The 57,671-nt window shown below is 53.8% G+C and carries 53 protein-coding genes, 3 tRNA genes, 1 other RNA gene and 1 other annotated feature (2 of these 58 only partly in view); of the genes, 22 read left to right on the forward strand and 35 right to left on the reverse strand.

The window, feature by feature from the left end; translation table 11 throughout:
* The 6 genes from AAIE03_RS08990 to AAIE03_RS09015 form a co-directional block, all read left to right on the forward strand.
* Positions 1-107 carry the end of an MATE family efflux transporter gene (locus AAIE03_RS08990; RefSeq protein ID WP_014605958.1) on the forward strand. It extends 1,267 nt beyond the left edge of the window, so 107 of the gene's 1,374 nt are visible here — the last part of the coding sequence; its start codon lies beyond the left edge, outside the window; its stop codon occupies positions 105-107.
* Between the two features lie 153 nt (positions 108-260).
* A tRNA-Val gene (locus AAIE03_RS08995) sits at positions 261-337 on the forward strand.
* 3 nt (positions 338-340) lie between these two features.
* A tRNA-Val gene (locus AAIE03_RS09000) sits at positions 341-417 on the forward strand.
* A 10-nt stretch (positions 418-427) separates the two neighbouring features.
* Positions 428-504: transfer RNA gene (locus AAIE03_RS09005), tRNA-Val, on the forward strand.
* A gap of 346 nt (positions 505-850) precedes the next feature.
* A complete protein-coding gene (gene pykF / locus AAIE03_RS09010) occupies positions 851-2,263 on the forward strand; it encodes a pyruvate kinase PykF (protein ID WP_013025600.1) in 1,413 nt (470 codons plus the stop codon).
* A gap of 306 nt (positions 2,264-2,569) precedes the next feature.
* Entirely contained in the window at positions 2,570-2,806 is a 237-nt protein-coding gene (locus AAIE03_RS09015; protein WP_006118977.1) for a major outer membrane lipoprotein, read from the forward strand.
* 74 nt (positions 2,807-2,880) lie between these two features.
* On the opposite strand, the gene AAIE03_RS09020 is transcribed toward AAIE03_RS09015, so the two are convergent.
* From AAIE03_RS09020 to sufA, 7 genes are read right to left on the reverse strand one after another with little or no spacing between them, the layout of a single operon-like run.
* The gene (locus tag AAIE03_RS09020; RefSeq protein WP_013025599.1) at positions 2,881-3,861 is read right to left on the reverse strand and encodes a L,D-transpeptidase family protein; all 981 of its coding nucleotides are present in this window, start codon (positions 3,859-3,861) and stop codon (positions 2,881-2,883) included.
* Positions 3,862-3,917: 56 nt separating this feature from the next.
* A complete protein-coding gene (gene sufE, locus AAIE03_RS09025; RefSeq protein ID WP_013025598.1) occupies positions 3,918-4,334 on the reverse strand; it encodes a cysteine desulfuration protein SufE in 417 nt (138 codons plus the stop codon).
* A gap of 21 nt (positions 4,335-4,355) precedes the next feature.
* On the reverse strand, positions 4,356-5,579 hold the full coding sequence (gene sufS / locus AAIE03_RS09030; protein ID WP_105083113.1) for a cysteine desulfurase SufS: 1,224 nt from the start codon (positions 5,577-5,579) through the stop codon (positions 4,356-4,358).
* A complete protein-coding gene (gene sufD / locus AAIE03_RS09035; protein WP_014593600.1) occupies positions 5,579-6,856 on the reverse strand; it encodes a Fe-S cluster assembly protein SufD in 1,278 nt (425 codons plus the stop codon). Before sufD ends, sufS begins: the two co-directional genes overlap by 1 nt.
* Positions 6,831-7,577, reverse strand: coding sequence for a Fe-S cluster assembly ATPase SufC (gene sufC, locus AAIE03_RS09040; protein ID WP_105083112.1), 747 nt, complete (start codon positions 7,575-7,577; stop codon positions 6,831-6,833). The genes sufD and sufC overlap by 26 nt, the downstream gene beginning before the upstream one ends.
* 46 nt (positions 7,578-7,623) lie before the next feature.
* A complete protein-coding gene (sufB, locus tag AAIE03_RS09045; protein ID WP_013025594.1) occupies positions 7,624-9,117 on the reverse strand; it encodes a Fe-S cluster assembly protein SufB in 1,494 nt (497 codons plus the stop codon).
* 7 nt (positions 9,118-9,124) lie between these two features.
* Positions 9,125-9,499, reverse strand: a complete 375-nt coding sequence (gene sufA, locus AAIE03_RS09050) for a Fe-S cluster assembly scaffold SufA (RefSeq protein ID WP_013025593.1) — start codon at positions 9,497-9,499, stop codon at positions 9,125-9,127.
* A gap of 388 nt (positions 9,500-9,887) precedes the next feature.
* On the opposite strand from sufA, the gene AAIE03_RS09055 reads away from it, so the two are divergent.
* Positions 9,888-10,292, forward strand: coding sequence for a hypothetical protein (locus tag AAIE03_RS09055; RefSeq protein ID WP_019105314.1), 405 nt, complete (start codon positions 9,888-9,890; stop codon positions 10,290-10,292).
* Between the two features lie 31 nt (positions 10,293-10,323).
* On the opposite strand, the gene ydiJ is transcribed toward AAIE03_RS09055, so the two are convergent.
* Positions 10,324-13,377 (reverse strand): D-2-hydroxyglutarate dehydrogenase YdiJ, encoded by a 3,054-nt coding sequence (gene ydiJ, locus AAIE03_RS09060; protein ID WP_019105315.1) that lies wholly within the window; start codon positions 13,375-13,377, stop codon positions 10,324-10,326.
* Positions 13,378-13,585: 208 nt separating this feature from the next.
* Between ydiJ and ydiK the strand changes: the two genes are divergently transcribed.
* Together ydiK and rprA are read left to right on the forward strand one after the other, a co-directional pair.
* A complete protein-coding gene (gene ydiK / locus AAIE03_RS09065; RefSeq protein ID WP_014605961.1) occupies positions 13,586-14,686 on the forward strand; it encodes an AI-2E family transporter YdiK in 1,101 nt (366 codons plus the stop codon).
* A 254-nt stretch (positions 14,687-14,940) separates the two neighbouring features.
* An RNA gene (gene rprA / locus AAIE03_RS09070) (antisense sRNA RprA) lies at positions 14,941-15,049 on the forward strand.
* A 65-nt stretch (positions 15,050-15,114) separates the two neighbouring features.
* On the opposite strand, the gene ppsA is transcribed toward rprA, so the two are convergent.
* Positions 15,115-17,499 (reverse strand): phosphoenolpyruvate synthase, encoded by a 2,385-nt coding sequence (gene ppsA / locus AAIE03_RS09075; protein ID WP_013025589.1) that lies wholly within the window; start codon positions 17,497-17,499, stop codon positions 15,115-15,117.
* 415 nt (positions 17,500-17,914) lie between these two features.
* Here ppsA and ppsR point away from each other — a divergent pair, with 415 nt between their 5' ends.
* Both ppsR and AAIE03_RS09085 read left to right on the forward strand, forming a co-directional pair.
* Positions 17,915-18,742 carry a posphoenolpyruvate synthetase regulatory kinase/phosphorylase PpsR gene (gene ppsR, locus AAIE03_RS09080; RefSeq protein WP_013025588.1) on the forward strand — a complete coding sequence of 276 codons (828 nt, stop codon included), beginning with the start codon at positions 17,915-17,917 and terminating at the stop codon, positions 18,740-18,742.
* Positions 18,743-18,894: 152 nt separating this feature from the next.
* Positions 18,895-19,941, forward strand: a complete 1,047-nt coding sequence (locus AAIE03_RS09085; RefSeq protein WP_498562955.1) for a 3-deoxy-7-phosphoheptulonate synthase — start codon at positions 18,895-18,897, stop codon at positions 19,939-19,941.
* A gap of 1 nt (position 19,942) precedes the next feature.
* Here AAIE03_RS09085 and AAIE03_RS09090 read toward each other — a convergent pair whose 3' ends face one another.
* From AAIE03_RS09090 to AAIE03_RS09160, 15 genes are all read right to left on the reverse strand, one after another.
* Positions 19,943-21,379, reverse strand: a complete 1,437-nt coding sequence (locus AAIE03_RS09090; RefSeq protein ID WP_498562956.1) for a protein adenylyltransferase SelO — start codon at positions 21,377-21,379, stop codon at positions 19,943-19,945.
* 90 nt (positions 21,380-21,469) lie between these two features.
* Positions 21,470-22,204 carry an EAL domain-containing protein gene (locus AAIE03_RS09095; RefSeq protein ID WP_014605963.1) on the reverse strand — a complete coding sequence of 245 codons (735 nt, stop codon included), beginning with the start codon at positions 22,202-22,204 and terminating at the stop codon, positions 21,470-21,472.
* Positions 22,205-22,496: 292 nt separating this feature from the next.
* Positions 22,497-22,955 carry an NlpC/P60 family protein gene (locus tag AAIE03_RS09100; protein WP_013025584.1) on the reverse strand — a complete coding sequence of 153 codons (459 nt, stop codon included), beginning with the start codon at positions 22,953-22,955 and terminating at the stop codon, positions 22,497-22,499.
* A 66-nt stretch (positions 22,956-23,021) separates the two neighbouring features.
* Complete coding sequence (btuD, locus tag AAIE03_RS09105) at positions 23,022-23,771, reverse strand: vitamin B12 ABC transporter ATP-binding protein BtuD (RefSeq protein WP_013025583.1); 750 nt, start codon at positions 23,769-23,771, stop codon at positions 23,022-23,024.
* Positions 23,772-24,317, reverse strand: coding sequence for a glutathione peroxidase (locus tag AAIE03_RS09110; RefSeq protein WP_064367157.1), 546 nt, complete (start codon positions 24,315-24,317; stop codon positions 23,772-23,774).
* Between the two features lie 33 nt (positions 24,318-24,350).
* Positions 24,351-25,340, reverse strand: coding sequence for a vitamin B12 ABC transporter permease BtuC (gene btuC / locus AAIE03_RS09115; protein WP_013025581.1), 990 nt, complete (start codon positions 25,338-25,340; stop codon positions 24,351-24,353).
* A gap of 99 nt (positions 25,341-25,439) precedes the next feature.
* Complete coding sequence (ihfA, locus tag AAIE03_RS09120) at positions 25,440-25,742, reverse strand: integration host factor subunit alpha (protein ID WP_006118960.1); 303 nt, start codon at positions 25,740-25,742, stop codon at positions 25,440-25,442.
* Between the two features lie 4 nt (positions 25,743-25,746).
* Positions 25,747-28,134 carry a phenylalanine--tRNA ligase subunit beta gene (gene pheT, locus AAIE03_RS09125; protein WP_498562957.1) on the reverse strand — a complete coding sequence of 796 codons (2,388 nt, stop codon included), beginning with the start codon at positions 28,132-28,134 and terminating at the stop codon, positions 25,747-25,749.
* A gap of 14 nt (positions 28,135-28,148) precedes the next feature.
* Positions 28,149-29,132: a phenylalanine--tRNA ligase subunit alpha gene (gene pheS / locus AAIE03_RS09130; protein WP_013025578.1), complete on the reverse strand. Its 984-nt coding sequence runs from the start codon at positions 29,130-29,132 to the stop codon at positions 28,149-28,151.
* Positions 29,133-29,204: 72 nt separating this feature from the next.
* Positions 29,205-29,330 (reverse strand) — a sequence feature (Phe leader region).
* Complete coding sequence (gene pheM, locus AAIE03_RS09135) at positions 29,281-29,325, reverse strand: pheST operon leader peptide PheM (protein WP_106120997.1); 45 nt, start codon at positions 29,323-29,325, stop codon at positions 29,281-29,283. Its footprint overlaps the feature before it by 45 nt.
* A gap of 116 nt (positions 29,331-29,446) precedes the next feature.
* Positions 29,447-29,803: a 50S ribosomal protein L20 gene (gene rplT, locus AAIE03_RS09140; protein WP_006118956.1), complete on the reverse strand. Its 357-nt coding sequence runs from the start codon at positions 29,801-29,803 to the stop codon at positions 29,447-29,449.
* A 44-nt stretch (positions 29,804-29,847) separates the two neighbouring features.
* On the reverse strand, positions 29,848-30,045 hold the full coding sequence (gene rpmI, locus AAIE03_RS09145) for a 50S ribosomal protein L35 (protein WP_004157374.1): 198 nt from the start codon (positions 30,043-30,045) through the stop codon (positions 29,848-29,850).
* Positions 30,046-30,145: 100 nt separating this feature from the next.
* Complete coding sequence (infC, locus tag AAIE03_RS09150; protein ID WP_026020952.1) at positions 30,146-30,697, reverse strand: translation initiation factor IF-3; 552 nt, start codon at positions 30,695-30,697, stop codon at positions 30,146-30,148.
* Between the two features lie 3 nt (positions 30,698-30,700).
* Positions 30,701-32,629 (reverse strand): threonine--tRNA ligase, encoded by a 1,929-nt coding sequence (gene thrS, locus AAIE03_RS09155; RefSeq protein ID WP_498562958.1) that lies wholly within the window; start codon positions 32,627-32,629, stop codon positions 30,701-30,703.
* A 246-nt stretch (positions 32,630-32,875) separates the two neighbouring features.
* Positions 32,876-33,637 (reverse strand): DUF481 domain-containing protein, encoded by a 762-nt coding sequence (locus AAIE03_RS09160; protein ID WP_014605966.1) that lies wholly within the window; start codon positions 33,635-33,637, stop codon positions 32,876-32,878.
* A 351-nt stretch (positions 33,638-33,988) separates the two neighbouring features.
* On the opposite strand from AAIE03_RS09160, the gene ghoS reads away from it, so the two are divergent.
* Both ghoS and AAIE03_RS09170 read left to right on the forward strand, forming a co-directional pair.
* The gene (gene ghoS / locus AAIE03_RS09165; RefSeq protein WP_019105321.1) at positions 33,989-34,291 is read left to right on the forward strand and encodes a type V toxin-antitoxin system endoribonuclease antitoxin GhoS; all 303 of its coding nucleotides are present in this window, start codon (positions 33,989-33,991) and stop codon (positions 34,289-34,291) included.
* Positions 34,292-34,369: 78 nt separating this feature from the next.
* Positions 34,370-35,311 carry a fructosamine kinase family protein gene (locus AAIE03_RS09170; RefSeq protein ID WP_498562959.1) on the forward strand — a complete coding sequence of 314 codons (942 nt, stop codon included), beginning with the start codon at positions 34,370-34,372 and terminating at the stop codon, positions 35,309-35,311.
* Here the strand turns inward: AAIE03_RS09170 and AAIE03_RS09175 are convergent.
* Positions 35,268-35,804 (reverse strand): YniB family protein, encoded by a 537-nt coding sequence (locus tag AAIE03_RS09175; RefSeq protein WP_014593590.1) that lies wholly within the window; start codon positions 35,802-35,804, stop codon positions 35,268-35,270. The two genes, AAIE03_RS09170 and AAIE03_RS09175, sit on opposite strands and share 44 nt — an antisense overlap.
* 157 nt (positions 35,805-35,961) lie before the next feature.
* Between AAIE03_RS09175 and hxpB the strand changes: the two genes are divergently transcribed.
* From hxpB to AAIE03_RS09195, 4 genes are all read left to right on the forward strand, one after another.
* Positions 35,962-36,630, forward strand: a complete 669-nt coding sequence (gene hxpB, locus AAIE03_RS09180) for a hexitol phosphatase HxpB (protein WP_019105322.1) — start codon at positions 35,962-35,964, stop codon at positions 36,628-36,630.
* A 129-nt stretch (positions 36,631-36,759) separates the two neighbouring features.
* Complete coding sequence (locus tag AAIE03_RS09185) at positions 36,760-37,350, forward strand: metal-dependent hydrolase (protein ID WP_015700429.1); 591 nt, start codon at positions 36,760-36,762, stop codon at positions 37,348-37,350.
* Positions 37,351-37,500: 150 nt separating this feature from the next.
* Positions 37,501-38,892: an L-cystine transporter gene (locus AAIE03_RS09190; protein WP_014605969.1), complete on the forward strand. Its 1,392-nt coding sequence runs from the start codon at positions 37,501-37,503 to the stop codon at positions 38,890-38,892.
* Between the two features lie 195 nt (positions 38,893-39,087).
* On the forward strand, positions 39,088-39,486 hold the full coding sequence (locus AAIE03_RS09195) for a DUF6515 family protein (RefSeq protein ID WP_014605970.1): 399 nt from the start codon (positions 39,088-39,090) through the stop codon (positions 39,484-39,486).
* 55 nt (positions 39,487-39,541) lie between these two features.
* Here AAIE03_RS09195 and osmE read toward each other — a convergent pair whose 3' ends face one another.
* Entirely contained in the window at positions 39,542-39,877 is a 336-nt protein-coding gene (gene osmE / locus AAIE03_RS09200) for an osmotically-inducible lipoprotein OsmE (protein WP_013025567.1), read from the reverse strand.
* A gap of 225 nt (positions 39,878-40,102) precedes the next feature.
* Here osmE and AAIE03_RS09205 point away from each other — a divergent pair, with 225 nt between their 5' ends.
* Together AAIE03_RS09205 and nadE are read left to right on the forward strand one after the other, a co-directional pair.
* Positions 40,103-41,305 (forward strand): multidrug effflux MFS transporter, encoded by a 1,203-nt coding sequence (locus AAIE03_RS09205; RefSeq protein WP_019105323.1) that lies wholly within the window; start codon positions 40,103-40,105, stop codon positions 41,303-41,305.
* A gap of 117 nt (positions 41,306-41,422) precedes the next feature.
* The gene (nadE, locus tag AAIE03_RS09210) at positions 41,423-42,247 is read left to right on the forward strand and encodes an NAD(+) synthase (RefSeq protein ID WP_015700431.1); all 825 of its coding nucleotides are present in this window, start codon (positions 41,423-41,425) and stop codon (positions 42,245-42,247) included.
* 76 nt (positions 42,248-42,323) lie between these two features.
* Here the strand turns inward: nadE and AAIE03_RS09215 are convergent, their stop codons facing one another.
* Complete coding sequence (locus AAIE03_RS09215) at positions 42,324-43,979, reverse strand: methyl-accepting chemotaxis protein (protein ID WP_210531863.1); 1,656 nt, start codon at positions 43,977-43,979, stop codon at positions 42,324-42,326.
* 544 nt (positions 43,980-44,523) lie between these two features.
* Here AAIE03_RS09215 and yddG point away from each other — a divergent pair.
* Both yddG and cho read left to right on the forward strand, forming a co-directional pair.
* Positions 44,524-45,414, forward strand: coding sequence for an aromatic amino acid DMT transporter YddG (yddG, locus tag AAIE03_RS09220; RefSeq protein ID WP_014605974.1), 891 nt, complete (start codon positions 44,524-44,526; stop codon positions 45,412-45,414).
* Positions 45,415-45,480: 66 nt separating this feature from the next.
* Complete coding sequence (gene cho / locus AAIE03_RS09225) at positions 45,481-46,344, forward strand: excinuclease Cho (RefSeq protein ID WP_019105325.1); 864 nt, start codon at positions 45,481-45,483, stop codon at positions 46,342-46,344.
* A gap of 81 nt (positions 46,345-46,425) precedes the next feature.
* On the opposite strand, the gene spy is transcribed toward cho, so the two are convergent.
* From spy to AAIE03_RS09255, 6 genes are all read right to left on the reverse strand, one after another.
* Positions 46,426-46,917 (reverse strand): ATP-independent periplasmic protein-refolding chaperone Spy, encoded by a 492-nt coding sequence (gene spy, locus AAIE03_RS09230; protein ID WP_019105326.1) that lies wholly within the window; start codon positions 46,915-46,917, stop codon positions 46,426-46,428.
* 282 nt (positions 46,918-47,199) lie between these two features.
* Entirely contained in the window at positions 47,200-48,195 is a 996-nt protein-coding gene (gene astE, locus AAIE03_RS09235) for a succinylglutamate desuccinylase (protein WP_013025560.1), read from the reverse strand.
* 49 nt (positions 48,196-48,244) lie between these two features.
* Positions 48,245-49,570 (reverse strand): N-succinylarginine dihydrolase, encoded by a 1,326-nt coding sequence (gene astB, locus AAIE03_RS09240; RefSeq protein WP_029568717.1) that lies wholly within the window; start codon positions 49,568-49,570, stop codon positions 48,245-48,247.
* The gene (gene astD, locus AAIE03_RS09245; RefSeq protein ID WP_022622486.1) at positions 49,570-51,036 is read right to left on the reverse strand and encodes a succinylglutamate-semialdehyde dehydrogenase; all 1,467 of its coding nucleotides are present in this window, start codon (positions 51,034-51,036) and stop codon (positions 49,570-49,572) included. The genes astB and astD overlap by 1 nt, the downstream gene beginning before the upstream one ends.
* Positions 51,033-52,064, reverse strand: a complete 1,032-nt coding sequence (gene astA / locus AAIE03_RS09250) for an arginine N-succinyltransferase (RefSeq protein ID WP_014593580.1) — start codon at positions 52,062-52,064, stop codon at positions 51,033-51,035. Before astA ends, astD begins: the two co-directional genes overlap by 4 nt.
* Complete coding sequence (locus tag AAIE03_RS09255; RefSeq protein WP_014605980.1) at positions 52,061-53,281, reverse strand: aspartate aminotransferase family protein; 1,221 nt, start codon at positions 53,279-53,281, stop codon at positions 52,061-52,063. The genes astA and AAIE03_RS09255 overlap by 4 nt, the downstream gene beginning before the upstream one ends.
* An 886-nt stretch (positions 53,282-54,167) precedes the next feature.
* On the opposite strand from AAIE03_RS09255, the gene AAIE03_RS09260 reads away from it, so the two are divergent.
* A complete protein-coding gene (locus tag AAIE03_RS09260) occupies positions 54,168-55,247 on the forward strand; it encodes a porin OmpC (protein WP_014593579.1) in 1,080 nt (359 codons plus the stop codon).
* Between the two features lie 424 nt (positions 55,248-55,671).
* Here the strand turns inward: AAIE03_RS09260 and AAIE03_RS09265 are convergent, their stop codons facing one another.
* Complete coding sequence (locus AAIE03_RS09265; RefSeq protein WP_250331010.1) at positions 55,672-57,144, reverse strand: YchO/YchP family invasin; 1,473 nt, start codon at positions 57,142-57,144, stop codon at positions 55,672-55,674.
* A 138-nt stretch (positions 57,145-57,282) separates the two neighbouring features.
* A protein-coding gene (locus AAIE03_RS09270; protein ID WP_013025553.1) for a glucose 1-dehydrogenase crosses the window boundary here: on the reverse strand, positions 57,283-57,671 show its 3' portion. 406 nt of this gene lie beyond the right edge of the window; 389 of the gene's 795 nt are visible here — the last part of the coding sequence; its start codon lies off the right edge, out of view; its stop codon occupies positions 57,283-57,285.

The following is a 57,671-nucleotide window of genomic DNA, read 5'->3' on the forward strand; positions in this document are numbered from 1 at the left end:
GTGGATTTATCGTTGGCCTGACGTCGGCCGCCGTTATGATGCTGTGGCGCGTGCGACGTTTGCAGCAGCTTCCTGCGGAATTAATTCTTACGCGCGCGTCTCGCTAACTCGCTGAACGGGCCCGAAAAGGCCCGTTACGTTCAAAAAAACGGCGCATCGCGCAGATGATGTTCATTCATTGGCAAATTTGCGTTTTTCCCCTTGCCAGCCTCTTACGCTGCCGTTAATATTCGTCCCCGCTGTCGCCCTGACAGCGTGTTGCGCTCTTAGCTCAGTTGGTTAGAGCACCACCTTGACATGGTGGGGGTCGATGGTTCGAGTCCATTAGAGCGCACCAAGTGCGTCCGTAGCTCAGTTGGTTAGAGCACCACCTTGACATGGTGGGGGTCGGTGGTTCGAGTCCACTCGGACGCACCAAATTTGATATGCGCTCTTAGCTCAGTTGGTTAGAGCACCACCTTGACATGGTGGGGGTCGATGGTTCGAGTCCATTAGAGCGCACCACTCTTTTTACGTCCTTTCTTCTTTTGCGCAACAACCCTTTTCTTGATTTACATTACCTTTACGTACTGTTTTTCGATTGGTTTTCGCATACTTAGTGATTATACTGGCCGCGTTGTCCTACTTGAAAGGTTTCAGCGACTACGTGCTTATGACGATAATAAAGATTGTTTGCGCAACAACGTCCCGGTGGTTAACCAAGCTAACCACGCAACTTCCCTGCACGCCTGGCCTTCGTCACCTATTCTTATCCTGTACTGCCCTTTTCGATTTCAACCAGAGTTCTCATTTCGGTGCACTGTCATCGAAATCCTGTTTTTCATCCATCACAACTTACAGATAACCCGTCATGAAAAAGACTAAGATCGTTTGTACAATCGGCCCAAAAACCGAATCCGAAGAGATGCTGACTCAGCTGCTTGAAGCAGGCATGAACGTCATGCGTCTTAACTTCTCTCACGGTGACTATGCAGAACACGGTCAGCGTATTACCAACATGCGTGCCGTGACGAAAAAAACCGGCATTCCTGCGGCTATCCTGCTGGATACCAAAGGGCCGGAAATCCGCACCATGAAGCTGGAAGGTGGCAACGATGTGTCACTGAAAGCCGGTCAAACCTTTACCTTTACCACCGACCAGAGCGTGATTGGTAACAACGAGCGTGTTGCCGTGACCTACTCAGGCTTCGCGAACGATCTCAAAATTGGTAACACTGTACTGGTCGACGATGGTCTGATCGGCATGCAGGTCACCGAAGTCACTGAGAACAGCGTTGTGTGTGAAGTACTGAACAACGGCGATCTGGGCGAAAACAAAGGCGTTAACCTGCCTGGCGTTTCCATCCAGCTGCCTGCCCTGGCAGAGAAAGACAAACGCGACCTGATTTTTGGTTGTGAGCAAGGCGTGGATTTTGTTGCAGCCTCGTTTATTCGTAAACGCTCAGACGTGCTGGAAATTCGTGAACACCTGAAGCAGCACGGTGGCGAAAACATTCAAATCATCTCCAAGATTGAAAACCAGGAAGGCCTGAATAACTTCGACGAAATCCTCGAAGCCTCGGACGGCATCATGGTTGCGCGTGGCGATCTGGGTGTTGAAATCCCGGTTGAAGAAGTGATCTTCGCGCAGAAGATGATGATTAAAAAATGTAATAAAGCCCGCAAAGTTGTCATCACCGCGACGCAGATGCTGGATTCCATGATCAAGAACCCGCGTCCAACCCGCGCTGAAGCTGGCGACGTGGCTAACGCCATTCTGGATGGAACAGATGCGGTGATGCTGTCTGGCGAGAGCGCGAAAGGCCGCTATCCGCTGGAGTCGGTCACCATCATGGCGACCATCTGTGAGCGTACCGACCGCGTGATGAAGCCACGCATCGACGGACAGAATGACAGCCGTAAGCTGCGCATTACCGAAGCCGTTTGCCGCGGTGCCGTTGAGACAGCCGAAAAACTGGAAGCGCCGCTGATTGTAGTCGCCACAGAAGGCGGTAAATCAGCTAAGGCCGTGCGTAAGTACTTCCCTAATGCAACCATCCTGGCACTGACCACCAACGCCACCACGGCGCGCCAGTTGATTCTGAGCAAAGGAATTGAGACACGTATGGTCAGCGAAATCGCCTCTACCGATGATTTCTATCACCTGGGTAAAGAAGCGGCGCTGGAAAGCGGTTTTGCTCAGAAAGGTGATGTTGTTGTGCTGGTTTCAGGTGCGCTGGTACCCAGCGGAACGACCAATACGGCATCGGTACACGTTCTGTAATATCGCGTTTAACGCCTCTTTTTTAAAAAGCGCCTTCAAAGGCGCTTTTTTATTGTCTTCATAATACAGATTCAGGAAAAAGCCAGCGCGTAATGACAATAAAAATGCGCTGCAAATTAAGGTTAATCCGATTAAATCTCTCTGTTTTAGCTAAATTTTTTTATGTTGTTCTTCAATTCGCTGCTTCTTTGAGCGAACGATCATGTTTAAGCATGTTCTTATCAAAAAATTATTCTCAAGTTAAAAAGCTTTGTGTAATACTTGTAACGCTACATGGAGATTAACTCAATCTAGAGGGTATAAATAATGAATCGTACTAAACTGGTACTGGGCGCGGTAATCCTGGGTTCAACTCTGCTGGCTGGTTGCTCAAGCAACGCTAAAATCGACCAGCTGTCTTCAGACGTTCAGACTCTGAACGCTAAAGTTGACCAGCTGAGCAACGACGTGAACGCAGTGCGTTCTGACGTTCAGGCTGCTAAAGATGACGCAGCTCGCGCTAACCAGCGTCTGGACAACCAGGCTCACTCTTACCGTAAGTAAGAGTTCTGGTTTTAAAAATGGTGCCCTTGTGGCACCATTTTTTTTGTCTGCAGTTCGGGATAACGACGTCCACCCTACTCGCCCACAGCGCGCTGGGATGACGCAGAGGCCGCAGCCTCATCCTGTATCGGCTCACCCGCACTGACCAGCACAGGCATGCCTGAGCGACGCGTCAGCGTGGCTTTAATCAACGCTCTGTCACTCTTCTCGCTCTTCATAAAGGATCTGAAGTCCGCACTGAGCGCTAACGGAGCCGTTTGCGGATCCTCCTTCTCATTACGTGACAGCGGCTGATGCACCTCAACGTAGCGCTTACCATCCGGTTCAACGCTGAACTTTACCGGTTGGTTAATAATCTGTACCCGCGTCCCTACCGGCACGCTATTGAACAGCGCTTCGATATCCTCGGTACGTAAACGAATACAGCCTGAACTGACGCGCATACCGATACCAAAATTGGCATTGGTGCCGTGGATAAGATACTGGCCTGTTCCACGCGCCATACGCAGCGCATGCAGCCCCATGGGGTTATCCGGGCCTGCTGGCACGACGGCGGGCAGCGTGATGCCCTCTTTGGCATAGCGCTTGCGGATATTCGCCGTGGGCGTCCACGTAGGATTGGGTATTTTCTGGCTGATGCTGGTCACCATAATGGGCGTGACGATCCCCATCTGACCAATGCCAATGGGGTACACGATAACCTTGTCTTCGCCCTTTGGATAATAGTACAACCGCAGTTCGGCCAGGTTCACCACAATGCCTTCACGCGGCGTGTCCGGAAGAATCATCTGCAGAGGAATGGTCAACTGGGTGCCCGGTTTCGGTAACCAGGGATCGGTACCGGGATTCGCTTCCAACATGCCCAGCAGCCCGACCTGATAACGCGCAGCAATCTCTTCAAGAGGACGTTTGTTATCCGGTACCTGGGTCACCACATTCTCACCAATCAGGCGGCTGTCGGCGGGCGGTAACGGGTATTCCGTGGCAAAAACGGGTGCAGAGAGCCCAAAACAGGTCAGCAGCAATGCACCAGCTAAACGCAAAGCAGGTTTCATGCGGTTTTTCTCGTCAGATAGTAAAAAGACGCCGGATGGCGTCTTTGAAGTGTATCTTAGCTGAGGTTCTGAGCGGTATGGCGAATTGACTTAATCATCGCTTCCAGCCCCTGCGAACGCGTTGGCGTGAGGTGCTGAACCAGGGCCAGTTCGCTGAACCAGTGGCGCACATCCAGCGCCACAATGTCAGCGGGCTGCAGGTTTTGATAGAGACTAAATACGATAGCTATCAATCCCTTAACAATGGCTGCATCACTGTCACCTTCAAAGCCGATGGTGCCATCTGCCTGCGGTGTCATCTTGATCCACACCTGGCTCTGGCAGCCCGTAATGGCATGTTCGGGCTGATGCAGTGTTTCAGATGATTCCGGAAGTTTGGCACCCAATTCAATGATGTAGAGGTACTTCTCTTCCCAGTTGGCGCAACGGTTGAAGTTGCGCACCAGTTTCTCTTTTTCTGGCAACGTCGCCATTAATCACTCCGTTTACTCTGCTCAACCGCCCAGCAGACGATGAATACGCGTCAGGCCGGCCGCCAAGCGATCGACCTCTTCTTCACTGTTGTAGAAGGTGAAGGAAGCACGGCACATCGCCGGCACCTGATAGTGGCGCATTAACGGCATTGCGCAATGATGTCCGGTGCGAATCGCAATACCGTACTGATCAAGGAAGCTGCCAACGTCAAACGCGTGGTGTTTGCCAAGGTTAAAAGCAATCACGCCTGCGCGCTGCTGCGGACCGTAAATCTGAATATCAGGTACGGATGAGAGTTTATCAAGGGCATAGTTCATCAATGCGGTTTCACGCTGATGAATCGTATCCAGACCCAGCGCCTGCACATAGTCCAGCGCCGCACCCAGCCCAATAATGCCGCCGGTGTTTGGCGTACCGGCCTCAAAACGCCATGGCGCCGTATTCCAGGTGGTGCCGGTTGGCAGCAGGACTTCACCAATCATCGAACCACCACCTTCCCACGGCGGCATGGCATCCAGAAGTGCCTTGCGGCCATAAAGTATGCCAATGCCGTTCGGGCCATAGAGCTTGTGGGCGGAGAAGACATAGAAGTCGCAGTCGATGTCCTGCACGTCAACGGTGTTATGCATCACAGCCTGAGCCCCGTCAATCAGCGTGACGACGCCAGCCGCTCTGGCCTGCGCGACGATCGCTTTCACCGGGTTAACCGTGCCCAGCACGTTTGAAACGTGCGTCACAGCCAGTAAGCGGGTCCGGCTGTCGATCAAACCAGCCAGTTGGTCCAGCGCCAGCTCACCGTTGTCGGTCAGCGGCAGCACCCGGATCTCGGCACCGCAGCGCTCTGCCACCATCTGCCAGGGCACGATATTCGCATGGTGCTCCATCTGCGTGATAATCAGATTATCACCGGGCTGAAGCTGACTGCCGCCCCAGCTGTTGGCGACCAGATTGATCCCTTCCGTCGTACCCTTTACAAAAACAATCTCTTCCGACGACGATGCATTGAGAAAACGTGCCACCTGTTCGCGAACGTTTTCCATATCGCTGGTCGCCTGCTGGCTGAGCGTGTGAATACCGCGGTGCACGGCCGCGTAGCCGTGCTGGTAGAAATGACTTTCGGCATTGATGACCGACAGAGGACGCTGTGCGCTGGCGGCGCTGTCAAGGTAGGCCAGCGGATGACCGTTGACCTCACGCTTCAGGATGGGAAAATCCGCCCTGATACGCTCGAGATCGAAGTTCATCATGAGTCGCCTCCCGGGAAGCGCTGCGCGATGCGCTGCAGCACAGCCTGGCGCAGAATTGGGTTATCCAGCGTTTCGGTTAACTCGGCAGCAAAGGCATGGATGATCATGGTCTGCGCCGCGTCCTGTTCAATGCCGCGAGAACGCAGGTAGAACATCTGCTCGTCATCAATACGGCCTACGGTCGCCCCGTGGCTGCACTTCACGTCATCCGCGTAAATTTCCAGCTGCGGCTTGGTATCCACTTCCGCCAGACGGCCTAACAACAGGTTGTTATTGGTCATCTGTCCGTCAGTTTTAAGTGCGTGCTGCGCGACTTTGATGTGACCGTTAAACACCGCACGGCCTTTGTCACGCACGATGGTTTTATGCATCTGGCGACTCAGGCAGTGGCCTTTGTTGTGTTCAAGATAGGTGCGGGTATCCGCCACTTCCTGATTCACCGGCAGCACCAGGCTGTTCAGCGACAGCTGGGTGTTCTCACCGTTCAGTTGCGTACTGGTATTGTGACGGCTCAGGCCAGCACCCAGTAAGAAGCTGGTGCTGGTCACCTGCGCATCGCGGTTGATCACTATGTCGTTATGGGCAAAGTGATAGCTTTTGCTGCTCTCAAAAGCCAGCTTGGTGTGACGAAGCCTGGCATTGTCCGCAACGGCAAAGGTGAAACGGGCGCCGGTAAAATGCGCGCTGTCGTTTAGCGTGACAAAGTGCTCAATCACTTCCGCTTCTGCGCTTTCTTCCAGTTGCAGATGATGACGATGATGAACCGTGTTCATGCCGTCGTCTTTGCCGCTGGTGATATGCAGCAGATAAAGCGGACGTGCCGCCGCCTTGCCACGCGCCAGCCGAATATGCGTGACTTCTTCAGCCAGGCTTTCGGTCAGGTGCAGAAAAATCTCCGGCTGCACGGCGGCAGGCAGGTCGCGGCGCTCGGCCGCAACGCTGTGCTGAATCTCGAACAGTTCGGTATCGCCGCTACTCAGCCCAGGCTGGAATCTTCCGTCGACAAAAACCAGACGTACGGCATCCAGCGGGAGCGACAGCGCATCAACCTGCGTAGCGCTGAGCTCGTGCGCCTCAGGCAACACGAAGTGATGCGCCAGCAGGCCATCCAGCGGCGTGTATTTCCAGTTTTCATGTTTGCGGGTGGGCAAGCCCAAACGCATTAACTGCTGCCAGTGCTGCTGAGCCTGCATTGAACGCATTTCACCGCGTGATTCAAACAGGTGGTGCCACTGTTGCAGCGCGGTATCACTCTTCGTCGGTAAGCCAGCCATAGCCCTGCTCCTCCAACTGTTTCACCAGCGAGAAATCGCCTGATTTTACGATTTTACCCTGATACAGCACGTGTACGAAGTCTGGCTTGATGTAGTCCAGAATACGCTGATAGTGGGTTACGATGATAAATGCACGCTTTTCGTCACGCAGGCTGTTTACGCCATTGGCGACGATTTTCAGGGCATCGATGTCCAGACCGGAGTCGGTTTCATCCAGAATGCAGAGATCCGGCTCCAGCGCTGCCATCTGCAGAATATCGTTACGCTTCTTCTCACCACCGGAGAAGCCTACGTTAACGGAACGCGTCAGCAGATCTTCTGGCATCTTCAGCAGATCGATTTTTTCTTCAATGAAGTCCTTGAAATCAAAGCGATCAAGCTCGTCCTGCTGACGGTATTTGCGCACCGCATTCACGGAGGTCTGCAGGAAAAACTGGTTGCTGACGCCGGGGATTTCAACCGGGTACTGGAAAGCCATAAAGATGCCTTCGCCTGCACGTTCCTCAGGTTCCAGCTCCAGCAGATCCTTGCCCTTAAAGGTTACGGAACCGCCGGTGACTTCATAGTCTTCACGTCCGGCCAGAGTCGCAGACAGCGTACTCTTACCCGAACCGTTCGGTCCCATGATGGCATGAACTTCGCCGGGCTTAATCTCAAGGTTCAGACCACGTAAAATCGCTTTGTCTTCAACGCTAACCTGTAAATCTTTAATACTTAACATGCTTATTCCTTCACATTGCTTCCGGCAACGCGTGTGACGGCGTCAATCAGCCCACACTGTGCTCAAGGCTGATGGCTAACAGTTTTTGCGCTTCCACTGCAAATTCCAGCGGCAGCTCAGAGAATACGTCTTTACAGAAACCGTTCACGATCATCGAAATCGCATCTTCTTCACTGATGCCGCGTTGCAGACAGTAGAACATCTGATCTTCGCCGATACGTGAGGTGGTGGCTTCGTGCTCCAGCTGAGCGGTATTGTTACGGGTTTCAACATACGGGAACGTATGCGCGCCACAATCCGGACCAATCAGCATGGAATCGCACTGCGTAAAGTTACGTGCGTTGGTGGCCGTGGGCATGATTTTTACCAGGCCACGGTAGGTATTCTGACTTTTCCCGGCGGAAATACCTTTAGAGATAATCGTCGACTTCGTATTTTTGCCGATGTGGATCATCTTGGTACCGGTGTCCGCCTGCTGGCGTCCGCTGGTCAGTGCCACCGAGTAGAACTCGCCCACGGAGTGATCGCCACGCAGGATACAGCTTGGATATTTCCAGGTAATGGCCGAGCCGGTTTCCGACTGCGTCCACGACATTTTGCTGTAATCCCCTTCGCACAGGGCGCGCTTGGTGACGAAGTTGAGGATACCGCCTTCGCCTTCACCGCCCGGGAACCAGTTCTGAACGGTGGAATATTTCACTTCCGCGTTCTTATGAATGATGACCTCTACCACCGCAGCGTGCAGCTGGTAGGTGTCACGCACGGGCGCGGAACAGCCTTCGATGTAGCTCACGTAGCTGTCTTCATCTGCAATCAGAATCGTACGTTCGAACTGACCGGTTTTCGCAGCGTTAATGCGGAAATAGGTAGACAGCTCCATCGGGCAACGCACCCCTTTCGGGATGTAGACGAAAGTACCGTCGGAGGCTACCGCAGAGTTCAACGCGGCAAAAAAGTTATCATTGGGTGGCACCACGGTACCCAGGTACTTTTTCACCAGCTCTGGATGATCGTGGATCGCTTCGCCAAATGAGCAAAAGATAATTCCCTGCTCGGCCAGCTTGCTGCGATAGGTCGTGGATACGGATACGGAGTCGAAGATGGCGTCAACGGCCACTTCTTTACCTTCACGTACCGGAACGCCCAACTGATTAAACGCGTTCTCAACTTCCTGCGTCAGATAATCACTGGCCGGGGCGCTGCCCGATGCCTGGGTCGCGCCCGGTTCAGACGCACAGGTGTCATCGCAGTTTCCGCACGATGGCGCGGAGTAGTAACTGTAGTCCTGATAATCCAGCTTTTCGTAATGCGCTTTCAGCCAGTGCGGCTCTTCCATTTCCAGCCAGGCACGAAAGGCTTTAAGACGAAACTCCAGCATCCACTCTGGCTCGTTACGCTTAGCCGAAATTGCCCGTACCACATCTTCATTGATGCCGTTGGCAAATTCTTCGGTTTGCAATTGGGTAAAGAAGCCCTCTTTGTAATTGAGCTTACCTTCCCACATTTGTACATCGTCAGATGTTTCGCTGTGTCGTGACATATTTCACTTACTCGACGCCAAAGCTTTCACCGCACCCGCAGGCGTGCTGAGCTTTAGGGTTATTGAATTTAAAAATCTGATTCAGGCCTTCGCGAACATAATCCACTTCGGTGCCATCGATAAACGGCATTGCCTGAAGCGGCACAAACAAGGTTGCGCCGTAGTAGCTAAACTGCAGATCATCCTCTTCTGGCTGCTTCACCAGATCCATTACATAACCAAAACCGGCACAGCCGGATTGTTTAATTGCTAAACGCAGGCCCTTGACTTCTGGGTTTTCTGCGGCCAGATTTAGAATTTGTTTCGCTGCGGTTTCAGTCAGCGTTAACCCTTTCCACACATACTCGTCGGGTGAGAAAGAGTCTGCATTCACGGATGACATGTTGATACCTCTTGAGTCCGGACCTTTTCAGGCTATCCCCCTATGGTAGTGATCTGACAAATCACTTCAACCTCTTGTTTTGCAGGGATAATCATAAGATGCTATTTTTACAGCTCATTTCTTAAGCATAGTCGCTGCAGCCAGGCTTGCATCGGCGAGCGCCCGCTGAATTCGGGTTCTGTAACCTGTTAATAAATCGTAAATTTTTAAATGGCACCTTTACGATAATGCCTGTATTGATAGGTTACGCCTTTCTGGCATGTAAACAGATTGTTATTTCCGATTATACCGACAGGTGAGATAAATCGAAAAAAATTTCTTGCCGGGGAATTGCATTCCCGCTCTAGTTGAATATGATAATTATTATCATTCAACATTGAGGCGCGTTATGTCGTTATCGGTTTCAGCCTGGCTTCAACATAAACTCGATGAATACCGTTTTTCGGTTCGCGATCTCACCGTTGATTTTTACCTGGCACAGGCCAAACTCAACCGGGCTGAATGTACGATTCAGCAACTGCGTCAGTTTAACGATACCTGTTTAGACATGGCAGAGATCTGCCAGTTGAACGGCGATGACCTGAGTTATCTGCATGCCATGGGCAAACTTCACCACCGGCTGGTCGAGGAGATGCAAAACCCGGATCGTGACCGGCTGTTTCGCATCCAGGCTTACCAGTTGGCGCGACTCTCCCTGACTCAGCTGTGTCATCAACTCGCGATAACCGGTGAATGGGAACAAGCCACCGTATTGCAGAGTGAATTCGTCAGGCACGCAGGCTGGATATTCTAATCCAACCTGCGTCCGGCGTCGCCTCACCTTTTCAGATTAACTCAAGCAGTGCCTGAAGAGGATGACGCATGCCGTTGCCCTCCACGCGCTTAACCTGACTGCGACAGGAAAAACCGGTTGCCAGGCAGCGCTGGCGCGGCAGTTTCTGCAATTGCGGATGCCATGACAGCGCATAAATTCCCAGGGAGTTCTCCAGGTTCTGGCTCTCATGACCGTAGGTGCCGGCCATGCCGCAACAGCCCACATTGATGTTTTCGAGCTTTGCGCCGAAGCGTGAGAAGATCGCCTGCCACTGACCGGGCGTGCCCGGCAGAGCGGTCACCTCGGTACAGTGAGCAAACAGATACCATGCTTCTCCGCTGGTGACCTGCACCTCACGTTCCTGCAGCGCCTGATGGAGCCACTCATGTACCAGAAGCACGTTGAAATCGCCACGGGCCTCGCCCAACATCTGGTGATACTCATCGCGGTAACAGAGCACCGTTGCCGGATCGATCCCCACCATCGGCATGCCCAGCTTAGCCACGCGATTCAGGAAATCGGCTGTTTTACTGGCCGTACGCGCAAAGCGTTGCAAAAAGCCTTTCACATGCTGCGCTTTGCCGTTGGGTGAGAACGGCAGCAGAACGGGCTGGTATCCCAGTTTCTCAATCAGTCGGATAAAATCATGTACCAGTTTGGCTTCATAGAAACTGGTAAAGGGATCCTGCACCACCAGCACTTTTTGGGCTCGCTGTGTTTCACTGAGCGCTTCGAGCTGCTCCAGCGTCATATTCATCGCCGGATGACCACTCAACTGCTGCTTGAGCGTGGGCGAGGACAATAAAGGCAGGTCGACCATGCCAATGTGTGTCTTACTGAATGAGGTCGCCCAGGGCTGTTTCAGGAAAAAGTTAAACACCCCCGGTGCTTTCGCCATCAGGGGCGCGTAGCTTTCTACGCCCGCCACCAGATGGTCGCTGAGCGGGCGCAAATAGCGTGTATGGTAAAGCTGTAAAAAACGCGAGCGGAAGGCCGGAACGTCAATTTTTATGGGGCACTGGGTCGAGCAGGCTTTACAGGCCAGGCAGCCGGACATCGCCTCTTTCACCTCATGCGAAAAATCATATTCCCCTTTATTGGCATACCAGGTATTGCGCATTCTGCTTATCAGCGCGCGAAGCGACAGGGAACTTTCCGGCAGCTTTTTCTCCAGCATCACCGGATCGGCGCCCTGCTCTGCCAGCAACCGAAGCCATTCCCGCGTTAAGGTCGCGCGCCCCTTCGGCGAGTGAATGCGGTTACGGGTGATTTTCATTGACGGGCACATCGGACTGCGGGCATCGAAGTTAAAGCACAATCCGTTACCGTTGCACTCAAGCGCACCGCGCCAGGTTTCTCGTACCTGAAGGGGGATCTGACGATCGTAGCTGCCCCGTTTCGTCGCATCTACCTGCATCATCGCCGCCTCGCTGTCGAAAGGCGTACAAATCTTACCGGGATTGAGACGATTGTGGGGATCGAAGGCCGCTTTAATGCGGCGCAGCTCGTTAAACAGCGTTTCGCCAAAAAAGGCCGGACTGTACTGCGCGCGGAATCCCTTGCCATGTTCTCCCCACAGTAGGCCACCATAACGTGCCGTTAAGGCAACCACCTCATCGGAAATTTGCTTCATCATCATTTCCTGATGGGGATCGCACATATCCAGGGCCGGACGGACATGCAGCACGCCGGCGTCCACGTGACCGAACATGCCATAACTCAGACCATGGCTGTCCAGAAGCGCGCGAAACTCAACAATATAGTCGGCCAGGTGTTCAGGTGGAACGGCGGTATCTTCAACAAAGGGGATCGGTTTGGCACGGCCTTTGGCATTACCGAGTAAACCCACCGCCTTTTTACGCATGTTATAGATGCGTTCAATACCGTCCAGATCGTCACAGAGCTGATAGCCGATCACCCCGCCCTGCTGCTGCGTCATCAACGTATCCAGACGGGCGCAAAGCTGTGTAATCTGCCGATCGATTTGCCCGGCATCATCCCCGGCAAACTCAACGATATTCAGCCCTAACATTTCTTTATCCGGGATAGCCGTAATCAGCTCGCGCACGGAATGCCAGACAATATCTTCCCGCGCCAGATTGAGCACTTTCGAGTCAACCGTTTCCACCGACAGCGCCTGCGCCTCGACCATCAGGGGGGCATTGCGAAGCGCAGAATCGAAGGCGTCATATTTAATATTAACCACGCGCCGGACTTTGGGCAGCGGCGTGATATCCAGACGGGCTTCGCTGATAAACGCCAGCGTTCCCTCTGCACCACACAGCAGCCGCGTCAGGTCAAAGGTCTGCATGTCATCGCTAAACACGTGGCGCAAGTCGTAACCGGTCAGGAAGCGGTTGAGCTTAGGAAACTTCTCCAGAATCAGTTCGCGATGCTCACGGCAGCGGGTGAGCACCTGCTGATAAATTCGGCCTTCAGGCGTGGGCGTTTGCGCCAGATTTTCAGCCAGCGCGGTAGGCACCGGTCGGGTATCCAGAATATCGCCGCCGAGCAGCACGGCCCTGAGCCCTAAAACATGGTCAGAGGTTTTACCGTAGACCAGCGAGCCCTGACCGGATGCATCCGTGTTAATCATGCCGCCCAGGGTGGCGCGGTTACTGGTGGAGAGCTCCGGTGAAAAGAAGAATCCAAAAGGTTTCAGGTACGCATTAAGTTGATCTTTGACTACCCCAGCCTCGACGCGCACCCAGCGTTGTTCGGTGTTGATTTCCAGGATGCGGTTCATGTGGCGCGACATATCCACAATGATGCCTTGATTGAGCGACTGACCGTTGGTCCCGGTGCCGCCACCGCGCGGGGTGAAGACCAGACTGGAGAACGCCGCTTCACCCGCCAGTCGGGCTATCAGTGCCACGTCTGCCGTCGAGCGCGGGAAAAGCACCGCATCGGGCAGGAGCTGATAGATGCTGTTATCGGTTGAAAGCGAAAGTCTGTCGGCGTAGCTGGTGGCGGTATCGCCGGTGAAACCCTGCGCTTTGAGGGTTTCAAGAAATGTCAGCACCCGCTGGATAAGACCCGGTGCCTGAGAAATCTGTGGGATCATGGAGTATGTGACCAAAGATGTTGTGTAGGTTTGCGTCTGTATCTTGCTTTAATCCTCAGTTTTATCACATTTCCCACCGCGCTGTCGTTTTTTCAGGAAGGGCTGAAACCTTTTCTTTACAAGCCTGTTTAAACGCCCTGAAATAGCCCATGATTACGGGGCAGCGTCATCCCCTGAGTTGACGAATTCCAATGAGGTAACGCACAAGATGAAAAGCCTGGAACGGCAGATTGATCTTCCCCAGATGTTATTTACCCTGATTTTTATTTTACTCCTGATCGCCGCGTGCTTGTGGGTTGTCCAGCCATTCATATTGGGCTTCGCCTGGGCAAGCATGGTGGTTATTGCCACCTGGCCCCTGATGCTGAAGATACAGCGCCTGCTGTGGGGGCGGCGTTCGCTGGCGGTCATTGTGATGACTATCCTGCTGCTCCTGCTGTTTATCATCCCGGTTGCCCTGCTGGTTAACAGCCTGATAGATAACAGCGCACCGGTCATCGCCTGGGCGACTCAGGGACATATGTTACCCACTCTGAGCTGGCTCAACGATATTCCCATGGTGGGTGAGAAACTGTATGCCAGTTATCAGAAACTGGTGGCGGGCGGCGGCGCAGCGATCATGGCGAAGTTACAACCTTATGTTGGCCGTACCACCGGTTTTTTTGTGGCGCAGGCCGGGCACTTTGGCCGTTTTATGATTCACCTGGCCGTGATGCTGTTGTTCAGCGTCCTTCTCTACTGGCGCGGTGAGCAGGCGGCACAGGGCATCCGGCATTTTGCCTGGCGCATGGCTGGCCGACGCGGTGATGCTGCCGTATTGCTGGCCGGACAGGCAGTACGCGCGGTGGCGCTGGGCGTTGTCGTCACTGCGTTGGTGCAGGGCGTACTGGGCGGTATCGGGTTAGCCGTTTCCGGTATCCCCTACGCCACCTTGCTGACCGTGTTGATGATCCTCTGCTGCCTGGTGCAGATCGGCCCGCTGCTGGTGCTGGTGCCCGCGATTGTTTATCTCTACTGGAGTGGAGACACCACCTGGGGCACGGTACTGCTGATCTGGAGCTGTGTGGTGGGCACGCTGGACAATATTTTGCGGCCGGTGCTGATTCGTATGGGCGCCGATCTGCCGCTGATTCTGATTCTGTCCGGCGTTATCGGGGGATTAATCGCGTTTGGTATGATCGGCCTGTTTATCGGGCCGGTTGTGCTGGCTGTCTCTTACCGACTGGTCTCTGTCTGGATGCATGAAGTGCCTGCGCCGCAGGCCGATCCGCTAAGCGTGGTAAGTGAATCACCGGAGCAAAAGCCCTGATCCCTCCTTTTATATGATTAGTACTCGTTAAGTGGGCTGGCTGATTAACATATCGCCAGCCTTTTTTTCATTAGCGTACTTTAAGATTAAACGCATGTTTTACGCCTTTAGCCCCTCTCCCGCCTTAAAATGATTACTTTCTAAACATAATAACGGTCCGAAACGCTCTCCCTAACCGTCAAAATATTATTTCCTTTAAACTAATAAGAGGATTCTTAAAGACGCCAGCGAGCCGTGTGAATACCATGTTTCCTATGTTGGAAATCAAGTTACTGATTTCTAAACGCCCTAATTTCCCCTGAGTAGCGTAAAGAATTGCTGTGTGTAGTCTTTGCCCATCCCCTGTGATGGGCTTTTTTTTGCCTGTCAAAAAGCAAAAAAAAAGCCAGCTTGCGCTGGCCTTCTGGCATCGGAGGTTATCCATCACCTCAGGCGGGTTTGTTTAGCGCCGCCAGGCTTAACCAGGTTTCCACCACGGTGTCCGGATTCAGAGACAGACTGTCGATGCCCTGCTCCATCAACCAGGCCGCGAAATCCTGATGATCTGACGGCCCCTGACCGCATATTCCTACGTATTTGCCCTGTTTTTTCGCCGCCTGAATCGCCATGGACAGCAGCGCTTTGACCGCCTCATTACGCTCATCAAACAAGGCCGATACCACGCCGGAGTCGCGATCCAGCCCCAGCGCCAGCTGAGTCATATCATTAGAGCCGATGGAGAAACCGTCAAAGTGTTGTAAAAACTGCTCGGCCAGCAGGGCATTCGAGGGGATTTCACACATCATAATGACCTTGAGCCCGTTCTCGCCGCGCTTCAGTCCCTGGCGACCCAATTCCTCTACCACCGCCTGAGCCTGATCGACCGTACGCACAAAGGGCACCATGATTTCCACGTTGGTCAGCCCCATCTCGTTGCGTACGCGCTTCACCGCTTCGCACTCCAGCGCGAAACAGTCGCGGAAACTCTCGGAGACATAGCGGCCTGCGCCACGGAACCCCAGCATCGGGTTTTCCTCTTCGGGTTCGTAACGTTCTCCACCCACCAGATTGGCATATTCGTTCGTTTTAAAATCCGACAGGCGGACAATAACGCGCTTCGGCGCGAACGCCGCGCCCAGCGTCGCGATCCCTTCGGTCAGACGGGCGATGTAAAACTCAACCGGATCGTCAAAACCTTTCATCATCTGACGAATCTGTTTCTGCAGTTCAGGGGTTTGCTGATCGAACTCCAGCAACGCTTTTGGATGCACGCCGATCATGCGGTTGATAATAAATTCCAGCCGCGCCAGACCAACCCCTTCGTTTGGCAAACAGGCGAAATCGAACGCGCGATCCGGGTTGCCCACGTTCATCATGATTTTAAGCGGCAGGTCCGGCATGGTATCAACCTGCGAACTGGTGACGTCGAAGTCGAGCAGTTCATCGTAGACATAGCCGGTATCGCCCTCAGCACAGGATACGGTAACGGTATGTCCCTCTTTCAGCCGCTCGGTGGCATCGCCACAGCCAACCACCGCCGGGATGCCCAGCTCACGCGCGATAATCGCGGCATGGCAGGTACGGCCGCCGCGGTTCGTCACAATGGCGGAGGCTTTTTTCATGATCGGTTCCCAGTCGGGATCGGTCATATCGGTCACCAGCACGTCACCTTTTTCGATGCGGTTCATTTCGCTGATATCGTGAATGACCTTGACGGTACCGGCGCCGATGCGGTGACCAATCGCACGGCCTTCAATCACCACCTTGCCCTGTCCCTGCAGGCTGTAACGCTCCATGACCTGACCGTTGGAACGCACGGTTTCAGGGCGCGCCTGGACAATAAATAACTTCCCGGTGTGGCCGTCTTTGGCCCACTCAATATCCATCGGGCGCTTGTAGTGTTGCTCAATCAGTACCGCCTGATGGGCCAACGCCTCCACTTCGGCATCGCTCAGACAGAAACGATCGCGCTCGGCTTCCGCCACATCTTCGATGCGCACCTGCTCGCCATGTTCACGCGAGTCGGCGTAAACCATCCGCACCTTTTTCGAGCCCATGTTGCGGCGAACGATAGCGGGACGTTTCGCAGCCAGCGTCGGCTTGTGCACATAAAACTCGTCCGGGTTCACCGCGCCCTGTACCACCATTTCGCCCAGGCCCAACGCGGCGGTAATGAACACCACCTGATCAAAGCCCGATTCGGTATCAATGGTGAACATGACCCCTGAGGACGCCAGATCGGATCGCACCATGCGCTGAATCCCCGCCGACAGCGCCACGCCGCGATGGTCGTAACCCTGATGGACGCGATAGGAGATGGCGCGATCGTTAAACAGTGAGGCATAAACGTGTTTCACTGCCACCATGACTGACTCGATGCCCTGCACGTTCAGGAAAGTTTCCTGCTGGCCGGCAAAGGACGCGTCAGGCATATCTTCGGCGGTGGCGGATGAGCGCACGGCGAAGGATGCCTCAGCATCGTCGGCAGAGAGCTGCTCATAGGCCGAAAGAATCGCGGCTTCCAGTTCAGGCTGGAACGGGGTTTCGACTACCCACTGGCGTATCTGCTTACCCGCCTTCGCCAGTTGATCCACATCATCAATATTGGTGTCATCCAGCAAAGCATAAATACGCTGGTTCAGACCGCTCTGCTCAAGAAACTGATTAAAGGCCCAGGAGGTGGTCGCAAAACCGTTGGGAACGGAGACGCCCAGAGATGACAAATTGGTAATCATCTCACCCAGAGAAGCATTTTTGCCTCCCACCCGATCAACATCATGCATGCCAAGCTGGTTGTACCAAAGTACTAACGGCTGTTCGCCTTTATTGGACATTGAACTGATCCTTTATTAATGAATGGGCACATGGAAAATCCTGCTATTAACAAATCCAGCCTGGCATAACGTCTGATTAAACACGATCTGTTGAATCGTTAAAGCAGATTCTCAGACACAGTTTCAGAATTGCGCCTGGTTTTTTCAGCGTTGCGCAAGGCCCTTATTTTTTGCTAATACGCTGATAATTAGCTCATTATTTTTTTTACTGCCTGTTATGCGGCGTTTTTGTTGCGCAACAAACACAGGCGTTGTCTGTCACCTGAGGCGGTGTTAATGGCGCAAAAAAGAGGGAATAGGTGACGTCATGATGCAAAAGCGAGAGGGAAACGATGCCCCAGACTACACTTGCCCCTGAAGGCATGCTTATATTATCTCACTTGTTTTTACGACTTCCCTGCCCGAGGCACGACTTATGACCACCGACAGAAGCGTTTTCTACATTTCCGACGGGACAGCAATTACAGCCGAAGTATTAGGCCATGCCGTGTTATCTCAGTTTCCGGTTAACACCACGAGCGTGACCCTGCCGTTTGTTGAAAACGTACAGCGTGCGCAGGCCGTTAAGGCGCAAATCAATGCGCTTTATCAGCAAAGCGGCGTGCGCCCACTGGTGTTTTTTTCCATCGTTACGCCTGAAGTCCGTGACATCATTGTGCAGAGCGAAGGCTTCTGCCAGGACATTGTGCAGGCACTGGTCGCGCCGCTTCAGCAGGAGTTGGGGTTGTCACCGGCACCGGTTGCGCACCGCACCCACGGGCTTGATGCCAGCAATCTCGGCAAATACGACGCCCGTATTGCGGCAATCGATTACACGCTGGCGCATGATGACGGCATTTCGTTGCGCGGCCTGGAGGATGCGCAGGTGATCCTGTTAGGCGTTTCGCGCTGCGGCAAAACACCCACCAGCCTGTATCTTGCCATGCAGTTCGGTATCCGTGCTGCTAACTATCCGTTTATCGCCGACGACATGGATAATCTGAAATTGCCTCCCGCCCTGCGTCAGCATCAGCACAAGCTGTTTGGCCTGACGATCGATCCGGAACGCCTGGCGGCCATTCGTCAGGAGCGCGCAGAAAATACCCGCTATGCCTCTATGCGCCAGTGTCGACTGGAAGTGGGTGAAGTTGAAGCGCTGTTTCGCACTCACCAGATTCGCTACCTCAACAGTACCAACTACTCTGTGGAAGAGATTGCGACGAAAATCCTCGATATTATGGGCCTGACGCGCCGCATGTATTAGTCAATTGCCGACGGCGGCGCTGTAACGTCCCGCTGCCGTCATTTTGACTTTCATTATCATGTTGTCGCTTGAATTCGCAGGTTAATGGTTTATTGTGACCATCATCACTTCCCGGTATTTCACCGCTGCGAAGAAAAAGCTTAGAGAACACCATGAACAAAACTGATGAACTGCGCACCGCGCGCATTGGCAGCCTGATTTCCCCTGCCAGTCTGGCAGCTGAACACCCGCTTTCGACTACCATGGCCGATAACATCACCGCCGCACGCAAGCGCATTGCCCGCATTCTGACCGGAGAAGATCCCCGTCTGCTGGTGGTGATTGGCCCCTGTTCGCTGCATGACCCGGTCGCCGCGCTGGACTACGCTCAGCGTTTGGTCGCCCTGCGTGAGCGTTATCAGGATCGGCTGGAAATCGTGATGCGCACCTATTTCGAAAAACCACGCACGGTTGTGGGCTGGAAAGGCCTGATTTCCGATCCCGATCTGGACGGCAGCTTTGACGTTAATCGCGGCATCAGCATCGCCCGCAAGCTACTGATTGATATCAATGCGTTGGGTTTACCGACCGCCACCGAATTCCTGGATATGGTGATCGGCCAGTTTATTGCCGATCTGATTAGCTGGGGGGCAATTGGCGCCCGGACCACCGAAAGCCAGATTCATCGTGAAATGGCCTCGGCGCTCTCCTGCCCGGTCGGTTTTAAAAACGGAACAGATGGAAACGTCCGCATTGCCGTGGATGCCATTCGTGCATCCCGTGCCAGCCATATGTTTCTGTCGCCCGACAAACAAGGTCAGATGACGATTTACCAGACCAGCGGGAATCCGCACGGCCATGTGATTCTGCGTGGCGGCAAACAGCCTAATTATCATGCAGGCGACGTTGCCGAAGCCGCTGCCTGTTTAGCTGAGTTTGGTCTGCCGCAGCAGTTGGTGATTGATTTCAGCCACGGCAACTGCCTCAAGCAGCATCGCCGTCAGCGCGATGTTGCACGGGGCGTCTCCGGGCAGATTAAAAGCGGCTCTCGCGCCGTTGCCGGGGTAATGATTGAAAGTTTTATTGAGGAAGGCAATCAAAAAGTGGTGAGCGGTGAACCCCTGACTTACGGTCAGTCGATCACCGATCCCTGCCTCAGCTGGCAGGACAGCGAAGAGGTCCTTGCGCTGTTAGCTGAGGCGGTTTCTCACCGTCTGTAAATCAGCTTGAGCAGCTGACCTCCAGTGTCTTGCCCCAGTCCGGTGGCCGTTGACGATATTCAGCGGCCGCCGCGTCACTAAAGGGCTGCTGAAGCGCCTGATGTAAACGCGCCAACGCGCCGCTCTCTCCCTTCTCCGCCTCGTCTATCACCTGTTGAGCAAGGTAGTTACGCAGCACCACGGCTGGATTGGCGGCTTTCATCACCTGCTGCCGTTCGGCATCGCCAACCTGCTCCTGCAGCAGGCGTTGACGGTAGCGCTGATACCAGCGATCAAAAGCAGAACGACCGATAAATTCATCCCGCAGTGGCGAACGGCTCTCCGCCTGCTGCGTATCACTTAACAGACGGAACGTGAGCGTATAGTCGCTGCGTTCCTGACTCATTAAGCTGAGTAATTCGGTAAGAATCTCATTATCCCCGGCATCGGCCGTCAGCAGGCCCAGCTTCGCCCGCATCCGCTCTCCCCAGACGCGCATAAGCGCATTCTCATAGCCGCTTAAGGCCTGTTTGAGCTGTTCGGTACTCATTAACCCCGATAACGCATGGGCCAGTCGGTTGAGGTTCCATAAGCCAATCATGGGCTGATTCTCGAAGCTGTAGCGGCCCTGATAATCGCTGTGATTGCAGATATAATCCGGCTGATAGTCATCCAGAAAACCATAGGGACCATAATCGAGGGTCAGGCCGAGGATCGACATGTTGTCGGTATTCATTACGCCATGAGCGAAGCCCACGCTTTGCCACTGGGCGATCAGTCGCGCAGTGCGCAGCACGATATCGGCAAACCACAGCTGATAACGATCGGCCTCATCCACCAGCTGCGGCCAGTGGTGGCGAATGGCATAGTCTGCCAGCTGTTTGACCTGTTTCGGCTGCTGGCTGTAAAAAAAGTGTTCGAAATGCCCAAAGCGCAGGTGACTCGGTGCAATACGCATCAGCATCGCGCCACGTTCGGCGGTCTCGCGGTAAACGGGCTCGTCGCTAACGGCAAGGGTGAGTGCGCGCGTGGTGGGAATGCCTAAATGATGCAGCGCTTCAGAGGCGAGAAATTCACGCACCGTGGAGCGTACAACGGCACGACCGTCGCCCATGCGCGAATAAGGCGTTAGCCCGGCGCCTTTCAGGTGCCAGTCGAGCCTGCGACCGTCTTCCTGCCGCTGTTCGCCCAGCAGAATACCGCGGCCATCCCCCAACTGACCGGCCCAGACGCCAAACTGATGCCCACTGTAGACCTGGGCCAGCGGTGCCATGCCGGGTAATAACGCAGCACCATACCACACGCCATGGCCCTGCCCGGAAAACAATGCGCTGTCCAGTGCCATTGCCTTCGCCAGCGGCGCGTTGTGATACAGCAGTCGGCCGCCCGCAAGTGGCGTAGGGTTTAACGCGGTATAGCTGCCAGGAAGCTCACGAAACCAGCTGTTATCAAAGATCATCAATTCTCCCAACGACACCGGGTATCGTGTGATAAAACCCACAGTGTAGCGTTGATGACCAGGATTGGACAGGCGGCAGGCGTGCGAGTATCAGGGAGTGTGCAGGAATTGCTCAGAGTAGATTAACGTCTCAAAGGCGTCTGATTTAACCACTGGAAACAGCGCGCCCTGGAGGTGGACGTTACTGAGCTGGCTAACTTTATCCAGTAAAATTTCATCATCCACACCACAAATAATCATCCGATCGCAATGGCTGCGGAAATTATCGATGATGCTCTGCATAAATGGTAAAAAAGAAGCACGTTTAGACAGTGAGTGAATAAAGTGTTTATCCAGTCTGATACAGCTAAACAGATTATCGTAAACGGCTGTCGTGGAGGATTTCCCTGCGCCAAAATGGGACAGAGACAATTTAAACTCACGATTTAACGCGGCGATTAATGGGTTATTTTTTCCCAAATTCAGCGAGAGAAACGTTTCGCTGATATCCAGCATTATAAAAGGAAGCTGTTTTATTTTGCGCGTCAGAAACTCACTCTCGAGAATGGTGTTCGCCATGCCCTCATCGACAGGCATAAAAGCCAGCAGGTGATGGGTTTCAAAAAACGTCTGGTGTTTTTCCAGCAGCGAGATCTGGCGCTGCAGCAGGCGCAGGCGCTGTGTTTCATCAAGCTGAGGCAACAGAACATCCTGCGGCAACGTGATCGGCGCACTCTCGTGCACGAACTGCGTAGCCAGCTCAATGGCGGTTAAGTGCCCTTCCTGAGAACAGGCGGCATAAAACCAAATTTCCGACTGGTAGTCGGCAGACAGGTGAATTTTCATTTTACAGCCAGAATATGTGGCGATAGTGCATCGTATATGATTAAAAACATACTGGCAATAGTAGCAAAGGACTGATGAGATGGATATTTTTATCGCTTCATTACCGTTAGGCTAAAAAAATAAACTTTAAGCCAAATAATTCCAGGAACAATTCTGTTAACCGTGAAAAACATTCTTAGGTCCGGTGTTATAAATAAAACGAACCGGTTAAATCCGAATTAAGAATATTTTTCCAGGTCCGTTTTTTTTCTGATTTAATCCGCACAAATCCACTGGTTTTCCAGCGGAGAAATTAGATGCGGCGCGCCTGCCAAAAGACCTTCCGCCAGTAGACATTATCCAGCGAAGAGCGGATTACGCCCTGACTGGTGGACGCATGGATGAAAGCGTTATCCGTGTCATAAATGCCCACATGCAGGCCATTTTCACCACTCCCCGTTTTGAAGAACACCAGATCACCGGGCAAGAGATCGTCTTTGCTGATGCGGGTGCCGATATCGCTTTGTGCGGAAGTGGTGCGGGGAAGTTGCAGATCAAACCTGTCGCGAAACGTCAGGTAGACAAAGCCTGAACAGTCCACCCCGCCGCGGCTCATGCCACCATAACGGTAAGGCGTGCCCCGCCAGCTTCCCAGTTGATCTCTGAGTTGCGCTATCACGGTGATGGAGTCAGAGAGGCGACTGTTAATGGGCGGTGCATGATGGCTACAGCCCACCAGCAATAAAGCGAATAACAGCAACCCCATGCGCATAACAGCTCATCCTTAATAAAGAGTAACCGGATTAATGTAGCGGCAAAGCGCGCCAGGTGGCAAGTCTCAGGGCAAAACGGTCAGCAGAGGCCGTCCTTCTAAGATGAGCTGACGAAACGGAATGCCGTACAGGGGCGAAAGCTGTTCTGGCCGAAGGACATCCGCAGGCTCGCCCTGCAACACCACCTGGCCCTGATGTAACAGCCAGACCTGATTGGCATACCATAAGCTATGGTTAAGATCGTGACTGCTGGCGACAACGCAAACGCCTGCAGCACAGAGTTCACTAATCAGATCGTCCACCGCTTTTTGTTGAGCAACATCCAGCGCCGTCATGGGCTCATCCAGGATCAGTAATTGCCCTCTGGCGTTGATCTGCGGATCGATTTGCATCATTACCGCGCCAAGCCGCACCCGCTGCCACTCACCACCGGAGAGCTGGGTCAATGGCCAGGCTAATTTATCATCCAACTGCAACCGCGACAGTATCGTGGCGAGCCGGGCTTCATCTGGCGAGGTGGAAGACGAAAGATGCAGCCGCAGATAGTGGTAAACCGGCATCTGCCCCGGAGGAAGCTGTTGCTGAGGCAGCCAGCTGCGCACGCTGGCCAGCGCCGGGCCTGTCCAACTGACGAGGGCGGTATTCAGTAGCGTGGCGCGGCCGGTAAAGGGTTCCAATCCCGCCAGGGCTGACAGCAGTGTGCTCTTCCCTGCGCCATTCGGCCCCACCAGATGCACCCGTTGCCCGGCCTGCATCGTGCCGCTCACCGGTTGCAGCCGTCCGGGGATGGCTGCATTTTCCAGGCTAAGCAACACTTACTTTGCCAGCGCCTGTTTGATCGTTTCCAGAATAATGGGATCTTCTGGCGACATGTCCGGTGAGAAACGCTGAATAACGCTGCCATCACGCCCTATCAGGAATTTTTCGAAGTTCCACAGAATATCGCCCGGCGCTTTGGGAGCCCGTCCTTTGCTGACCATGCGCTCATAAAAACCACTCTCTTCCGGACGCACGGCCTCGGGTTTCGCCGCGACCAGCTGTGCATAAAGCGGATGACGATGCTCACCATTGACCTCACACTTTTCGAACATCGGAAACGTCACACCGAAGGTCGTGCTGCAAAACGTTTTGATTTCTTCGCTACTGCCTGGCTCCTGCTCCAGAAACTGGTTGCAGGGGAAACCCAGCACGCTGAAGCCCTGCTCATGCCAGGCTTTATGAATATTTTCCAGCGCTTCATATTGTGGGGTTAAGCCGCATTTAGAGGCCACGTTGACCACCAGCAGCACCTGTCCCTGCCAGGAGGACAGCGCCGTTTTCTCACCATCCAGTGTAACCAGTTCAGTTTGATAAATGCTCATACGGAGTTCCTGTGGTTAATGCATGTATGTCAGCTAAAGCTGACGTGACGATTTGACTAACAAGATGATAAACAGCGGTGCGCCGAGCGTTGCCGTGACCACGCCGATGGGTAACTCAGCGGAGGCCAGCGCCAGGCGGGCAATAATATCCGCGCCAAGCAATACGCTGGCTCCCGCCAGCGCCGAAGCCGGCAGCAGCGCACGGTGGTCATTCAGCCCCACCAGCCGCAGCAGGTGCGGAATCACCAGGCCCACAAAGCCAATTGCGCCAGCAAGCGCCACGCTGACGCCAACCAGCCATCCCGTGGCCAACACCAGCAGATTACGCCAGTAAAACAGTGACAACCCAAGCTGGCGGGCTGACGTTTCCCCCAGCGCCAGTAAGTTAAGCACCCTGCTCGCTGTGGTGAGCGCCAGGATAACCGGCAGCAGCGCCAGCATCATCCAGCCATAGCGCCAGTCGATACCGCTGAAGCCGCCCATCATCCAGTACATGAGTTGGCGCAGATCGAGGCTGCTGCTGAAATAGACGGCCCACGTCATGATCGCGCTACAAATAATCCCCAGCGCAACGCCAGTGAGCAGCAAACGCGTGACGGATAAATGACGCCGGGCAAAATGCAACAGAATCAGGGTAACGACCAGCGCACCGGCCATTGCCGAAAAGCTGAGGCTCCATAGCGAACCGCTGCTCAACAGAACGCCCGCGACCAGGCCAATGCCGGCCCCATTGGAAACGCCAAGCAGCCCGGGTTCGGCCAGTGGGTTGGTAAACAATGCCTGCATGACAACGCCGCTCAGAGCCAGCGCGCTCCCCACCAGGATAACCGCAAGGCTGCGCGGCAGGCGAAGCTGGCCGACAAAAAGCCTGCCGCTGTCGCTGAACCATTGTGTGGGGCTTATCCAGCGCTCACCCGCGCACAGGCTGAGGATAAATAACACCAGCAGCAGGCTGCCGAGACCCAAAAGCCAGGCTTTACTGCGGCGATCGCTGTGCAGAGCAAGTTGTTCAAGCTGGGACATAAGCAGAATTAGCCAGAATGACAGAGGATTGATTGTAAAAGGATTGCGAAAAAAAGAAATGAAAAAGGCCGCTTGCGCGGCCTTTTTGAAACACTGGGATCAGTCACTGTCTTTTGGTGTGGCGTTTTCAACGCGACTTTTAAGCTTCTGCCCTGGACGGAAGGTCACTACGCGACGCGCAGTAATGGGAATATCTTCTCCCGTTTTTGGGTTTCTGCCCGGACGTTGGTTTTTGTCACGCAGGTCAAAATTACCAAACCCCGACAGTTTAACCTGTTCTCCATTTTCCAACGCGCGGCGAACCTCTTCGAAAAACAACTCCACCAACTCTTTTGCGTCACGTTTGCTCAGCCCGAGTTTCTCAAACAGGTATTCTGACATCTCAGCTTTTGTAAGCGCCATAGGTTCAATCCCTCAAGGTTGCCTGGAATCGCTCTTTTAATGCCGCAACGCATTTGGCAACCGTCGCGGCAATCTCCTCTTCTTCGAGTGTCCGGCTGGTATCCTGCAAAATCAGGCTGATTGCGAGGCTCTTATAGCCCTCGGAAACACCCTTACCTCGGTACACGTCAAACAAGTTTACGCCAACTACCTGATTTACGCCAACTTTCTTACACTCTGCGATGATATCTGCTGCCGGCACATTTTCGGCCACAACAACGGCGATATCACGGCGGTTTGCCGGGAAGCGTGAAACCTCTTGCGCATCAGGCAGGACGCGGTCTGCGACCTTATTCCAAAGCAGTTCAAAGACTAAGGTACGACCGTTGAGATCCAGCTTACGTTCAAGCTCGGGATGAACCACTCCGATAAATCCGATTCGTTCATCCTGTAAATAAATTGCCGCACTTTGTCCAGGATGGAGCGCTGGATTCGCCTCTGCACGAAAGCTAATCGCATTCAACTTGCCGGTTAAATCCAGCAATGACTCTAAATCACCTTTCAAATCATAGAAGTCAACGGTCTGACGCGCCAGATCCCAGTGTTCTTCATAGCGGTTGCCACTCAGCACGCCTGCCAGCATTAGATCCTGACGAATACCGAGATCCGCCTGAGTATCAGGAACAAATCGCAGACCGCTCTCAAACAGACGCACGCGGCTCTGCTGACGGTTCTGGTTATAGACCACCGCGCTGAGTAAGCCAGTCCACAGTGACAAACGCATGGTGGACATGTCGCTGGAGATCGGGCTGGGCAGCAGCAGCGCCTCTTCACCCGGATGCAGCAACTGCTGTACTTTCGGGTCCACGAAGCTGTAGGTGATGGCTTCCTGGTAGCCTTTATCCACTAACAGCATTTTTGCTCGCTTCAGCGACAGGTTAGCTTCACGGTGCTTTGTCATGACCAGACCGGCCTGAACCGGCACGTCCGGGATGTTGTTGTAACCATAAATACGGGCGATCTCTTCTACCAGATCCTCTTCGATAGCCATATCGAAGCGCCAGGCCGGGGCGACCGCCTGCCATTCCCCAGGGGTTACGCTGACCTGACAACCCAGGCGCGTCAGAATATCCGTGACCTGCTCATCGCTGACAACATGACCAATCAGCCGATCCAGCTTTTCACGACGCAGTGTGATCCTGGCCGGTTGCGGCAAGGCGTCCGCCGACGTCTGATCGATAACCGGGCCCGCTTCACCGCCGCAGATGCTCAGCAGCAGCTGAGTCGCGCGTTCCATCGCCTTGTGTTGCAGTGCAGAATCCACACCGCGCTCGTAGCGATGTGATGCATCGGTGTGCAAACCATGACGGCGCGCGCGGCCCGCAATCGCCAGCGGTTCGAACCAGGCACACTCCAGCAAAATATTTTGCGTTTCGCCGTTTACACCAGAATGTTCACCACCAAAAATGCCGCCCATCGCCAGGGCTTTCTGATGATCGGCAATCACCAGCGTATCGCTGCTGAGCTTCACCTCTGTGCCATCCAGTAGCGTGAGCGCCTCACCATCTTTCGCCATCCGCACGACGATACCGCCGTTAATGCGGTCCAGATCGAACGCGTGCATTGGCTGGCCCAGTTCGAGCAACACGTAGTTGGTGATATCAACGACCGGATCGATAGAGCGAATACCACAGCGACGCAGCTTCTCTTTCATCCACAGCGGCGTTGCTGCGCTAACGTTGATGCCTTTCACGACACGGCCCAGATAGCGTGGGCAGGCAGCGGTGGCTTCGACATTAATCGGTAACGTATCAGCAATCGTCGCCGCAACCGGCTCAATGACCGGCGCGTTAAGCGGCAGGCTGTTCAGCACCGCCACATCGCGGGCAATCCCGATAATGCCCAGGCAGTCTGCGCGGTTAGGCGTGACGCTGATTTCAATGGTGTTGTCGTCCAGCTGCAGGTAGTCACGGATATCCGTGCCAATCGGCGCATCGGCGGGCAGTTCGATAATGCCGCTGTGGTCGTCGGAAATCCCCAGCTCAGAGAACGAGCACAGCATGCCTTCGGACGGTTCGCCGCGCAGCTTAGCCGCTTTAATTTTAAAATCGCCCGGCAGCACGGCACCCACGGTGGCGACTGCGACTTTCAGGCCCTGACGGCAGTTTGGTGCGCCGCAGACGATGTCCAGCAGCCGATCGCCGCCGGTATTGATTTTGGTCACACGCAGTTTGTCGGCATTAGGGTGCTGACCGCATTCCACTACCTCACCGACCACGACGCCGTGAAACGCGCCCGCAACGGGCTCAACGCCGTCCACTTCCAGGCCGGCCATGGTGATTTGCTCAGATAAGGCCGCACTGTCAAGGGCTGGATTTACCCATTCGCGTAACCAGAGTTCACTGAATTTCATTGGATAACCTGCCCTTACTTAAATTGTTTGAGGAAACGTAAATCATTTTCGAAGAATGCGCGTAAATCGGTCACGCCGTAGCGCAGCATGGTCAGGCGCTCCATGCCCATGCCAAAGGCGAAGCCTGAATAGACTTCCGGATCGATACCGACATTGCGCAGAACATTGGGGTGCACCATGCCGCAGCCCAGCACTTCCAGCCACTTGCCGTTTTTACCCATCACATCCACTTCAGCGGACGGCTCGGTAAACGGGAAATAGGAAGGACGGAAGCGGATCTGCAAATCTTCCTCAAAGAAGTTGTTCAGGAAATCGTGCAGCGTGCCTTTCAGGTTGGTGAAGTTGATATTCTTATCAACGATCAGCCCTTCCATCTGGTGGAACATCGGCGTGTGCGTCTGATCGTAATCGTTACGGTACACGCGGCCCGGCGCAATAATGCGCAGAGGCGGCTGCTGGTTCTTCATGGTGCGAATTTGCACGCCTGAGGTTTGCGTGCGCAGCAGGCGCGTGGCATCAAACCAGAAAGTATCATGATCGGCACGCGCCGGGTGATGGCCCGGAATATTGAGCGCATCGAAGTTATGATAATCGTCTTCAATTTCCGGACCGGTCACTACCGCAAAGCCCAGCTCGCCAAAGAACGTTTCAATACGATCGATGGTGCGGGTCACCGGATGCAGGCCGCCGTTTTCGATACGGCGTCCCGGCAGGGAAACGTCGATGGTTTCTGCCGCCAGACGGGCGTTAAGGACCGCAGACTCCATCTCCTCTTTACGCGCGTTCAGACGATCCGTTACCTGCTGTTTAGCCTCGTTAATCACCGCACCGGCCGCAGGACGCGCTTCCGCTGGCAATTCACGCAATGTGGTCATCTGTAATGTCAGATGCCCTTTCTTCCCCAGATATTCGACGCGCACCGCGTCAAGGGCGGCGATATCGGTCGCCCCGTCGATGGCCGCCGTGGCGTTCGCCACCAGTTCTGCTAGTTGGGACATGTTTTCCTCTTTTTCCAGTCAGGCTGGTTAGTACTTGTTGGGACCTGCCGGTCCAATATGCCAGCGCCAAAAACAAAAAAAGCCTCCACGTGGGAGGCTTTCAGCGCGATTTTTCGTTTCTTTTCTTATGCGCAAAAGCCCCTGATTGTCAGGCGCTAAAGTAAAAAAAGAAACGGAAAATAGCAGCATTCATGCTTGCGTTACCTTGTCATGATTTCCAACGGCACTATTGAAATGCGCAGCGGCGAAAATGTCAATCTTTTGCTCAGGTTACAGGTAATAAAAAAGGGAGCAAGCTCCCTTTTTCAACTGACTTACGCCAGCGCTGATTTCGCTTTTTCTACCAGTGCAGTGAATGCCACTTTGTCGAATACGGCGATGTCGGCCAGGATTTTACGGTCAATTTCAATGGCTGCTTTTTTCAGACCATTGATGAAACGGCTGTAAGACATACCGTTCTGACGCGCTGCTGCGTTGATACGCGCGATCCACAGCTGACGGAACTGACGCTTACGTTGACGACGGTCGCGGTAAGCATACTGACCAGCTTTGATAACAGCCTGGAAGGCAACGCGGTAAACACGTGAACGTGCACCGTAGTAACCTTTAGCTTGTTTTAAGATTTTTTTGTGACGTGCGCGAGCAACTACACCACGTTTTACACGAGCCATTTAGCTCTCCTGTTTAATATTCTGAATTAATTAAAAAAATTTACTTATGCGTACGGCAGGCAGGCAATAACCAGACCCAGATCGCCTTTAGACACCATGCCTTTCGGACGCAGGTGACGTTTACGCTTAGTAGATTTCTTAGTCAGAATATGACGCAGGTTTGCGTGTTTACGCTTGAAGCCGCCAGAAGCGGTCTTCTTGAAGCGCTTAGCCGCGCCACGTACAGTTTTAATCTTTGGCATTTTAAAAAATATCCACTTCGCATTGTTGATAACATGACCCAGACAGGCGAACAACAAACCGCACAACGCAAGCGCTGCGCGGTCATTGCTACTTGAATGCCTACTGTTTCTTCTTAGGAGCGAGCACCATGATCATCTGGCGGCCTTCGATCTTCGAAGGGAAGGATTCGACAATGGCCAAATCCAGATCTTCACACAGGTCTTTACGGACGCGGTTAAGCACTTCCATACCGATCTGCTGGTGCGCCATCTCACGACCGCGGAAACGCAGCGTGATTTTGGCTTTATCGCCTTCTTCCAGAAAGCGAATCAGGTTGCGTAGTTTGACCTGATAGTCGCCATCATCGGTTCCAGGACGGAATTTGATTTCCTTAACCTGAATAACTTTTTGTTTCTTCTTCTGTTCCTTAGAAGATTTACTTTTTTCATAGAGGAACTTGCCGTAGTCCATGATGCGGCAAACCGGCGGTTCGGCGTTCGGGCTGATTTCAACTAAATCTACACCCGCTTCCTCAGCTTTTTCCAGAGCTTCGCGTAGACTTACAATACCAAGTTGCTCGCCTTCAACGCCTGTTAAGCGCACTTCTGTTGCGCGAATTTCACTGTTGATGCGATTCGGACGCGTAGGTTGTACTCGTTTTCCGCCTTTAATACTTTATTCCTCCAATTGGTGAAGATTGCGGCTGCGAATCTCTTGCTGCAGCTTCTCAACAAACACATCGACGTCCATCGACCCAAGGTCTTTACCACGGCGGGTGCGAACGGCCACTTTGCCAGCTTCCACCTCTTTATCACCACAGACCAACATATAAGGGACGCGACGTAATGTGTGCTCGCGGATTTTAAAGCCTATCTTCTCGTTTCTCAAGTCCGCTTTCACACGAATGCCAGCATTCTGCAATTTACGTGTCAAAGTCTCAACATATTCTGCCTGACCGTCGGTAATATTCATTACCACAGCCTGCATCGGCGCCAGCCAGCTTGGGAAGAAACCGGCGAACTCCTCGGTCAAAATACCGATGAAGCGCTCCATCGAACCCAGAATCGCACGGTGAATCATTACCGGCGTCTGACGATCGTTGTTTTCACCCACATAGGTGGCATCCAGACGCTTAGGCAGGGAAAAGTCTAGCTGAACCGTTCCACACTGCCAGGCGCGGTCAAGGCAATCGTATAGTGTAAATTCAATTTTAGGGCCGTAGAACGCGCCCTCACCCGGCTGGTACTCAAACTCAATGTTGTTTTCATTGAGCGCCGCAGCCAGATCTTCTTCTGCACGATCCCAGGTTTCGTCAGAACCAATACGCTTTTCAGGACGGGTGGACAGTTTCACCACAATCTTTTCAAAGCCAAAGGTGCTGTACATGTCATAAACCATGTGGATACAGCTGTTCACTTCGGTACGCAGCTGATCTTCCGTACAGAAAATATGTGCATCATCCTGGGTAAAGCCCCGCACACGCATCAGGCCATGCAAAGCACCTGAAGGTTCATTACGGTGGCAGCTACCGAACTCAGCCATACGCAGCGGCAAATCGCGATACGATTTCAGCCCCTGGTTAAAAATTTGGACGTGCCCTGGGCAGTTCATCGGTTTGATGCAGTACTCACGGTTCTCAGAAGAGGTCGTGAACATCGCATCTTTGTAGTTTTCCCAGTGGCCGGTCTTTTCCCACAGCACCCGATCCATCATGAACGGGCCTTTAACTTCCTGATACTGGTACTCTTTTAGCTTACTGCGGACGAACACTTCCAGCTCACGGAAAATTGTCCAGCCGTCATTATGCCAGAAAACCATGCCCGGCGCTTCTTCCTGCATATGATAGAGGTCGAGTTGCTTACCAATTTTACGGTGGTCGCGCTTCGCCGCCTCTTCCAGACGCTGTAAATAAGCCGCCAGCTGTTTCTTATCTGCCCATGCTGTACCGTAAATGCGCTGCAGCATTTTGTTGTCGCTGTCGCCGCGCCAGTATGCGCCGGAGATTTTCTGCAGTTTAAAATGGTGACAGAAACGCATGTTCGGTACGTGCGGACCGCGGCACATATCGACATATTCTTCATGATGATACAGCCCGGGGCGATCGTCATGACTGATGTTCTCATCCAGGATGGTGGTCTTGTAGACTTCACCTCGCGCCGCGAAGACATCGCGCGCTTCCTGCCAACTGACTTTTTTCTTCACAACATCGTAGTTGGTCTCGGCCAACTGATGCATGCGTTTTTCCAGCAGCTCAATGTCTTCCTGGGTCAGGGTACGATCGATATCGACATCATAATAGAAGCCGTTGTCGATCACCGGACCGATCGCCATTTTGGTATCTGGCCACAGCTGCTTAATCGCATGGCCTAACAGATGCGCGCAGGAGTGGCGGATGATCTCCAGACCCGCTTCGTCTTTGGCAGTGATAATGGCAACAGACGCGTCGTCGGTGATGGGATCGACCGCATCAACCAGTTCACCGTTAACTCGTCCGGCGATGCAGGCTTTTGCCAGACCGGGACCAATATCAAGCGCGATATCCATGACGCTGACAGGGCGGTCGTATGAGCGCTGACTGCCATCAGCAAGCGTAATTACAGGCATAGAATGTCCTTAGTTGCAGTGGTAAGCCACACGAAAGCTTACATACAAAATTGAGTAGTGTTATTGACCTGGCGTTATGTCAGACCCACATTGTCGGAATGTCGCCAAGAGTGTAATGCGGGACGGATAATAGCAGTTTTCAGGCGCGAGCAAAACCCATGCGTTTGTCGCTAAGCCTCAGAGAGATCGAAAAAAAGCGGCCAGGCACTGTGCCAGACCGCGCTTTTTCAGACATCCTGACGCCTGTTACATCGCGTAGGTCAGCATGACGGAAGTTCGGGTATCGGTACGGTCTGGTGCAGAAGCCGGTGGGTTGTTGTTCCAGGTCACGTTGTAGGCCAGCTTGAGGGCAAAGTGATCGTTAATAGCAACCTGTAAACCCGTTTCTGAGTTCACCGTGGTGTCTTCTCCCAGCGAGCTCAGCACGGAAACACCCTGAATGAACTTAGTGGTGTCGGTAAGTTGCCACTGATAGCTCACAGCGCCGTAAGCCAGCCCCTGCGTTTTATGATCGCCGTCGCGGTAATCGTCGTAACGCACACCCGGACCGAATTCAGCACGCAGTGAATGCACCGGGCCGTTCAGAATCTGGCGACCATAACCGGCGGTCAGCACATCACGAGAATCATAGCCGTTATAACGATCGCTCAACCAACTTGCCTGACCAAACAGGTAGTCGTAGGCGCTCATGTTGTAACGCGAACGGGCACCCAGGTTGTAGGTTTCCGAAGAACGCTCATCGTTGGCAGAGGTGTTTGCGGCGTTACCCCACAAGCTGTAGGCCATTGATTCTGTGTACCAGGTCATATTGGTTTGCGCGGTCAATGATGAACTGGTGGTGTTACCGGTTTGTGCCAGGTAACCCGCAGAAGCAGAACCTTCAAAAGGCTTTTTCGCCGTTGAAGGGTCATCCATTGCGGTAAAGACAGCATTATCGGCCAGCGCCTGGTGACAAAACGCTCCGGCAGAGAGCAAAAGAACAGCAGACAGCTTGTTAAAGGCTTTCATTAAATGTGATCCGTGCAGCAGTTTTAAAAACGAAGATTCTGAAGGGTTTCCCAATGCGATCAATGCAATTTACGGTAACTTTTGTAAAAAAACATGAATTCGCTCAGAACGGCATACTTTAGCGTAACGCCGCGTATTCACTAGGCGTTAACCTGATTTCGGCGCGCATTATAGAGCCATTTTTGGCAAATGGCATCTTTTCATTTACAAGATTTACACAGGATTTTGCCTGGAATATCAGCGAAATTTGCACACAGATTGATCTGATTTTACGCCTCATCTCCTTCATTATTCGCCTGTTTTTTCACCCTGTACTACGCTGTGTATTATTTGAGCATACCGAGGTGCAGAATGAGCAACGGGAATTTACACCGCTATGTCGTCACGTTTCATTACCGGGAAACCGGTCTCAGTGAGGTGCTGACGTTAACCGGGGCAATGACCTCCGGCGGCTTTTCTACCACGCTGATGGATGACAAGGGAAACCCGCATGAGCTTGGCACCAACAGTTTTGGCATTGTGACTACGCTTACGCAGGAGGATTTAAAACAGCAGGTTATTGCCGCGGGCGAAAGCGCGCTGGGACAAACGCCCGACGTGACGCTCACCACGCTTGACGATTTTCTGCGCGACGCAGCACGTTCAACAGAGTAGTCTGTGCGCAGGCGCAGACTTTGCGCAGTGCTAACGCGTTACAATCGAATTCAGGCAGCGAATAAAGAGGATAACCCGATGTGGTCAGCCATTAGTCGTCTGTTAAGCGAGCAATTTGGTGACGCCGATATTACCCAACGCCACGAGCTCCCCGGTGGCGATGTGCATCCCGCCTGGCTGATTCGCTATGGTGAGCAGGATGTCTTTGTCAAATGCAACAGCCGCGATAAGGTTTCGCTGTTCAGTTGGGAAGCCGATCAACTCGCCCTGCTGCGCCGTACGCAGACCGTCCGGGTCCCTGAGGTCTACGGGGTGGGCAGCGATCGCGACTACAGCTTTCTGCTGCTGGAATACATCAAGCCTCAGCCTCTCGATGCGCACAGCGCACTGCAGCTGGGCCAGCAATTGGCACATCTGCATCAGTGGAGCGAACAACCGCAGTTTGGTCTTGATTTCGATAACAACCTGACCACCACACCTCAGCCAAACAGTTGGCTACGGCGCTGGTCAGTCTTTTTTGCAGAGCAGCGTATCGGCTGGCAGCTGCAAATTGCCGCCGAGAAAGGCATTCTCTACGGCAATGCCGAGCTGATTGTCGACCGTGTGCAGCGCACCCTGGCCTCCCATCACCCGCAACCTTCCCTGCTGCATGGCGATCTGTGGCCCGCCAACTGCGCAGCCAGCCAGAACGGGCCATGGATTTTTGATCCGGCCTGTTACTGGGGCGACAGAGAATGTGATCTGGCGATGCTGAGCTGGTTTAACGATCTGCCCAGAGAAATCTTCGACGGCTATAATCAGGTTTGGCCACTGCCGGATGGCTTCTCACAGCGCCAGCCGGTTTATCAGCTTTATTATCTGCTAAACCGGGCCAACGTGTTCGGCGGCAACTGGCTGGGGGCCGCGCAGTTTGCCGTAGGTCAGTTACTGGACGACGACGCGCTGGCGGCCGGCCAGGCTAAACCGGCCTGGCCGGTTAGAGAAAACCGAGTAACGAAAGCAGAAAATATCCGGCGATAACAATCACGATGGGCAAAATATAGAGCGGGAAAATCTGCAGAAAAATGGTGTGACGAGGAATGCGCACCTTCTCTTCCACCTGCTGACGCGTGCGCCCTTCGCTGCCTTTCGCCTGTTCGAGGATCATCTGGTCTTCAATGCCTTCGCGGACATGGCGAACCTGCCTCCCCATACGCGCACCTGACGCTTCCAGGGCCAGCCCGATGAAGATCAGAATATAGATTAGCCAGAACCCCAGGTTCATCTGGCCGTTAAACTCCGGCACGGGCGAGTTGTGCCAGAAAACGTTCAAAAACGGCGTGTTAAAACGAATCATATCGACCATGACATGAATAAAATCGAGCATCACGGCATCAATGCCGGGTTTCTTTTCACTGTGTTTAAAGAGAAAACTCAGCAGTGAGATGATCGTGGAGAGCAACGCCAGTAAAAAAACTATCCAGCCGACAACGCGTTTAAGGATGGCAATACGGCCAGCCTGTTGATAGGTCATGATATCTCCTGAACCCAAAATCCTGTTAGCCTTCAGTCTAACCTGCCCTTAGGGAATTTTCCCAAAAAAAAGAGCAGGCTGCGCCCGGCAAGGCTCTCGTTAACCCCCCGCCTGCGTTCGTGGTAAGGTAGCGGGATTATTTACAGGGGAGCGCCTTATGTCTTACCACCGCCCGGTTTACGCTGCTTTATTTGATATGGATGGATTACTGATTGATTCGGAACCGCTCTGGGATCGGGCCGAAATGGATATCTTTTCCACCCTGGACGTTGATTTAACGCGCCGTCATACGCTGCCCGATACGCTCGGGCTTCGCATCGATCAAACCGTGCGCATGTGGTATGAAACGCTGCCCTGGACCGGTCCGTCGCAGCAGGAGATTACCCAGCGCATTATTACCCGCGTGATGGAACTGATTGCGACAGAACGCCCTCTGCTGCCCGGTGTTGAATCGGCCCTGAGGTTATGTAAGCAGCAGGGGCTGAAAACCGGCCTGGTCTCGGCCTCGCCGCTGTTTATGCTGGAAGCCGTGCTGGAGATGTTCAACCTGCGGCCCTGGTTTGACGTGCTGTCTTCGGCGGAGAACCTGCCTTACAGCAAGCCGCACCCTCAGGTGTACGTTAATGCGGCGGAGGCGCTGGGCATCGATCCGTTAAACTGCGTCGCGCTGGAAGACTCCGTTAACGGAATGGTGGCGAGCAAAGCGGCACGGATGCGCGCCATCGTCGTGCCGGCTGCCGTCCATCAGGAAGATGCTCGTTGGGCACTGGCCGATGTTAAACTCGGCAATCTGACACAGCTGATGCCCGCCCACTTACTGGGGTAATCGTGCCTGTGTTGTAACCTGTTGCACAGGCTTAAAAAATTAACGCTTCGTTACAGCGTCACAGGTTCTCATTTACTGGATAAATCCCTATACTGGATGCATCGACAGTTTTTGCAGCCAGGTTTTATCATGACGGCCGAGGGCCATATCTTTTTTGCGGTTGCCAGCGCTATTTTTGCCAAACGGGCCGAACTCACGCCGGTGATGGCGCACGCAGACTGGTGGCATTTGATCCCGGCCACGTTACTGACCTGCCTGCTTCCCGATATCGATCATCCCAAATCTCTGTTAGGACAGCGGCTTCGCTGGCTGTCCCACCCTATTGCGCGGGCCTTTGGTCACCGGGGATTTACCCACAGCCTGCTTGCGGTGGCGGCCAGCCTGTGGCTGTTTCAGATTAACGTCCCGAAAAGCTGGCCCCTCCCGGCCGATGTATTGCAGGGCATGACGCTCGGTTATCTGAGCCATATTGTGGCGGATATGCTCACTCCCGCTGGCGTTCCACTACTCTGGCCCTGCCGCTGGCGTTTTCGCCTGCCGGTACTGAATAGCCAGAAAGGCAATCAACTGGAGCGAGCGCTCTGTTTATGCCTGATCGGTTACGCTCTGTGGTTCCCGGTAGGGATGCCTTCATTTGGCGAAAATGGCTGGCCCGCCCAGGTATTCGACACCTTACAAAATGGCGTTAGCCGTCTCATTTCTGCGCAATCTGAGCGTTAATTGCCCGGGAAAAGGGTAAGGTTATAAGCTATTCCATTTGGATATAAGATCGCGCGATTTCTAACTGTTACCATTTCTGGATACGTATCTTTACGATCAAACCTCTGCTGCTCTCCTGACCAGGGAATGCTGCATTACATCGGAGTTGCTATGGATATTCCTCTTACGCTTAACGTCGTGGCATTTGTGCTGCTACTGCTTTTGCTGTCGCGCCTTGGCCGGGCAAACTGGAGCCTGTCGAAAAAGGTTCTGACTGGCCTGGTGCTGGGTGTAGTTTTTGGCCTCGCGCTTCAGCTGATTTATGGCGGCAACAGCGATATCGTTAAAGCCTCTATCGGCTGGTTTAACATCGTGGGTAACGGTTATGTTCAGCTGTTACAGATGATTGTGATGCCGCTGGTGTTCGTGTCGATTCTCAGCGCCGTGGCCCGCCTGCACAATGCCTCCTCACTGGGAAAAATCAGTTTTCTGACCATCGGCGTACTGCTGTTTACAACGGCAATTTCTGCCCTGATCGGCGTTTTTGTCACCGGCCTGTTTCACCTTAACGCGACCGGTCTGGTACAGGGCGCCCAGGAAACGGCTCGCCTGAGCGCGATTCAGAGCAACTACGTTGGTAAAGTCGCTGATTTGACAGTGCCTCAGTTAATCCTGTCATTCATTCCTAAAAACCCGTTTGCCGACTTAACCGGTGCCAGCCCGACGTCCATCATCAGCGTGGTCATCTTCGCCGCGTTCCTGGGTGTGGCTGCCCTGCAGTTGCACAAGGATGATGAGGTAAAAGGCCAGCGGGTACTGACCGCCATTGATACGCTGCAGTCGTGGGTGATGAAGCTGGTTCGCCTGATTATGAAGCTGACACCTTATGGTGTGCTGGCGCTGATGACCAAAGTCGTTGCCGGCTCCAACGTGCAGGACATCATCAAGCTGGGCAGCTTTGTTGTGGCATCCTATTTGGGCCTGACCCTTATGTTTGTGGTTCATGCGCTGCTCCTGTCGGTCAACGGCATCAATCCTATGCGCTTCTTCCGCAAAGTGTGGCCGGTATTGACCTTTGCCTTTACCAGCCGCTCCAGCGCCGCCAGCATTCCACTGAACGTGGAGGCGCAAACCCGCCGCCTTGGCGTACCTGAATCGATTGCCAGCTTCTCGGCCTCATTTGGTGCCACCATTGGACAGAACGGCTGTGCCGGTCTTTATCCGACGATGCTGGCAGTGATGGTCGCCCCGACGGTCGGCATCAATCCTTTTGATCCGCTGTGGATTGCCACGCTGGTCGGCATTGTGACATTGAGTTCAGCAGGCGTAGCCGGTGTCGGCGGCGGAGCGACCTTTGCCGCGCTGATCGTCCTGCCTGCGATGGGGCTGCCGGTCACGCTGGTCGCGCTGCTGATTTCCATTGAGCCTCTGATTGACATGGGACGAACCGCGTTAAACGTCAATGGCTCAATGACCGCAGGATCGCTTACCAGTCGCTGGCTGGGCCTGACCGATAAACGCGTTTTAGAGCGCAGCGAACACAGTGAATTAGAGCACAGCTAATCACGCCAGACCTGGCGTCCACCGCCAGGTCTTTCTCTCTGTTTTTGTCTTATCTTCTCCTTATTTCTTCATCATCATCCTGTTCCCGTTAAGAAAACGTTAAGCGTGGTAAACGGGCAATAATGCACAGCATTTCCCCTTGTCTTTACGCAGCAAAAAGAGAATTCTGCAGGTAATAACTGCAGGAGAATGCTAATGAAAACGGTTATCGCCTCATTACTGGCGCTAGCAATTGTCGCGCCCACTCACGCGTTTGCTCGTCCCGGCGACTGGGGCCCGGGTCCACACTGGCGACCCGGCCCAGGTTGGCATGGTCCGGCACCGCGCTGGCACGGCCCCGATCACTTCCATGTTCTGCCGCTGGCCGCAACGGCGGTATTGATTGGCGGATTAACGTATTACCTGCTTAACGGCAGTTATTATCAGCGTCACGGAGAAGAGTACGTGGTGGTTGAGCCGCCTGTGCAAACCTACGAAACGGGCATGAGAGTGCTGGATTTTAACGGCAGGCGCTTTTATGTGCAGGACGGGCACTACTATCAGCGGGAAATTAACGGCAGCTACATTGAAGTGCCCCGACCGGCAGGATTGTAGCTATAAAAAAAACGGCTCACCCAATGGCGAGCCGTTTCTTATTTAAAGCGGCTAATTACTGCTTAACCTGCGGGTCTGTGTCGTATTCAGCACAGCTCTGGAAGCCGTAGTTCATCACGCGGCCTACATCGTTGTAGCTGACGAAATAGGTTTGGGCTTTACCGTCACGCTCGCCGATAACGTAGGTCTGGCAGGTACCACGTGCATGCACCATGGTGATTTCAGTGGAAGCTGGGCCAGCAATCTGGCGTACCTGCTCGCGGGTCATGCCTTTTTTGACGTCCTTAACCACCGGCTTAGTCACGTAGCTTTCGGCACGATCGTAAGTCGTACAACCAGAGAGCGCAGCCAGCGTCAGCGCCGCAGCGATACATCCCATCACTTTATTCATCTTGTTGTTCCTCGTTTTTTGTCCATGTGCTGAAAAGCCTGGAACATAAAACGGTTTTTTTCAAGTTAATGACAGACTTAAACTCAACTCGCTCAGGATGCTTTGATAACATGCCCCGAGATGACCTTTGCGCAGCCGCCAATAAGTGAGACAGCACGCTTGCCGGGCCTGCCCTGGTAACAACCCTTAAAAGTGACAATGTCACATTTCACCTACAGAGGATACATGAAGCTTTCATCACCAAACCGCCTGGTTTATGCCATTACACTGGGATTGCTTGCCGCGCTGGGGCCGTTGTGCATTGACCTGTACCTGCCCGCGCTGCCCCAGTTGGCAACGGATCTTCAGACATCGACCTCAACGGCACAGCTCAGCCTGACGGCCGGGCTGCTCGGTCTGGGAGCCGGGCAGCTGTTTTTCGGGCCGATGAGCGATAAATTTGGCCGCCTGCGCCCACTGACGTTGTCCCTGGTGCTGCTGTTTATTGCCTCGGTGGGCTGCGCGCTGGCGCAGGACATTAACCAGTTGCTACTGGCTCGCCTGTTTCAGGGACTGGCAGGCGCAGGCGGTGCGGTGCTCTCACGGGCAATTGCTCGTGACATGTACAGTGGTCATGAACTTACCCGCTTTTTTGCCCTGTTAATGCTGGTAAACGGCCTGGCACCTGTCGCTGCACCTGTACTGGGCGGCGCACTCATGACCTTTCTGAACTGGCGCGGTATCTTTGTGGTGCTGGGCTGTATCGCGGTTTTACTTATCCTGCTGGCGCGCGGAAAGCTGCATGAAAGTCTGCCCGCCGGGCGACGCAGTCAGGGATCGGTCTTTTCTGCCTATGCGGCGCTGGGCCAGGTTATTACCCATCGCCCTTTTATGGGATTTTGTCTGACGCAGGGGCTGATGATGTCGGGCATGTTTGCCTATATTGGCGCCTCGCCGTTTGTTCTGCAGGAACGTTATGGCCTGTCACCGCAGGCGTTCAGCCTTTGCTTTGCCGCAAACGGTTTCGGGCTAATCATCGCCTCTCAGACCAGCGCCCGGCTCTGTCCACTGTGGGGGGAGTTTCGGGTGCTAAAAGGCGGGCTGACGTTGGCAGGCGTGGCATCCAGCCTGTTGCTGATCGCGGGAATAAGTCATGCTCCCCTGCCGCTGTTACTGCTGGCCCTGTTCTTTACCGTTGCCAGTAACGGCGTGATTTCCACGACGGCGGCCTCACTGGCGATGCAAAGCCAGGGGCAGCGCGCCGGTAGCGCTTCAGCCGTGATTGGCGTGACGATGTTTACCCTGGGGGCCATTGCCGTACCGGTGACGGGCATCGGAGGAACATCAGTAATCAGTATGACGCTGACCGTTTTTGGCTGCTACATGCTGGCTATACTGACGTTTATGGCTTTGGCGAAAAAACCGGCATCCGGTGCAAAAACCCTGTGATTCCGCCTGCCCTGATAAAAACAGCTGTCGCTTTGGCTTGTTGTTTACAGGGATGCGCGTTAGCGTTAAAACAGGCGTTGTATTGTGCCAACGAGCGACAGACTTGAGGAGATGTTGATGTCACTGCAGCAGGAAATCATTACCGCACTCGGCGTTAAGCCGACTATCGATCCACAACAGGAAATCCGCACTAGCGTTGATTTCCTAAAAGCGTACTTAACCCGTCACAGCGGTGTTAAGTCGTTGGTACTCGGTATCAGCGGCGGACAGGATTCAACCCTGACCGGCAAACTGGCCCAAATGGCAATAACGGAACTTCGGCAAGAAACGGGCGATAAAGACTATACCTTTATCGCGGTGCGCCTGCCTTATGGCGTGCAGGCCGATGAGCAGGACTGTCAGGATGCACTGGCCTTTATCCAGCCGGATCGCTCGCTGGTGGTCAACATTAAAGAAGCGGTGCTGGCCAGCGAGCGGGCGCTGAAAGACGCGGGCATCGTCCTGTCCGATTTTATCCGCGGTAATGAAAAAGCCCGCGAACGTATGAAAGCGCAGTACAGCATTGCCGGCATGACCAAAGGTGTGGTGGTCGGTACCGACCACGGCGCAGAAGCCGTTACCGGTTTCTTCACCAAATATGGCGACGGCGGGAGTGACATCAACCCAATCTTCCGCCTGAATAAACGTCAGGGGAAACAGTTGCTGAAAACCCTGGGCTGTCCCGAGCATCTCTATCTGAAAAAACCCACCGCCGACCTTGAAGACGATCGTCCTGGCCTGCAGGATGAAGTCGCGCTGGGTGTGACATACGACATGATCGATGACTATCTGGAAGGCAAAACCATTGCGCCGGAAAGCGCGAAGATCATTGAAGGCTGGTACCTGAAAACCGAGCACAAGCGTCGTCCGCCTGTGACCGTTTTCGACGATTTCTGGAAATAATCCCCCTCATCTTTATCCGTTAACATCGCGCCCGGTCAGCTCAGTAGCCGGGCGCTGCCATGTAATAGGTTCCCGATTAAAAACGCTGCCAGTCAGCGTCACCCGCCGCTGCCATCGCGTTGCGGGCAGGAAGTGGCACGCGGTCTGCACGTCCGACCCTGCTGCTTTGGATCGGTGCCTGGCGCTGCGTTTTGGCGAGCGTGAAGGTAGCAACCAGCTGGTTGAGGGTTGAGGCCTGATCCATTAATGAACGGGATGCAGAAGACGCTTCTTCAACCAGAGAGGCATTTTGCTGCGTCACATCATCCATCTGGTTTACGGCCAGGTGCACCTGATTAATCCCTTGAGACTGTTCGTTTGCAGCAACCGAAATCTCATCGACTAAATCGGTCACCTGACGGACCGCGTCTGTCATGCGCGTAATATTGTTACCCACGCCTTCTGCCTGATTCGAGCCGGCTTCCACATGGAGCATAGAAGCTTCAATAAGCGCTTTGATCTCCCTGGCAGAAGAAGACGATCGCTGAGCCAGATTGCGCACTTCCCCTGCCACCACGGCAAAACCACGCCCCTGTTCGCCTGCCCGCGCCGCTTCAACCGCCGCGTTAAGCGCCAGGATATTGGTCTGGAATGCAATACCTTCAATCAACGCGATAATATCGGTAATTTTTGTCGAGCTCGTCCGGATATCGCCCATGGTCATCAGCATCGCCTTCACGCGTGACGCACTGTCTTCAGAGATATCACGCGCGTTTTGGGCAAGCTGGCTGGCAAGTCGTGTATTTTCTGCCGTCTGACGCACTGTTTCACTCAACTCAGACATGCTGGCAGCCGTCTGTTCCAGGGAGGCAGCCTGCTCTTCCGTACGGGAGGAGAGATCTTCGTTGCCCGCAGAAATTTGTGCGGAAGCCGTGCTGACCGACTGCGCCGCGCTTTCTACTGCGCTGAGGGACAGGGCAACGTTTTCCACCAAATGGTTAAATGCCTTTGCCGTCAGGCCGATTTCATCTCTGCGAGCGTCATCTGCACGTAATGTCAGATCCAGATTTTCGCTCGCGGCTTCCATTGTGTGGCGCATCGAGTTGAGCTGACGACGAATAGCAAAAATGGTTTTAAGCGTAAAAAAGCCCAAAAGCAGTATGGCTGAAGCTGAGCCGGCAATCAGAATGAGTAAAGTATGACGATAGGTGCTGTCATTTTCTTTACGGAGTTGATTACCAATATCCACATTGAGTTGCAGCTGTTTCTGATAATCGTTAATCAGCTGTCGGGTTACCGCACCGATACCGCTATTACCCTGCAGCATCGACAAAGAAACCGCATCGTTCTGTGCGCGTGAGGCGGTGAGAAAAGCGGGCAGATCAGCCTCAATTCTTTTAATGGTGACAAATGCCTTTTCGGTCATCTGTCGATCTTCCTCACTGGAAATATCGTTCTTAAGGTAATTCTGGTTGAGCAGCGAAATATGGTTTAAGACACCGTTGATTTCTTTCTCAATCTGCATCTGCTTAGCGGGATCGGTCATGCTCTGATGATGGTAGAGCGCAATGATAATGGCGTTGCTGCCGTCAACCATTTTGGCGATATCAGTAATAGAAGGAAGGGTATTTTCCTGCACATACTGGAAACGGTACTGAAAACCGTCCGCCACAGAAACCGCCACGATAACCATGGTTATCAGCGCCATGCAGAGAAGAGAAAAGGTCAGTAAAAGCCGCTGTGTTATAGTCATATTTTTCACCTGGTTGTAATTAAAACAGTTAATTCGTCTAAAAATTTCAGACGCAGACCTTAACTATCGACATAAAAAGGTGATAACAGCGCCCAAAACAGGCATTGTTTATTAAGCATTTAACGTGGATGAATTATTTTAAAAACAATAAGTTATTATTATGATGACGCATAAAAAAACACATCGTTACTCACTGTAATAAATCCTTAACCAATTCTTAACGCTCCACCCTGTTCTGGCGCTCGCGGACGGAAATCTATGAAACCTAATCCTGTGGTCATCCCCCTTTGCCTGCGCGGGGTTGATGCGCTTGCGAGGCTCGTCAATAGAGGGAAAGCCACAAGGGTTGGATTGCGATCGGCAAAAGGCGTTATGCAACCTGTTAATCAGGCCATTCATGAAGGGCGTTGAGGGAAAAACGTTGCTCCGCGCACGGCCTGTTACAGGTTCCCCTGGCGGAATACCTGATGGACAGGCTACATGCTTACCGTTAGCATACTTCGCGCTCGCTGCCCGCTGGCGGCTCCTTTAGACGTTGAGTTTTATGCCTGCTAACTTATCACGCGCAACCTTAATCGGTTTGAGTGCGATTCTGCTCTGGAGCACCACCCTTGGCCTGTTGCGCAGCGTCAGTGAGGCGTTTGGCCCGACCGGCGGCGCCGCGCTGATTTATTCCACGACAGCGATTTTACTGTGCCTCACGCGCGGCATCCCCCATCCGCGCTCCCTGCCAGGGCGCTATCTGCTTGTGGGCGGCACCCTGTTTGTCGGCTATGAAATTTGCCTGGCGCTGGCGATTGGTCTCGCCAGCAACCGTCAACAGTCGCTGGAACTGGGGATGATCAACTATCTCTGGCCATGTCTGACCATCCTGCTGGCCATTCCGCTTAATCAACAGCGTTTTCGCCTGTGGCTATGGCCCGGACTGCTGCTTTCCCTGTGCGGAATCATCTGGGTGATGAAGGGCGCCAACGAAGATGTACTGGGCCAGATGACGCAGAATATGACCCGCAATCCCACAGCCTACCTGCTGGCGTTTATTGCGGCATTAACGTGGGCACTCTACAACAACATCACGCGCCGCTTTGCACGTGGCAGCAACGGCGTCACCCTGTTTTTTGTGGTGACGGCTCTGGCGCTGTGGCTCAAATTCGCGTTGTTCACCCCTCAGGAAACCATGCAGTTTAGCCTGACTGCTGCTGCAGAAGTGCTGTTTATGGGCGCATCGACGGCGCTTGCCTATTCGGCCTGGAACTATGGTATCCAGCATGGCAACCTGACGCTGCTGGCGACCGCATCCTACTTCACGCCGGTGCTCTCGGCGCTGCTGGCCTCGCTGTGGCTGGACCTGGTGCCGGCGGTGAGTTTCTGGCAGGGCGTCGCCCTGATTACCGCCGGGTCGCTACTTTGCTGGCTGGCGACCCGACGTTTATAAATCTCAGACTGGCGAACGTTTAACCTGCCTGTTACACTGTATGGACAACCAGTACAGGAGTCCGTTTTGGTAAGACGTGCAGCGACCCATCGCCTCGAATTTGACGCGGCAACCATTTATGAATACCCGGACCATTTGCGTGAATGGCTGGAAGGCCTGCCCAATCAGCCCGGCGTTTATACCTTTCATGGCGACAGCGAGACCTTGCCGTTGTACATCGGCAAAAGTGTGAATCTGCGTTCGCGTGTGATGTCCCATTTTCGTACGCCAGACGAAGCAAAGATGTTGCGACAGTCGCGGCGCGTCAGTTGGATCCCTACGGCGGGCGATCTCGGTGCGCTGTTGCTGGAAGCGCAGATGATCAAAACGCAGCAGCCCCTGTTTAATAAACGTCTGCGCAAAAACCGCCAGCTCTGTTCGCTGCGCATTACTCCAGAGGGTAAACCGGACGTCGTCTATGCCCGTGACGTCGATTTTAGTCAGTCACCGAATCTGTTTGGGCTTTACCGCAGTCGTTTTGCCGCGCTGGAACGCCTGAAACAGCTCGCCGATGAATATCAGCTCTGCCACGGTTTACTCGGTCTGGAAGCGGTGAGTGCCAGCCGGGGCTGTTTCCGCTCTGCCCTGCGCCGTTGTGCCGGGGCCTGCTGTGGCAAGGAGCCCGTCAGCGATCATCAGGACAGGCTGCTGTCTGCGCTGGAGAGCGTGCGGGTATTCTGCTGGCCGTGGCAGGGTGCCGTGGCGCTGGTGGAGGAAGGCAAACACATGACGCAGATCCACGTTATCGATCACTGGTTTTATCTGGGCTCGGTAAACACGATCGAAGAGGCAAAAGCCCTTAAACGTGGCAAAGGTGGATTCGATCATGACGGCTACAAAATTCTCTGCAGCCCGGTGCTGTCTGGCAACTACCCTGTTATTCCCCTCTAACATAAAAAAACCGCCGACACTGCCCACATCACATGGACAAGGCCGGCGGTCTTCAACCGTGTTTACTGATTAACGTGCAGCTTATTGCGCGGGTGCAGGTGCGGGTGCCATCTTGCCGTGCATCGGACGTTTTTCAGTCAGGTGCTTTTCAAAATTGGCGTTGTACTGTTTTTTCTGCTCCGGCGTCAGCACGTTATACAGCTTATTCTGCGTTTCCATCATGGCAACCGCGTTTGCTTTCGCGTTGGCCGTCATTTTGTCTGCCTGGGCTTCAGCCTGGGCTTTATCAAAGCTGTCAGAGGCGATGATGGCATGGGTTGCACGACGCTCATCCAGTGACGGACGCTGCATTTCACCACGGCGCTCTTTCATAATTTCATGCATTTTGGTTTTTTGATCGGCGGTCAGATTCAGACCGCCGAACATCATATCCATACCGTGCCGCATTGGTTTATGCATCGGCTTTTCCGTGCCTGCCGGTGGTGGTGTCAGATTATCTGCCTCAGCATGAACAACCGATGCCGCGCCAAATGCCAGAGTAGAAGCCAGTAACAGAGAAGTTAATTTACGCATCACAGTGTCCTTTTTATTCACTTGTTCAGTTTAGTAACGACAGCACTCTGTCGCGTCTTCGGAAACAAGCATACGACGCTGAACGTCAATTACTGCGAGCGAGAGTAAAAGCGTGAAAGCGCAAAAGCCACAATTCAGGCAATCATGGAGGGATTAAGAAGAAAGCGGTGAGAAATTGAAAAAGAGTATGAATAATCAGGAGATTTCGGATAAATCGTGGAGAATTGTAATGCCTTTAGCAGTAAAGCGGAAGGTGTCTTCCGCCTTTTTATTTGGATAAGGTCAGAGAGGCAATGCCTGGGTTTGTTCGCTTTCTTCAACCAACATCAGGCCCGCCCGCAGCCCCAGCGCAACACGCGGGTTAGGAAACAATACATACTCCCGCGCCTGCTGCACGAAATAGCGTTTTTCCCCGTCTTCAGCCAGTAAGGCCCCCTGCGGGAAGGCGGTGAAGTTTTTGGTGTCATCACTCATATGAAGCTGAAAGTTCTCGCTGTGGCGGGTGATCTGCTGGCTTACCCGATAGCGGCGCGGAACGGATTGCGCTTCCGGTAAGGTCTCGCCATACAACAATGCTGCCAGAGCCTGGGCAGCCGCGCTAAACTGGGTTAAATCGTTTTCGCCAAAGGGCCGGGCCTGCCCCAACTCCAGCGTACAGCTGGCTGCGCCGAAATGCTCACAGCTGAAATGGGTGAAGGTGCCCGCTGGCGAGCGGTGGAAAACCAGCGCCTCCAGTCCGGCTACCGCCAGCCAGTGCAAAAACGCTGCCGGCCATGGCCGATCGTTTCTGGGCATTACGCCAAAACGCGTGTGATAAGAACCGCGCAGGGCCGTATGCATGTCGAGGTGCCAGCGGGTTTCATCACACTCGCCCAGTTGCCAGAAATTCTCCAGCGTTTGTTCCAGCCGCAGCACTCGCCGCGCCTCATCCCCGTCATCAATCTGCTGCCAGCGTCCGCCGAACAGTCGGTTAATGTCGTAGGCCACATAGCGTTTTCCTGCGCGCAGCGCCGAGGGATTACCCAATACCACCAGCATGCGCTGCTGAAGCGGCTTCTCGCCCTGAAGTAAGGGCGTGATGAGCTGGTTAAGCATTTCTACAGGGGCAGTCTCATTGCCGTGAACCCCTGCAGAAAGCACCAGCGCCTGTTTAACCGGCGTTTTGGGCTCCATGAGAAGAATACCGTGATACAACCACTGCCAGCGAAGATGCGCCGTCTCACCTTTACGCTTACGCGGTGCTTCACCAGACAGCGTCTGCTGTAAAAAGTCCTGCATCGTTCCTCCTTAAAACCGGAAGCGGGCAGCCCTCATGGCAGCGCCTGCTTCACTGCTGAAATGCATACACATTTCCTAAGTCTAGCAGTCTGGTCAATTCATCAAGGGCAACCCGCCCTTCTTGCAGCAATTGCGGATCGGTTAAATCGTCTTGCGTTAGCCTGTCGCGGTAGTGACGGTCGACCCACTGGTTGAGCATGGTGAACAGGCGATCGTTCATCAGTACCGAAGGATTCACCGCCCGTTGCTCATCTGGCGTTAACACCACGCGCAGACGCAGGCAGGCCGGTCCACCGCCATTATGCATGCTTTCCCGCAAATCAAATACCTGTAATGACTGCAACGGTCCATCGCGTTCTACCTGCTCGCTCAGGTAGCGCCATACGCCAGGATGCTGGCGGGACTCTTCGGGCAGCACCAGCATCATGCTGCCGTCGGCACGGGTCAGAAGCTGGCTGTTAAACAGGTAGGTGCTCACCGCATCCTGCACGGAAACCCGGGAGGTTGGCACTTCAAGCGCGACAAACCCCGGAACACATTCGTGCAAACGACGCAGCAAAGCGGGCTGATCGACAAATGCCTGCTGATGGCAGAACAGCATTTGCTGATTGCTGACCGCAATAACATCGTTGTGGAAAACGCCCTGATCGATGACCTCAGGATTTTGCTGAGCAAAGATTACCTTGTCGGAGGCAAGCTGATGAAGACGGGCGACGGCTTCGCTGGCCTCGCGGGTTTGCCGGGCAGGATAACGCTGCGGGGCCGAGCCAGACTGGTTATCACGACCGTAAATAAACAGTTGTACCCCAGCATCACCATAATCGCCCCCCAGACGATTATGGTTGGCGGCGCCTTCATCGCCAAACAGCGCGACCTGAGGCAGCGCATCATGCACGGAAAAATGGGCCGGATCGCGAAATATGGCCCGCAACAGCGCCGCCGTTTCCGGGGCTTCAATCGCGCGATGAAATTTATTATTGAGGTTGGCAACGGTAAAATGCACACGACGATCGGCGCTGTCGGCAGAAGGCGAAACCGTGGCGGCATTTGCCACCCACATCGCCGAGGCTGAACTCGCTGCGGACAGCAGCGCCGGTGCGGTTTTCCCTGCTTTTTCCAGCACCTGTGCGTCGCTGCCGCTAAAGCCCAACTGACGCAGCACGGCGATATTAGGCCGCTCATGGGGCGGTATCACGCCCTGAACGAATCCCATATCGGCCAGGGCTTTCATTTTCAACAAGCCCTGCTTTGCCGCCAGGCGCGGGTTCGACGGCTGTCGCTGGTGACGCGTGGAGGCTTCGTTGCCAAATGACAAGCCCGCATAATGGTGAGTCAGTCCGACCAGACCGTCGAAATTCGCTTCAATCGCTTTCATTAACGGGCTCCTTGCGGCGAAAAGTCGAGGCCCGGCGATAAGGCTTCAGGAAGGCTAAGCTCAGGTGATTCAAGCGAGGCCATCGGCCAGGCACAGTAATCCGCCGCATACCACGCGCTGGCACGGTGGTTGCCTGATGCACCAATACCGCCAAAAGGTGCCGTACTGGCGGCGCCCGTCAGAGGTTTATTCCAGTTCACGATCCCGGCCCGCGCTTCCAGCAGCAGTTGTTCAAACTGTGCACGCGAGGGCGAAATCAAGCCGCATGACAGACCATAGCGCGTCTGGTTGGCCAGACGAATTGCCTGAGGATAATCGTCATAACGGATCACGCCCAGCAGCGGCCCGAACACTTCCTCATCAGGCAGACCGTCCACCGCCGTCAGATCAATAATCCCCGGGGTTAATAATGCCTGTTGGCGATCGGGCCAGCGCATCGTCAGCAGCACCTTGCCGCCCGCCGCGACGCGCTGCTGCCATTCGGCATAAATTTTTTCGGCGGCGGCGCAGGAGATGACGCTGCCCATAAAAGGTTGGGGACTGGCGTTCCAGGCGCCCGGCTGCAGCCTTCCTGCCACCTCGATCAGCCGCTGCAGGAAGGCATCGCCTGCGGCACCGCGCCTGACCAGCAAACGTCGGGCGCATGTACAGCGCTGACCTGCGGTAATAAACGCCGACTGAATCGCAACATGCACCGCGCCCTCAATATCCGCCGGATCTTCAACGATCAGTGCATTGTTACCGCCCATTTCCAACGCCAGCATTTTTTCCGGCTGCCCGGCAAACTGGCGATGTAACTGATAACCGGTATGCGCGCTGCCGGTAAACAGCAGCCCGTCAATCTCCTGTTCCGCCGCCAGCGCCTGACCGGTTTCACGGCCGCCCTGGACCAGCCCGATGACGCCGGCAGGCACGCCCGCCGCCTGCCACAGCTGCACTGTTTTTTCTGCGGTCGTAGGCGTAAGTTCGCTGGGTTTAAACACGACACAGTTTCCCGCCAGCAAGGCCGGCACGATGTGCCCGTTGGGCAAATGTCCCGGAAAGTTATAGGGGCCAAATACCGCCAGCACGCCATGAGGACGATGACGCAAGGCGCTGTCGCCCTGCTGCTGTTCCCCGGTGCGCTGATGATAGGCCTTCACTGAAATACCAATTTTATTGATCATTGCGGTGACTTCGGTCAGGGCTTCCCAGCGCGGCTTGCCCGTTTCCTGCGCGATACACTCGGCCAGGGCCGTTTTATGTGCCTCAAGCTCTGCCGCAAAGCGTTCGACCAGGGCCTGACGCGCGGCAAACGGCTGTCTCGCCCATGCCGGAAATGCCGCCCGCGCCGCCTGGCAGGCCGCGCTCACCTGCGCCGTTGAGGCCGCTGAACCTTGCCACAGGATTTCACCGCTGACCGGATCCTGTTTGGAAAAATGCACTGACTCGCCGTTGAGCCAGTGTCCGTTAATCAGGTGCGTCATGCTTTTTTCTCCTCGCTCCACAGCGTCACGACGCGCAGGCTGTCGCCCGGCTGGCAGTGTAACGCCTGCAGCTGTTCATCATTGAGCTGAACACTTTTCGCCATGGGTTCGACAGGTAAAAGTGCAACACGAAACTGGTGATAATCGCTATTCGCGACTAAACAGAGCGGCGCATCCTGTGGCGCATCCCCCCGTTGAGCCGTCAGTACCCGGCTTTCGCGCACCGCACGAATGTCGTCGATATCGCACTCCAGCGTGGGGCCACCATCGAAGATGTCGATATACTGGCGATAGCGAAAGCCTTCGGCTTCCAGCACCGCACGCGCGGGGGCCGTTTTGGGATGTACCTGACCAATAACGGCCTGCGCTTCTGGCGTCAGATAGTGCAGATAAAGCGGGTGCTTGGGCATCAGTTCGGCGATAAAGGCTTTTTGCCCGGTGCCACTCAGAAAATCGGCTTTGCGAAATTCCATTGAAAAGAAGTGAATGCCCACGCTGTCCCAGAACGGTGAATGCCCCTGCTCATCACTGACGCCGCGCATTTCGGCAACCACCCGCTCCATAAAGTATTCGCGGAAGTTCGCCATAAACAGAAAACGGGATTTCGACAGGAGATAACCGTTTTTGCCATCGCGGTAATCGGCATCCAGGAACAGCGTGCAGAGTTCGCTGCTGCCGGTATGATCGTTACTCAGCGATAAGGTCGGTAAGGCGGCGTAAACGTTCAGCTCTTTCGAGGCGTGCACCTGTGTTCCCACACGAAAGTTATACCAGGGTTCCTGCAGCCCAACCGCAACCTCAATGGCGCAGATCCCCACCGCACGATTATCCTGGCTGTCGGCCAGTACAAACACATAGCCCTGCTCTGCCCGCGGCAAACTGCCCTGCCAGGTTTGCAGCGATCGCTCAATTCGGGCCTGTAAGGTGGCGCTGTCAACCGGCAACGAGGTCAGCCCGCCGCCCGTTTTCGCCGCCAGTTCCATCAGTTGGCTGAGATCGTCCCGTTCGACCGGACGGATCACCATCATGATGCCTTTCCTTGTAGCAGGTGTTCACACGCCTGGGCAAAACGCGCCATGCCGGTCTTCACTTCCTGCTCGCTGATGTTGAGCGCAGGCGCGAAGCGCACCACGTTGGCTCCGGCAATCAGCACCATGACGCCATATTCCGCGGCGATAAGGTTGATCTGTTTCGCCTTGCCCGCAAAGTCGTCGCTGAGCACGGCACCGATCAGTAACCCCAGCCCGCGCACCTCTTTAAACAGGTGCAGACGCTGATTAAGGTCGTTTAGCGCCGCGACAATCCAGTCATGACGTTGCGTGACACCGGCCATCACTTCAGGCTGGTTAATCAGTTCCATGACTTTTCCGGCCACTGCGCCCGCCAGCGGATTGCCGCCATAGGTCGTTCCGTGGGTACCTACGCCCATGACCTGAGCCAGATCCTCGCGCGTCAGCATCGCCCCTATAGGAAACCCGCCGCCCAGCGCTTTAGCACTGGTTAGCACGTCCGGCGTCACGCCATAGTGCATATAAGCGTAAAGCGCGCCGGTCCGGCCCACGCCGCTCTGCACTTCGTCGAAAATTAACAGCGCATCATGTTTATCGCACAGTTCACGCAGCCCACGCAGGAAGGCGGGTTCGGCGGGCACGACGCCGCCTTCCCCCTGAATGGGCTCGACAATCACGGCGCAGGTGCTGTCGTTGATCAGGTCTGCCGCAGAGGCAAGGTCATTAAAGGCGGCGTGCTGAATGTCCGCAGGGAGCGGCGCAAAATCCCGTGAATAGGCGGGCTGGCCACCCGCTGAGACCGTAAACAGCGTACGGCCATGAAAGGCATTTTTAAACGCCACGATGCCGCTTTTATGCTGCCCGACTCTGTCATGTGCCACTTTACGGGCCAGCTTAAGCGCCGCCTCGTTAGCCTCGGCACCGGAGTTACAAAAGAAAACCCGATCGGCAAAGGTGGCATCAATCAACTGCTTCGCCAGGCGTAAAACGGGTTCATTGGTGTAGCCGTTGCCCGTGTGCCAGAGGCGTGAGGCTTGATCCTGAAGTGCCTGCTGGAGAGCGGGATGCGCATGCCCGAGCGCATTAACGGCAATACCCCCGGCAAAATCGATATAGTCTTTTCCCTGCTGATCCCAGAGGGTTGAACCTTCAGCACGGACGGGTACAAAGCTGGCGGGTGCATAAACGGGCATCATCCATTGATCAAAATCCTGACGCGAAACCTGCAGTGACATAGCCCTTCTCCTGTTCCCCAGCGGGTAACGTATTTGTATGTTAATTGTTAAAAATATAATAAATCTCGCCCTACTCTAGTTTGCAGATAGCGTGCCAGCCAAGGACTAAAATGCATAAAACAAGCTGGATTAAGGAATATCAATAGGTTACGAAAGGTTGCTATTCACTTATTTTGCATAATAAGTGAATAGTTATCTGATAAAGGCGGGATAGCAGAGCTTTTTAAAGCAGAATTATGCATTCGCGGAATGAAATATCGCTTTTGTGATCGCTGATAAACTATCTGCTCAAAATAGTGCAGCAACCGCCTTAAATCAGGGCAGTTGCACGGCTGTCGTGCAGAGGAGGATAAGTACCAGAGATAACGTTAATGCGACAGGCATGATTTTTATCGGCGTAATTTAAAAAGGTGATTTAAAAATACTCACCCTCTCAATTTAAATATATTTATATGAAACTGGTAATATTGTTTCGCAGGTTATCATCAGAGCGTTAATAAATTACCGATCGCCGATTTAATTATCACTAAGCAACCTAATGGTTACCCTCAAACCTGTTTTGTTCATTTATTGCACAATGCATGTTGATTATTTAGACAGAAAGGCTAGCAATATCATTTTTTTGCCATATTGCATTTCCCCTTTCTATAAAAATCACTAATCATCTGTTTTATATGCTTTTCTTGCATTTACATTGCTGGCAGGGTCATAAGAAAAAGCACTGACAGGTAGCACCATCGCCGCCAGACTGGCTTGGTTGGGATTTAGTTCCTTAAAATACACAATTAGTTACACTTATTGCGCTAGGCTGAATTAACAATTTGTGTCATTTTCTTTTCACCCCAACAGAGGGGAAATAATAATATAACCACAGGGTAAATAATAAATGATGAAGCGCACATTAGTGGCGGCATTAATGCCGTTACTGATCGGTCTGTCTACTGCTCAGGCCGCACAGATTTATAATAAAGACGGGAATAAGCTGGATATTCAAGGCAAGGTTAACGTATTGCGTTATTTTTCCGACGATAATAGCAACAACGGTGACGCCAGTTATGCACGTTTAGGTTTTAAAGGTGAAACCGCGATTACCGATCAACTCACTGGTTACGGTTTCTGGCAGTACCAATACAGCCTGAAAAACTCTGAAGGTAGTGATGCTAACAACGGTAACAAAACCCGTCTGGGCTACGCCGGTCTGAAATTCGGCCAACTGGGTTCGGTGGACTACGGCCGTAACTACGGCCTGGTTTATGACGCACTGGGTTATACCGATATGCTGCCTGTGTTTGGCGGTGATTCAGCGAACTCTGATGCGTTTTTAAGCCTGCGTTCGGGCGGCCTGCTGACCTGGCGTAATAAAGACTTCTTTGGTCTGGTTAAAGGCTGGAACGTTGCGGCGCAGTATGAAGGCAAAAACGATCGCACCAGCACCACTGATACAGGCCTGGAAGTGCGTCGCTCTAACGGCGATGGCTTTGCCCTGTCTACGTCCTATGACTTTGATTTTGGCCTGAGCTTTGTGGGCTCCTATGCCAGCCTGAATCGTATTGCGGCGCAAAACACTGCAGCCTTCGGTCGGGGTGATAAAGCACAACTGTGGGCAACAGCAGCCAAATATGACGCCAATCAGATCTATCTGGCAGCCATGTACGGTGAAACCCTCAACGCGACTCCAATTAACGGTGGTTTTGCGAATAAAACGCAAAACATGGAAGTTGTGGCACAGTACCAGTTCCTGAACGGCTTCCGACCCTCTATTGGCTACGTCGCCTCGAAAGCGAAAGATCTTGAAGGAATTGGCGAGGCTGATCTGTACAAGTATACGGCAGTTGGTGCGACCTATTACTTTAATAAAAATATGTCAGTGTATGCTGAGTACAAAATTAACCTGCTGAAGAAAAACAACCCGCTGGGTCTGGCAACAGACGACATTACGGGCGTAGGTATGACCTACCAGTTCTAATCGTTTACCCTCATTGCAAAACGGCCCGGCCTGTGTCTGACGGGCCGTTTTTTCATCCGCCAGCCTAAGCCCGATCTTCCCACTCACACTTCAAACCCCTTTAACAGCGCCAACGCTGGGAGTGAGAAATCACGTCGACGTTCAACAGCCTGCGGGTTCAATAATCACCCGCGCTGTCAGTTCGCGGATAAGATTTTCGATGATGTCAGCGCGTGCACTTCCGTCTGAAGATATCGCCACAATCCCGAACGGGATCGGTAAAAGACACAAAATGTCGCCTCGAGTCTGACCCGAGAAGGTGAATACGTCTGTGCATCCAGGCTGGCAGCAAGAAGAAGCAAGGCCACCCATTAACCGCCATTTTTAAAAGATCGCAGGCACTTACCCGCACGACAACATACTCTCTCTCGCTCTGTAACCTTGCTTATTCGCTAAAACTCAGGCTGTTACTGGACGAGGGCATCTGGACAGCACCCTCAACCGCGGGCTCATCCATCGACAATGGCGCTTGCACTTTCAGGGTGATCCAGTTTGAAGTGACGCGCTGCTGCTTACTGTCTTCCACCGTGACCGACAGACGGTACTCATTGCTGGCGCCCGGCGTGCTGTCCCAGGGGGGAACAATCACGCTCCAGCCATCAATGGCATTATTGTTCGGCGGTGATGTCAGGCTCAGTGCCTGAGTATCGCCCTGCCAGCTCAGCGCCTTAATGCTATGACTAGCGCGCAGTTGCAGCTTGAGCGGTACGCTCTCACCGGGATTAAGCTGCCACGGCGGCGTCGCCAGGAATACAGATAGCGTTTTACGCTGCCTGTAGGCCATCACCGGGTTTTGGCTGCGCGTCACCGTGTCGTAGCGGCTGCCCCGTAAGGAGCGCGCTTCCGCGACGTTATTGGCATCCAGCTGCTTGCTCAGCGCGACCCCAAAGCGGTAATTGAGTTTGAGGCCAAGCTGATCCTGGCTCTCTCCGGCACTGCTGGTTTTGTGGCTGGCCGAAATGGTCACCAGCGGCACGGGCGTATAAGACAGCCCCAGCGAGAGCGCCGCCGGGTTATGGTAACGGTTGCCGCTGTTAAACAGGTCAACCTTTTCCCCCAGATATTGCTGATAGCTGAATGATACGCCCAGCTGACGATAGAACGGCAAATAGCTTTGGGTGGTGATGTCGTAACCTTCGGCCATGCGGGACTGCTGGCTGTCACCACGATTACGCCATCCGGACAAGGGATGATAGTAGTTAGCAGAAAAGCGCAGATTGTTGCTCCAGGCCTCAGTGCCCACCGAGGCGCGCTGAAGTCCAGTGCGAAAGCTACGATCGATAAAACTGTTGTAACCCAACAGCCAGTTGCCTGCGTCCCAGCGCTGACCCAGCCCGGCATTACCTACCACGCCTTCAACAGAGTCGTGCAGCCCAAGCTGACTGAATGTAAGGTAGCGATTCTCATCAGCCAGCGGGCTGAACAGATTGCCGCCGGTGCCGTCAAAGTTGCCGGCCATGTCCACGTTTAAGTTGAACTCGGCGTTGCCATAAGGCGACAGTAAAGACTGCCCTTCACTCTCAACCCGCGTCGCCACTTCGTCGCGCAGTCGGTCAAAAGCCCACTGCCCGGCCTGCTCGCCCAGGGTCAGATCACTGCTGCTTTCATTGGCTTCCGCAATACTTTTGGCCGCCTTCGCCAGCTTTTTGCTCCAGTCATGGTTATCTTCGACGTTGCCAAGAGAAGGAAGATCGTTCAGTGACTGGCGAAAACGCGTGGGATCGCTAAAAGGGGTTTCCGACACCTGATGATCCGTTTGCAGCGCACCGGCGGGCAGCGCCAGAAGCGCTGTCAGAGCAGCGAGAGAGAAAGTCACAGGTCTAAACATCAAATCATTACGTCCGGGCATAAAAATCATCAGGTGGTTTCTCAACGAGAGTGATAAAACCAGCGCTAATTATTTTAGCATAATGTGACCCAGATTCATGACTTAACTCGATATTTGTGCATCTGCGAGCCGCCTGGCCGCATGTCGCGGCCAGGCAAGCCGCTTGTTTCAGGAAAAAATTAGCCCGCCATCAACATTAACGGTTTGTCCGGTAATGTAGCGCGCATCATCCGATGCCAGAAAGGCGACCAGCCCGGCAACGTCCTGTGGCTGCCCGGCCCGTTTAAGGGGAATGTTCTCTACCCATTCCGCCATCAGCTCGCCTTTACCATAGGTTTTTTGTTGCGTGCTCAGAATTTCGCCCCAGACGCGATCGTTGTAATCCCACATTTCGCTTTCGATGATGCCAGGGCAAAACGCATTAACCGTGATATTCCAGCGGGCCAGCTCCAGCGCCAGACTTTGCGTAATGCCAATGACGCCCATTTTGCTGGCAGCATAGTGCGGCGTGTAGATAAATCCTTTACGACCCTGCCCTGAAGACGTGTTAATCAGGC

Source organism: Pantoea sp. Ae19-2, assembly GCF_059801205.1.

Coding starts and splice junctions, on each gene's coding strand:
- ppsR (WP_013025588.1), top strand. CDS start 17,915: ATGACCACCGACAGAAGCGTTTTCTACATTTCCGACGGGACAGCAATT.
- AAIE03_RS09085 (WP_498562955.1), top strand. CDS start 18,895: ATGAACAAAACTGATGAACTGCGCACCGCGCGCATTGGCAGCCTGATT.
- AAIE03_RS09160 (WP_014605966.1), bottom strand. CDS start 33,637: ATGAAAGCCTTTAACAAGCTGTCTGCTGTTCTTTTGCTCTCTGCCGGA.
- AAIE03_RS09020 (WP_013025599.1), bottom strand. CDS start 3,861: ATGAAACCTGCTTTGCGTTTAGCTGGTGCATTGCTGCTGACCTGTTTT.
- AAIE03_RS09110 (WP_064367157.1), bottom strand. CDS start 24,317: ATGAGCATTTATCAAACTGAACTGGTTACACTGGATGGTGAGAAAACG.
- ppsA (WP_013025589.1), bottom strand. CDS start 17,499: ATGTCCAATAAAGGCGAACAGCCGTTAGTACTTTGGTACAACCAGCTT.
- btuC (WP_013025581.1), bottom strand. CDS start 25,340: ATGTCCCAGCTTGAACAACTTGCTCTGCACAGCGATCGCCGCAGTAAA.
- AAIE03_RS09215 (WP_210531863.1), bottom strand. CDS start 43,979: ATGACTATAACACAGCGGCTTTTACTGACCTTTTCTCTTCTCTGCATG.
- AAIE03_RS09015 (WP_006118977.1), top strand. CDS start 2,570: ATGAATCGTACTAAACTGGTACTGGGCGCGGTAATCCTGGGTTCAACT.
- pheT (WP_498562957.1), bottom strand. CDS start 28,134: ATGAAATTCAGTGAACTCTGGTTACGCGAATGGGTAAATCCAGCCCTT.
- AAIE03_RS09095 (WP_014605963.1), bottom strand. CDS start 22,204: ATGAAAATTCACCTGTCTGCCGACTACCAGTCGGAAATTTGGTTTTAT.
- yddG (WP_014605974.1), top strand. CDS start 44,524: ATGCCTGCTAACTTATCACGCGCAACCTTAATCGGTTTGAGTGCGATT.
- sufE (WP_013025598.1), bottom strand. CDS start 4,334: ATGGCGACGTTGCCAGAAAAAGAGAAACTGGTGCGCAACTTCAACCGT.
- osmE (WP_013025567.1), bottom strand. CDS start 39,877: ATGAATAAAGTGATGGGATGTATCGCTGCGGCGCTGACGCTGGCTGCG.
- sufB (WP_013025594.1), bottom strand. CDS start 9,117: ATGTCACGACACAGCGAAACATCTGACGATGTACAAATGTGGGAAGGT.
- AAIE03_RS09265 (WP_250331010.1), bottom strand. CDS start 57,144: ATGATTTTTATGCCCGGACGTAATGATTTGATGTTTAGACCTGTGACT.
- ydiJ (WP_019105315.1), bottom strand. CDS start 13,377: ATGATCCCACAGATTTCTCAGGCACCGGGTCTTATCCAGCGGGTGCTG.
- AAIE03_RS09090 (WP_498562956.1), bottom strand. CDS start 21,379: ATGATCTTTGATAACAGCTGGTTTCGTGAGCTTCCTGGCAGCTATACC.
- AAIE03_RS09205 (WP_019105323.1), top strand. CDS start 40,103: ATGAAGCTTTCATCACCAAACCGCCTGGTTTATGCCATTACACTGGGA.
- thrS (WP_498562958.1), bottom strand. CDS start 32,629: ATGCCTGTAATTACGCTTGCTGATGGCAGTCAGCGCTCATACGACCGC.
- ihfA (WP_006118960.1), bottom strand. CDS start 25,742: ATGGCGCTTACAAAAGCTGAGATGTCAGAATACCTGTTTGAGAAACTC.
- AAIE03_RS09190 (WP_014605969.1), top strand. CDS start 37,501: ATGGATATTCCTCTTACGCTTAACGTCGTGGCATTTGTGCTGCTACTG.
- nadE (WP_015700431.1), top strand. CDS start 41,423: ATGTCACTGCAGCAGGAAATCATTACCGCACTCGGCGTTAAGCCGACT.
- sufD (WP_014593600.1), bottom strand. CDS start 6,856: ATGGCTGGCTTACCGACGAAGAGTGATACCGCGCTGCAACAGTGGCAC.
- astA (WP_014593580.1), bottom strand. CDS start 52,064: ATGATGGTGATCCGTCCGGTCGAACGGGACGATCTCAGCCAACTGATG.
- spy (WP_019105326.1), bottom strand. CDS start 46,917: ATGCGTAAATTAACTTCTCTGTTACTGGCTTCTACTCTGGCATTTGGC.
- AAIE03_RS09175 (WP_014593590.1), bottom strand. CDS start 35,804: ATGACCTATCAACAGGCTGGCCGTATTGCCATCCTTAAACGCGTTGTC.
- AAIE03_RS09185 (WP_015700429.1), top strand. CDS start 36,760: ATGACGGCCGAGGGCCATATCTTTTTTGCGGTTGCCAGCGCTATTTTT.
- AAIE03_RS09055 (WP_019105314.1), top strand. CDS start 9,888: ATGTCGTTATCGGTTTCAGCCTGGCTTCAACATAAACTCGATGAATAC.
- rplT (WP_006118956.1), bottom strand. CDS start 29,803: ATGGCTCGTGTAAAACGTGGTGTAGTTGCTCGCGCACGTCACAAAAAA.
- ghoS (WP_019105321.1), top strand. CDS start 33,989: ATGAGCAACGGGAATTTACACCGCTATGTCGTCACGTTTCATTACCGG.
- AAIE03_RS09260 (WP_014593579.1), top strand. CDS start 54,168: ATGATGAAGCGCACATTAGTGGCGGCATTAATGCCGTTACTGATCGGT.
- AAIE03_RS09255 (WP_014605980.1), bottom strand. CDS start 53,281: ATGTCACTGCAGGTTTCGCGTCAGGATTTTGATCAATGGATGATGCCC.
- astD (WP_022622486.1), bottom strand. CDS start 51,036: ATGACGCACCTGATTAACGGACACTGGCTCAACGGCGAGTCAGTGCAT.
- ydiK (WP_014605961.1), top strand. CDS start 13,586: ATGAAAAGCCTGGAACGGCAGATTGATCTTCCCCAGATGTTATTTACC.
- sufA (WP_013025593.1), bottom strand. CDS start 9,499: ATGTCATCCGTGAATGCAGACTCTTTCTCACCCGACGAGTATGTGTGG.
- AAIE03_RS09195 (WP_014605970.1), top strand. CDS start 39,088: ATGAAAACGGTTATCGCCTCATTACTGGCGCTAGCAATTGTCGCGCCC.
- AAIE03_RS09170 (WP_498562959.1), top strand. CDS start 34,370: ATGTGGTCAGCCATTAGTCGTCTGTTAAGCGAGCAATTTGGTGACGCC.
- sufC (WP_105083112.1), bottom strand. CDS start 7,577: ATGTTAAGTATTAAAGATTTACAGGTTAGCGTTGAAGACAAAGCGATT.
- pykF (WP_013025600.1), top strand. CDS start 851: ATGAAAAAGACTAAGATCGTTTGTACAATCGGCCCAAAAACCGAATCC.
- hxpB (WP_019105322.1), top strand. CDS start 35,962: ATGTCTTACCACCGCCCGGTTTACGCTGCTTTATTTGATATGGATGGA.
- pheS (WP_013025578.1), bottom strand. CDS start 29,132: ATGTCCCAACTAGCAGAACTGGTGGCGAACGCCACGGCGGCCATCGAC.
- astE (WP_013025560.1), bottom strand. CDS start 48,195: ATGCAGGACTTTTTACAGCAGACGCTGTCTGGTGAAGCACCGCGTAAG.
- astB (WP_029568717.1), bottom strand. CDS start 49,570: ATGAAAGCGATTGAAGCGAATTTCGACGGTCTGGTCGGACTGACTCAC.
- rpmI (WP_004157374.1), bottom strand. CDS start 30,045: ATGCCAAAGATTAAAACTGTACGTGGCGCGGCTAAGCGCTTCAAGAAG.
- sufS (WP_105083113.1), bottom strand. CDS start 5,579: ATGAACTTCGATCTCGAGCGTATCAGGGCGGATTTTCCCATCCTGAAG.
- AAIE03_RS09100 (WP_013025584.1), bottom strand. CDS start 22,955: ATGCGCATGGGGTTGCTGTTATTCGCTTTATTGCTGGTGGGCTGTAGC.